General features: G+C 72.6%; 48 protein-coding genes and 1 tRNA gene (2 of these 49 running past the window's edge). 25 read left to right on the forward strand and 24 right to left on the reverse strand.

Annotated features, from left to right (window positions below; translation table 11 throughout):
- Positions 1 to 683: the 5' portion of a LysM peptidoglycan-binding domain-containing protein gene (locus tag AC0QU1_RS06455; RefSeq protein ID WP_483575274.1), read on the reverse strand. 76 nt of this gene lie to the left of the window's left edge; the window shows 683 of its 759 coding nt (coding positions 1–683); it begins with the start codon at positions 681 to 683; the stop codon falls past the left edge of the window.
- A gap of 300 nt (positions 684 to 983) precedes the next feature.
- On the opposite strand from AC0QU1_RS06455, the gene AC0QU1_RS06460 reads away from it, so the two are divergent.
- Positions 984 to 1538, forward strand: a complete 555-nt coding sequence (locus AC0QU1_RS06460) for a hypothetical protein (RefSeq protein WP_483575275.1) — start codon at positions 984 to 986, stop codon at positions 1536 to 1538.
- Positions 1539 to 1623: 85 nt separating this feature from the next.
- Here AC0QU1_RS06460 and AC0QU1_RS06465 read toward each other — a convergent pair whose 3' ends face one another.
- Positions 1624 to 1842 (reverse strand): helix-turn-helix transcriptional regulator, encoded by a 219-nt coding sequence (locus AC0QU1_RS06465; RefSeq protein WP_189669588.1) that lies wholly within the window; start codon positions 1840 to 1842, stop codon positions 1624 to 1626.
- 195 nt (positions 1843 to 2037) lie between these two features.
- Here AC0QU1_RS06465 and AC0QU1_RS06470 point away from each other — a divergent pair, with 195 nt between their 5' ends.
- The 3 genes from AC0QU1_RS06470 to hisN all read left to right on the forward strand — a co-directional run bounded on the left by AC0QU1_RS06470 (position 2038) and on the right by hisN (position 4909).
- The gene (locus AC0QU1_RS06470; protein ID WP_483575277.1) at positions 2038 to 2727 is read left to right on the forward strand and encodes a CpaB family protein; all 690 of its coding nucleotides are present in this window, start codon (positions 2038 to 2040) and stop codon (positions 2725 to 2727) included.
- A complete protein-coding gene (locus AC0QU1_RS06475) occupies positions 2724 to 4013 on the forward strand; it encodes a CpaE/TadZ family protein (protein ID WP_483575278.1) in 1290 nt (429 codons plus the stop codon). Before AC0QU1_RS06470 ends, AC0QU1_RS06475 begins: the two co-directional genes overlap by 4 nt.
- Before the next feature lie 95 nt (positions 4014 to 4108).
- Positions 4109 to 4909, forward strand: coding sequence for a histidinol-phosphatase (gene hisN / locus AC0QU1_RS06480; protein WP_483575280.1), 801 nt, complete (start codon positions 4109 to 4111; stop codon positions 4907 to 4909).
- Positions 4910 to 4952: 43 nt separating this feature from the next.
- Here hisN and AC0QU1_RS06485 read toward each other — a convergent pair whose 3' ends face one another.
- The gene (locus tag AC0QU1_RS06485; protein WP_483575281.1) at positions 4953 to 5516 is read right to left on the reverse strand and encodes a DUF6912 family protein; all 564 of its coding nucleotides are present in this window, start codon (positions 5514 to 5516) and stop codon (positions 4953 to 4955) included.
- A 125-nt stretch (positions 5517 to 5641) separates the two neighbouring features.
- Between AC0QU1_RS06485 and AC0QU1_RS06490 the strand changes: the two genes are divergently transcribed.
- Complete coding sequence (locus AC0QU1_RS06490) at positions 5642 to 6271, forward strand: DUF6928 family protein (RefSeq protein WP_483575283.1); 630 nt, start codon at positions 5642 to 5644, stop codon at positions 6269 to 6271.
- Between the two features lie 67 nt (positions 6272 to 6338).
- Complete coding sequence (locus AC0QU1_RS06495) at positions 6339 to 6785, forward strand: VOC family protein (RefSeq protein ID WP_483575285.1); 447 nt, start codon at positions 6339 to 6341, stop codon at positions 6783 to 6785.
- A 77-nt stretch (positions 6786 to 6862) separates the two neighbouring features.
- On the opposite strand, the gene AC0QU1_RS06500 is transcribed toward AC0QU1_RS06495, so the two are convergent.
- From AC0QU1_RS06500 to AC0QU1_RS06515, 4 genes are all read right to left on the reverse strand, one after another.
- Complete coding sequence (locus AC0QU1_RS06500; RefSeq protein ID WP_483575286.1) at positions 6863 to 7480, reverse strand: endonuclease V; 618 nt, start codon at positions 7478 to 7480, stop codon at positions 6863 to 6865.
- Positions 7481 to 8001: 521 nt separating this feature from the next.
- Positions 8002 to 9510 carry a ribosome small subunit-dependent GTPase A gene (gene rsgA / locus AC0QU1_RS06505; RefSeq protein WP_483575288.1) on the reverse strand — a complete coding sequence of 503 codons (1509 nt, stop codon included), beginning with the start codon at positions 9508 to 9510 and terminating at the stop codon, positions 8002 to 8004.
- A 33-nt stretch (positions 9511 to 9543) separates the two neighbouring features.
- Positions 9544 to 10857 carry a 3-phosphoshikimate 1-carboxyvinyltransferase gene (gene aroA, locus AC0QU1_RS06510; RefSeq protein ID WP_483575289.1) on the reverse strand — a complete coding sequence of 438 codons (1314 nt, stop codon included), beginning with the start codon at positions 10855 to 10857 and terminating at the stop codon, positions 9544 to 9546.
- Between the two features lie 20 nt (positions 10858 to 10877).
- On the reverse strand, positions 10878 to 11351 hold the full coding sequence (locus AC0QU1_RS06515; RefSeq protein ID WP_483575291.1) for a DoxX family membrane protein: 474 nt from the start codon (positions 11349 to 11351) through the stop codon (positions 10878 to 10880).
- Positions 11352 to 11492: 141 nt separating this feature from the next.
- Between AC0QU1_RS06515 and AC0QU1_RS06520 the strand changes: the two genes are divergently transcribed.
- Positions 11493 to 12440 (forward strand): sigma-70 family RNA polymerase sigma factor, encoded by a 948-nt coding sequence (locus AC0QU1_RS06520; RefSeq protein ID WP_483575292.1) that lies wholly within the window; start codon positions 11493 to 11495, stop codon positions 12438 to 12440.
- Positions 12437 to 12712, forward strand: a complete 276-nt coding sequence (gene rsrA / locus AC0QU1_RS06525; protein ID WP_483575294.1) for a mycothiol system anti-sigma-R factor — start codon at positions 12437 to 12439, stop codon at positions 12710 to 12712. The genes AC0QU1_RS06520 and rsrA overlap by 4 nt, the downstream gene beginning before the upstream one ends.
- A 101-nt stretch (positions 12713 to 12813) precedes the next feature.
- On the opposite strand, the gene AC0QU1_RS06530 is transcribed toward rsrA, so the two are convergent.
- On the reverse strand, positions 12814 to 12888 hold the full coding sequence (locus tag AC0QU1_RS06530; RefSeq protein WP_156968370.1) for a 50S ribosomal protein bL37: 75 nt from the start codon (positions 12886 to 12888) through the stop codon (positions 12814 to 12816).
- Positions 12889 to 13072: 184 nt separating this feature from the next.
- On the opposite strand from AC0QU1_RS06530, the gene AC0QU1_RS06535 reads away from it, so the two are divergent.
- From AC0QU1_RS06535 to AC0QU1_RS06545, 3 genes are read left to right on the forward strand one after another with little or no spacing between them, the layout of a single operon-like run.
- The gene (locus tag AC0QU1_RS06535; protein WP_483575295.1) at positions 13073 to 13927 is read left to right on the forward strand and encodes a DUF4097 family beta strand repeat-containing protein; all 855 of its coding nucleotides are present in this window, start codon (positions 13073 to 13075) and stop codon (positions 13925 to 13927) included.
- Positions 13928 to 14620 (forward strand): PadR family transcriptional regulator, encoded by a 693-nt coding sequence (locus tag AC0QU1_RS06540; protein WP_483575297.1) that lies wholly within the window; start codon positions 13928 to 13930, stop codon positions 14618 to 14620.
- A 53-nt stretch (positions 14621 to 14673) separates the two neighbouring features.
- Positions 14674 to 15480, forward strand: a complete 807-nt coding sequence (locus AC0QU1_RS06545) for a DUF4097 family beta strand repeat-containing protein (protein WP_483575298.1) — start codon at positions 14674 to 14676, stop codon at positions 15478 to 15480.
- Positions 15481 to 15580: 100 nt separating this feature from the next.
- Here AC0QU1_RS06545 and AC0QU1_RS06550 read toward each other — a convergent pair whose 3' ends face one another.
- Both AC0QU1_RS06550 and AC0QU1_RS06555 read right to left on the reverse strand, forming a co-directional pair.
- On the reverse strand, positions 15581 to 16189 hold the full coding sequence (locus AC0QU1_RS06550; protein WP_483575300.1) for a GDSL-type esterase/lipase family protein: 609 nt from the start codon (positions 16187 to 16189) through the stop codon (positions 15581 to 15583).
- Positions 16190 to 16309: 120 nt separating this feature from the next.
- On the reverse strand, positions 16310 to 17269 hold the full coding sequence (locus AC0QU1_RS06555; protein ID WP_483575301.1) for an aldose 1-epimerase family protein: 960 nt from the start codon (positions 17267 to 17269) through the stop codon (positions 16310 to 16312).
- Positions 17270 to 17424: 155 nt separating this feature from the next.
- On the opposite strand from AC0QU1_RS06555, the gene AC0QU1_RS06560 reads away from it, so the two are divergent.
- Positions 17425 to 18420, forward strand: coding sequence for an aldo/keto reductase (locus AC0QU1_RS06560; protein ID WP_483575303.1), 996 nt, complete (start codon positions 17425 to 17427; stop codon positions 18418 to 18420).
- 76 nt (positions 18421 to 18496) lie between these two features.
- Here AC0QU1_RS06560 and AC0QU1_RS06565 read toward each other — a convergent pair whose 3' ends face one another.
- The 3 genes from AC0QU1_RS06565 to AC0QU1_RS06575 form a co-directional block, all read right to left on the reverse strand.
- A complete protein-coding gene (locus AC0QU1_RS06565) occupies positions 18497 to 22303 on the reverse strand; it encodes a multifunctional oxoglutarate decarboxylase/oxoglutarate dehydrogenase thiamine pyrophosphate-binding subunit/dihydrolipoyllysine-residue succinyltransferase subunit (RefSeq protein WP_483575305.1) in 3807 nt (1268 codons plus the stop codon).
- A 426-nt stretch (positions 22304 to 22729) separates the two neighbouring features.
- Positions 22730 to 23893, reverse strand: coding sequence for a sensor histidine kinase (locus AC0QU1_RS06570; protein ID WP_483575307.1), 1164 nt, complete (start codon positions 23891 to 23893; stop codon positions 22730 to 22732).
- A gap of 12 nt (positions 23894 to 23905) precedes the next feature.
- Positions 23906 to 24679: a response regulator transcription factor gene (locus tag AC0QU1_RS06575; RefSeq protein ID WP_483575309.1), complete on the reverse strand. Its 774-nt coding sequence runs from the start codon at positions 24677 to 24679 to the stop codon at positions 23906 to 23908.
- A 220-nt stretch (positions 24680 to 24899) separates the two neighbouring features.
- Between AC0QU1_RS06575 and AC0QU1_RS06580 the strand changes: the two genes are divergently transcribed.
- The 3 genes from AC0QU1_RS06580 (at position 24900) to AC0QU1_RS06590 (ending at position 28375) form a co-directional block, all read left to right on the forward strand.
- Positions 24900 to 26333, forward strand: coding sequence for a hemolysin family protein (locus tag AC0QU1_RS06580; RefSeq protein WP_483575310.1), 1434 nt, complete (start codon positions 24900 to 24902; stop codon positions 26331 to 26333).
- Complete coding sequence (locus tag AC0QU1_RS06585) at positions 26330 to 27391, forward strand: hemolysin family protein (RefSeq protein ID WP_483575311.1); 1062 nt, start codon at positions 26330 to 26332, stop codon at positions 27389 to 27391. Before AC0QU1_RS06580 ends, AC0QU1_RS06585 begins: the two co-directional genes overlap by 4 nt.
- A gap of 117 nt (positions 27392 to 27508) precedes the next feature.
- On the forward strand, positions 27509 to 28375 hold the full coding sequence (locus AC0QU1_RS06590; RefSeq protein WP_483575313.1) for a M15 family metallopeptidase: 867 nt from the start codon (positions 27509 to 27511) through the stop codon (positions 28373 to 28375).
- Positions 28376 to 28397: 22 nt separating this feature from the next.
- Here AC0QU1_RS06590 and AC0QU1_RS06595 read toward each other — a convergent pair whose 3' ends face one another.
- The 4 genes from AC0QU1_RS06595 to AC0QU1_RS06610 all read right to left on the reverse strand — a co-directional run bounded on the left by AC0QU1_RS06595 (position 28398) and on the right by AC0QU1_RS06610 (position 31220).
- Positions 28398 to 29063 carry a CYTH domain-containing protein gene (locus tag AC0QU1_RS06595; RefSeq protein WP_483575314.1) on the reverse strand — a complete coding sequence of 222 codons (666 nt, stop codon included), beginning with the start codon at positions 29061 to 29063 and terminating at the stop codon, positions 28398 to 28400.
- A gap of 40 nt (positions 29064 to 29103) precedes the next feature.
- Positions 29104 to 29790 carry an STM3941 family protein gene (locus AC0QU1_RS06600; RefSeq protein ID WP_483575315.1) on the reverse strand — a complete coding sequence of 229 codons (687 nt, stop codon included), beginning with the start codon at positions 29788 to 29790 and terminating at the stop codon, positions 29104 to 29106.
- 395 nt (positions 29791 to 30185) lie between these two features.
- Entirely contained in the window at positions 30186 to 30983 is a 798-nt protein-coding gene (locus AC0QU1_RS06605; RefSeq protein ID WP_483575317.1) for a TSUP family transporter, read from the reverse strand.
- 164 nt (positions 30984 to 31147) lie between these two features.
- Positions 31148 to 31220 (reverse strand) — tRNA-Arg (locus AC0QU1_RS06610).
- 267 nt (positions 31221 to 31487) lie between these two features.
- Here AC0QU1_RS06610 and AC0QU1_RS06615 point away from each other — a divergent pair.
- The 4 genes from AC0QU1_RS06615 to lysA all read left to right on the forward strand — a co-directional run bounded on the left by AC0QU1_RS06615 (position 31488) and on the right by lysA (position 36785).
- Entirely contained in the window at positions 31488 to 32075 is a 588-nt protein-coding gene (locus tag AC0QU1_RS06615; RefSeq protein ID WP_483616416.1) for a SigE family RNA polymerase sigma factor, read from the forward strand.
- Positions 32072 to 33634, forward strand: a complete 1563-nt coding sequence (locus AC0QU1_RS06620) for a hypothetical protein (RefSeq protein WP_483575319.1) — start codon at positions 32072 to 32074, stop codon at positions 33632 to 33634. The genes AC0QU1_RS06615 and AC0QU1_RS06620 overlap by 4 nt, the downstream gene beginning before the upstream one ends.
- A 119-nt stretch (positions 33635 to 33753) precedes the next feature.
- The gene (gene argS, locus AC0QU1_RS06625; protein WP_483575321.1) at positions 33754 to 35415 is read left to right on the forward strand and encodes an arginine--tRNA ligase; all 1662 of its coding nucleotides are present in this window, start codon (positions 33754 to 33756) and stop codon (positions 35413 to 35415) included.
- Entirely contained in the window at positions 35412 to 36785 is a 1374-nt protein-coding gene (gene lysA / locus AC0QU1_RS06630; protein ID WP_483575323.1) for a diaminopimelate decarboxylase, read from the forward strand. Before argS ends, lysA begins: the two co-directional genes overlap by 4 nt.
- A 46-nt stretch (positions 36786 to 36831) precedes the next feature.
- Here the strand turns inward: lysA and AC0QU1_RS06635 are convergent, their stop codons facing one another.
- The 3 genes from AC0QU1_RS06635 to AC0QU1_RS06645 form a co-directional block, all read right to left on the reverse strand.
- Entirely contained in the window at positions 36832 to 37548 is a 717-nt protein-coding gene (locus AC0QU1_RS06635) for a hypothetical protein (RefSeq protein WP_483575325.1), read from the reverse strand.
- Positions 37549 to 37692: 144 nt separating this feature from the next.
- The gene (locus AC0QU1_RS06640; RefSeq protein WP_483575327.1) at positions 37693 to 40401 is read right to left on the reverse strand and encodes a S8 family serine peptidase; all 2709 of its coding nucleotides are present in this window, start codon (positions 40399 to 40401) and stop codon (positions 37693 to 37695) included.
- Between the two features lie 193 nt (positions 40402 to 40594).
- Complete coding sequence (locus AC0QU1_RS06645; RefSeq protein WP_483575329.1) at positions 40595 to 42244, reverse strand: M15 family metallopeptidase; 1650 nt, start codon at positions 42242 to 42244, stop codon at positions 40595 to 40597.
- A 152-nt stretch (positions 42245 to 42396) separates the two neighbouring features.
- On the opposite strand from AC0QU1_RS06645, the gene AC0QU1_RS06650 reads away from it, so the two are divergent.
- The gene (locus tag AC0QU1_RS06650) at positions 42397 to 44064 is read left to right on the forward strand and encodes an HNH endonuclease (RefSeq protein WP_483616418.1); all 1668 of its coding nucleotides are present in this window, start codon (positions 42397 to 42399) and stop codon (positions 44062 to 44064) included.
- 196 nt (positions 44065 to 44260) lie between these two features.
- Here the strand turns inward: AC0QU1_RS06650 and aceB are convergent, their stop codons facing one another.
- Both aceB and aceA read right to left on the reverse strand, forming a co-directional pair.
- A complete protein-coding gene (gene aceB / locus AC0QU1_RS06655; RefSeq protein ID WP_483575331.1) occupies positions 44261 to 46156 on the reverse strand; it encodes a malate synthase A in 1896 nt (631 codons plus the stop codon).
- Entirely contained in the window at positions 46156 to 47517 is a 1362-nt protein-coding gene (gene aceA, locus AC0QU1_RS06660; RefSeq protein WP_483575333.1) for an isocitrate lyase, read from the reverse strand. The genes aceB and aceA overlap by 1 nt, the downstream gene beginning before the upstream one ends.
- 157 nt (positions 47518 to 47674) lie before the next feature.
- Here aceA and AC0QU1_RS06665 point away from each other — a divergent pair, with 157 nt between their 5' ends.
- Positions 47675 to 49219, forward strand: coding sequence for a helix-turn-helix domain-containing protein (locus tag AC0QU1_RS06665; RefSeq protein WP_483575335.1), 1545 nt, complete (start codon positions 47675 to 47677; stop codon positions 49217 to 49219).
- A 96-nt stretch (positions 49220 to 49315) separates the two neighbouring features.
- Here the strand turns inward: AC0QU1_RS06665 and AC0QU1_RS06670 are convergent, their stop codons facing one another.
- Together AC0QU1_RS06670 and AC0QU1_RS06675 are read right to left on the reverse strand one after the other, a co-directional pair.
- Positions 49316 to 50572 (reverse strand): hypothetical protein, encoded by a 1257-nt coding sequence (locus AC0QU1_RS06670; RefSeq protein ID WP_483575337.1) that lies wholly within the window; start codon positions 50570 to 50572, stop codon positions 49316 to 49318.
- A gap of 35 nt (positions 50573 to 50607) precedes the next feature.
- Complete coding sequence (locus AC0QU1_RS06675; RefSeq protein ID WP_483575338.1) at positions 50608 to 51906, reverse strand: hypothetical protein; 1299 nt, start codon at positions 51904 to 51906, stop codon at positions 50608 to 50610.
- 234 nt (positions 51907 to 52140) lie between these two features.
- Between AC0QU1_RS06675 and AC0QU1_RS06680 the strand changes: the two genes are divergently transcribed.
- The 4 genes from AC0QU1_RS06680 to AC0QU1_RS06695 all read left to right on the forward strand — a co-directional run.
- Positions 52141 to 52998 carry a CoA transferase subunit A gene (locus tag AC0QU1_RS06680; protein WP_483575340.1) on the forward strand — a complete coding sequence of 286 codons (858 nt, stop codon included), beginning with the start codon at positions 52141 to 52143 and terminating at the stop codon, positions 52996 to 52998.
- A 3-nt stretch (positions 52999 to 53001) separates the two neighbouring features.
- A complete protein-coding gene (locus AC0QU1_RS06685; RefSeq protein WP_483575341.1) occupies positions 53002 to 53652 on the forward strand; it encodes a CoA transferase subunit B in 651 nt (216 codons plus the stop codon).
- 62 nt (positions 53653 to 53714) lie between these two features.
- A complete protein-coding gene (locus AC0QU1_RS06690; protein ID WP_483575343.1) occupies positions 53715 to 55973 on the forward strand; it encodes a DUF6351 family protein in 2259 nt (752 codons plus the stop codon).
- Between the two features lie 68 nt (positions 55974 to 56041).
- Positions 56042 to 57096, forward strand: partial view of an acetyl-CoA C-acyltransferase gene (locus AC0QU1_RS06695; protein ID WP_483575344.1) — the 5' portion only. It continues 205 nt past the right edge of the window; the window shows 1055 of its 1260 coding nt (coding positions 1–1055); it begins with the start codon at positions 56042 to 56044; the stop codon falls past the right edge of the window.

Below are 57096 nucleotides of genomic sequence, written 5' to 3' on the forward strand. Positions count from 1 at the left end.
CACCGCTCGACGGCGTCGGCGATCTCCGTGTCGGACGGCGCGCGGCGGCCCGCGTCGGCGTCGCGGCCGCCCGGGGCATCGGTGAGCTGGTCAGCCGCGATCGCCCAGAGGGTGTCGCCCGGCTCGACCACGACGAGCGGCTCGCGGTCCTCCCCGGTACGCCGGTTGACCAGCGACGACCGCTCGGGGACCGGATCGTCCGCGGCCCCGCGGCTCGTCGGCCGCCAGCCGAGGTCGAGCACCACGGCGGGACCGTCGTCCGCACCCGCGGCGGCGGGGGCGTGGGGCAGGGTCATCGCGGCGGGACCGCCGTCCGCCACCGTGGCGACCTGGGCGGGCGGCACGTGCGGCAGGGCCATCGCGGTGGGGGCCGTGAGGGCGAGCCCGAGACCGGCGCCGGCGGCCGCGCGGGCGAGGCGGCGCACCACGGTCGGCGCGTGCCGTGCCACGGCCCGTTCGCCGGCCGACCAGCGCCGTCCGCGCCGGTCGGCGAGGACGCACACCAGGGCGACCAGCGTGTGCAGCCCCACCCAGCCCGCCACCGCCGTGCCGACGGCGACCGCCGCGAGCTCCACGATGCCCTCGACCGGGAAGAGGGCGGCGCCGAGGCCCGAGCCCACCTGCCAGGTGCGCGCGCCGAGCGCGCCGGCCGCCGCGGTGAGCGCGATCCAGAGGGCGAGCAACCCGAGGAGCCCACGCCAGGCGCTCTCCGGAGGCGTGCTCTCCGGAGGTGCCGCGCTCTGCGTGCTCGCCCGCGGGCGGGCACCGTCCGTCCGACGGCCGTCGAGGTGATCTGCTGGCGATGTGTGACTGACGGTGTTGGTCGGCATGCTTCCCCCTACGACGACGATGTTCCGGACGCTAGACGAGCCACGGGCGATTTTGATGGCTTTTGATGTCGTCCAGTGATCGATATTCAACATCGATGCCGTGAGGGTGTCTACCGGTGGCCGGGATGCCTGTGGATAGCGCAAGGTAGCCGCATGACAGCCGTGCAACCGACTGGTCCTACGCGCTGGGAGGCGCTCTTCGGCGACCTCGAGGCGCAGGCTCGCGCGCAGTCAGCCGCTGAGGCGGACGCGCTCGTGTCCGAGCTGACGCGCGCCGAGCACGCCACGATGACGCTCGCGGACCGGCTCCGCGCCGTCGTCGGTGCGGCGGTCACGCTCGAGCTGCTCGACGGCGCGCCGTTGCGCGGCGTCGTGCGGGAGGCGGCGGACGAGTGGGTGCTGCTGCAGGGAGTGCGGCCCGAACCGGTGAACCAGCACCTCGTGCCGCTGGTCGCGATAGCGGGTGCGCACGGCCTGGCCCGTCAGGCGGCGTCGGCGAGCTCGCGGCGGGACGCGCTCGGGCTGGGGCCGGTGCTGCGGACCCTGCAGCGCGACCGGGCGCGGGTCACGGTGCGCACGCTGAGTGGCGTGGTGGCCGGCCGGATCGGGCGGGTCGGCCGCGACCACCTGGACATCGATGTATTCGATGATCGCGGAACTCGGCTGGTTCCGTTCACGGCCTTGCTGGTCGTGAGCGAGGCGTCCTGAAGCCGTCGAGAAAGCGGTAAATCAAGGGCGGGACCGGTGCCACTCCGGAGGGGTGCGCCGGTCCCGTCAGTGCGTGACGAGGGCTTTAGCCGTCCGCGGCCGCGGAGCCCTTGAGGCGCTCACGGCTCTTTGCATACATGCGCTCGATGTATGCCTCGAGCTCCGCCGCTTCGACGCGCCAGACCTTCTTGGGACCCACCTGGATGGCGGGAAGGTCGCCGGTCCGAACGAGTGCGTAGCCCTGAGCCATCGAGATGTTCAGGGTCTCGACTACATCGGCCAGAGAGAGAAAGCGCTTTTCCATGGGAACAGTGTGGCACGAGACACCGACATGAGGGGGTTATCCACAAGAAGTGTTTATCTGATGCCGGATCAGCGACGTTCGATCACTATGGTTCCGGCGCTCTGCCCAGGCTGTGCGCCATTCTGTGTGGGTTCGCCCTTCAACTTGTACGCGAAGGTCTACCCAAAGTCCACCAAAGTACGCGGAAGGACCGAGATGACGTATGCCCCGACCGCTCCAGCGGTCCCCGTCGGGGGTCAGGGCCTTCCCGAACCTGCCGCGAGCCGCCTGCGCCGGCCGGGCTGGCGGGACCCGCGGCTGCTGACCGGCGTCGTCCTCGTCGCGCTGTCGGTCGCATTCGGCTCGTGGGTCGTCTCGGCGGCGAGCCGCACCGTCCCGGTCTTCGTGGCGGACGGCGCCCTGACCCCCGGCGAGCCGCTCACCGCCGACGTGCTCCGGGCCGTCGACGTCCGGCTCGGTGCCGGGACGGGCGGCTACCTCCCGGCCGACGAGCCGCTGCCGGCGGACCTGGTGGCGCTCCGTGTGGTGGACGACGGCGAGCTCGTCCCGCTGAGCGCCCTCGGCGCGGACGCCGACGTCCGCTCGGTGGCCGTGCCCGTCGTCTCCGGGCTCTCGGACCGGATCCGCGCGGGCGCCGTGGTGGACCTGTGGTTCGTGCCGGAGGCGCCCGTCACGCCCGAGCAGGCCGCCGACCGGCCCGAGCCGAGGACGCTCGCGCAGGACGTCGTGGTCGAGCAGGTGGACGCCGAGGACGGCGCCATCGTCGTCGACGGCACCGTCACGCTGCACGTGCTCGTCCCGGCCGACGCGCTGCCGACCGTCCTGGCCGCGCTCGCCGACGCCGGAACGGTCGCCGTCGTCCCCGTCGCGGGCGGCGTCGGATGAGCGAGGAGCGGGCGGTCACCGTCCTGGTCGCCGTGCACACGCCCGAGGAGGAGGCGGCGGCCGTCACGGTGCTCGGCGCGCAGCCGCAGGTCACGGTGGCCCGGCGGTGCGCGGAGCTCGCCGAGCTGCTCGCGGCGGCCGAGGCAGGGGCCGGTACGGCCGCCGTCGTCTCGGGCGACCTGCCCGGCCTGGACCGCGACGCGGTGGCGCGGCTGCGTGGTGCGGGCCTGCGGGTGGTCGCGATCGAGGACCCTGCCACGCCGGCGGACCGGCTCGCCGGCCTGGGCTGCGACGCCGTCGTGGCGGGCGGCGACGCGGAGAACCTGGTCGCGGCGGTCCGCGGCGACGCGCCAGAGATCGCCGGGCCGGTGGTTCCCGCCGCGGAGGTGGGCCCCGGGACCCGGCCCGGGGCGGTCGTCGCCGTCTGGGGTCCCGCTGGTTCGCCCGGCCGGACCACCACGGCCATCGAGCTCGCCGCCGCCCTCGCGGGGGTGGGCGCCGCCGCGCCGCGGCGCTCCGGCCTGCTGCGGAGGTCGCGCCCCGCGGTGCCGTCCCACGGGCTGGGCACGGTGGTCCTGGCCGACGCCGACACGTACGCCTCGTCCGTGACGTCCCGGCTCGGGCTGCTCGACGACGCGCCCGGCCTGGCCGCCGCCGCTCGCTCCGCCGCGCAGGGCGTGCTCGACGTCGTGACGCTCGCCGGGCACAGCCCCGTCGTGCTGCCGGGCGTGCGCGTGCTGACGGGCATCACCCGCGCGTCGCGCTGGCCGGAGCTGCCGGCCAGCTCGCTCGACGTGGTGTTCCAGCGGTGCCGCGAGCTCGCGTCGTGGACCGTCGTCGACTGCGGCCCGGTCCTGGAGGCCGACGAGCTGCTGATGTACGACACGCGTGCGCCGCAGCGCAACGGCGCGACCCTGAGCGCGCTGCAGGCCGCTGACGTCGTCGTGGTGGTCGGCGGGGCCGACCCCGTGGGCCTGCAGCGGCTCGTGCGGGGCCTGGAGGACCTGCGGGACGCGGCGGTCCCCGTACCCGCCGCGCGCCTCGTCGTGGTGAACCGGGTGCGCGACTCCGCCGTCGGACGGCGGGCCGACGCCCAGGTGCGCGACGCGCTCGCGCGGTACGCGGGAGTCGACGACGTGCACCTCGTGCCCGACGATCCCGCCGGGCTCGACGCCGCCCTGCTGGCCGGGCGGGTGCTCGCTGAGTGCGCGCCCGGGTCCCCGGCGCGGACCGCGTTCGCCGGGCTCGCCGACCGGGTCCGCGAACTGGTCCCCGCGGCGGTCTGAACCCGTCCGGGCGGGGCTGATCAGCGACCTCCTGCGTAACAATCCGCCCGACCGGCGCGGCTTGGCGGCACGAATGTGACCTCCGGCGCTAGGTTGTGCCCGTGGCCGCCGTGACGAAGGACAACTACGCCGACGACCTGCGTCTGGCGCACGTGATCGCCGACCAGGTCGATTCCATCACCATGTCCCGCTACCGGGCGCGGGACCTCAAGGTCGAGACCAAGCCGGACCAGACGCCCGTGTCCGACGCCGACCGCGCGGCCGAGGACTTCATCCGCGGCCAGCTCGCCCGCGCCCGCACGCGCGACGCGATCGTCGGGGAGGAGTACGGCTCCGCCGGCAACGGCGCCCGGCGCTGGATCATCGACCCGATCGACGGCACCAAGAACTTCGTGCGCGGGGTCCCCGTGTGGGCAACGCTGATCGCCCTGGCCGACGGCGAGGAGGTGGTCATGGGCCTGGTCAGCGCGCCCGCGCTCGGGCGGCGCTGGTGGGCGGCCAAGGGCGCCGGCGCGTGGACGGGCAAGTCGCTGGCGGCGGCGACCCGGATGTCCGTGTCTGGCGTGTCCCGCATCGCCGACGCATCGTTCAGCTACGCGTCCATCGGCGGCTGGGAGGAGCGCGGCTCCCTCGACGGGTTCCTCGACCTGACCCGCGCGTGCGCGCGCACCCGCGGGTACGGCGACTTCTGGTCGTACATGCTGGTAGCCGACGGCGGCGTCGACATCGCCGCCGAGCCCGAGCTCGAGGTGTACGACATGGCGGCGCTCGTGCCGATCGTCACAGAGGCCGGCGGCAGGTTCACCGCGCTCGACGGCACCGCCGGCCCGTGGGGTGGCAACGCGATAGCGACGAACGGGAAGCTGCACGAGGAGGCGCTCGGCTTCCTGGCCTGACGGCGCTGGCCCTGGTGCCCGGTCGGGGCGCCGCGCTGGGGCCTCAGGCGCGCGGCACGTCCCTGAGCTCGCTCCAGTCGTACCAGAGCAGGTCCCGGTCGGTGACCCGCTGCAGCGCCTCGTCGAGCGCGGTCTCCGACTCCTCGCCGACCTCCGTCGTCGCCTCGGCGTCGCTCTCCTCGTCCGCGGCGGCCAGCACGTCGGCGATGTCAGCGGCCGCCTCCACCTCGTCGACGTGCACGCAGACGATCGCGACGTCCTCGACGGTGCCCGTCACCTGGACCTCTGAGGCGACGGGCTCGTCGTCGGCGCCGGCCGACCCCACGTTCTCCGAGACCGGGCTGACGGCGCCGTCCGGGACCTCCACCGTGATGACCACGCGCTGGTGCGGGGCGTCCGGCCGGCCGGCGATGAGAGCGAGGGAGTCGTCGGCGGCGTTGAGCGCCGCGATGTACTCCAGGCCCTCGGCGTCCTCGTCGGGCAGGGTGGCCTGAAGCTCCGTGGTGACGGCGTGCGCGCGCCGCGGGGCGACGGTCCAGCGGGCGGCGTCGGTGGTGTGGCTGACGGCGTCGAGCTCGTCGAGCGTGGCGGGCACGTAGATGCGCATGTGCTCAGTCTGCCGTCTGTCCAGCCCCCGTGAGTGGAGTGGCGGTGTCAGCGGTTGCCCGTACTCTCGTGTGCGGCGTCGGGGCGGGACGCCGTGGGCAGGGGCAGCCGAGGGCGGGAGACGAGATGGGCGCGAAGACCGCGATGCTGGTGTACGCCGACGGGGACGTGGCGGCAGGGCTGGAGGGAGCCGCGGCGTTCGCCGACGAGGCGAGTGCGGCCGAGCTGCTGGGCCTGCTCTGGCCACCGGCGCGGATCCGCCCGGACGGCGAGGAGCCGTGGGACCTCGGCGACGCGGTGTTCCCGCCGGAGGGCCGGGCGTGCGCGCTGTCGACGCCGGAGGTGGACGTCCTGTGCGACCAGGCGCTCATGCTCGACCTCCCCTCGCAGCTCCCCGCGCACCTGGTCGACGCGAGCATGGGCCGCACCCTCTACCTGCACGCCATGCACAGCGTGGTCGACTGGTTCGCCTTCGCGGTCTGGCGGGACGGCGCGCTGGTGCGCTCGCTGAGCCTGTCGCCGGACGACGGCGTCCTGGAGGACACGGGCGAGCGGCTCGCCTTCGAGAAGCCGTTCTGGGCCGGGGAGCACACGGCCCTCGGCGACTACCCGCTCCCGTTCCATCCGCTGGAGCTGGGGGAGCACGCCCTGCGCGAGTTCTTCGGCTTCACCATCGAGGGGGCCGATGGCGGCGGCCCGTCCGCCGGCCGGCTCGACCCCTGGGCGGTGGAGCTGTTCGGTTTCCAGGTCGTGTAGCCGTCCCGCTCCGCTCGACAGATCCACGAAAGGCTCGTACATTTGTTCGAGAGTGAGGAGGTCTGTCATGCCCGAACCAACTGTTCTGTCCGAGCCCACCGTCGTCGCCGAGCCGTCGGTGATCCCCATGCTGTCCTACCAGGACGGCGTCGCGGCCATGGACTGGCTCATCAAGGCGTTCGGCTTCACCGAAGCGGAACGCTGGCTGGACGACGACGGTCACCTCTCCCACGGTGAGCTCAACGCCGGGGGCGGGCGCGTGATGCTCTCGGAGCTCGCGTCCTACGAGGGACCCACCGCGCACCGCAGGCACTGCGCCGCGGCGGACGCCTGGCTGTCGACGCCCTGGGTGATCGACGGCGTCCTGGTCCACGTGGCTGACATCGACGCCCACTACGCCCGCGCCAAGGCGGCGGGCGCCGGGCTGCTCTCCGAGATCGAGAAGGCCCCGTACGGCCGGCTGTACCGGGCGGAGGACGTGGAGGGCCACCGCTGGATGTTCCTCCAGCCGTGATCAGGACAACGGCGAGCGGTGACGGTCGTCCGTGATGGCAGTCGGTCTGTCCCGCCGGAGCCCGTCGAGCGACACGGTCAGTCCGGCGCGCTGCTGTCCGACGCGGCCAGCCAGTGCGGCGCGGTCGGCGCCGGCATGGCCCCGCGTGCCAGCCGATCCACGCGTCGCAGGGCGTCGGGCAGCCGCGCGGTGCCTGACATTGTGCGCACGAGTTCGGCGGCGGCGTCGACCGCCATACCTGACGCCGTGACGTACAACGGCCGGACGGACTGGCCGCGCAGCACCTCGGCGGCGTGCGTCGCCGTCCGGAAGCGGGTCTTGGCGACGCCGAGCACGACAGGCGCGAGGCCGGAGCCGGCAACGTGGGCACCGAGCCCGGGCCGGCCGGTGGGGTCGAGGTCCACGTAACCGTCGATGATCAGTAGGTCCAGGGGCGCTACTCCGGACATGACCTGTTTCAGCGCGGGCAGCTCACGCTCGTAGAACCGCCCGGGCCGGTACTCCGCGACCCGCTCGACGAGCACGATGTGCTCCTCGATGAGCGTGGCGAACGCCTGGTCCTCGGCGACGACCAGCGCGGCTCGCGCTCCGCCGTCGTCCAGGTACTGCACGTCCGCAGCGCCGTAGCGGAAGGTGCGCGCTCGTACTCGCGCCTGGGGCCACCTGGCCGGGGCCGCGTCGTTTCGGTCGGTCACGGTGCACAGTCTGACTCGGGTGGTCTGTTGGCGGATATGGGCGGACTGCCGGCTGACCTAAGCGGTCCGTCCGGCTGGCCTGGATGGTCTGTTTGACGGACCTGGGTGTCGGGCCTGGATGTCGGGCCTGGACGGCCTTGGCCGTTGGCCGCGCGGGCAACGATCCCGCCGAACGGCACGTTCATCGTGACGCGGATCGCCGAACCGAAAGCTGGTCGTCCATCGGGACGTCGAACCGAAGGTTGCATGTAGATGAGGGCTCTGATTGACGTGTTCGCTGCGGCTCGGCGCGGGGGTTCACCATCATGTTGCGGTTCGGCGTTGGCGGTCGGCGGAGTGAGACTCGCAAGTTGCGGTTCGGCGTTGGCGGTCGGCGGGGTGGGGCTGGCGGGTTGCGGTTCGACGTCGGTGGTGGGTCGGTCGAACTGGCAAGTTTCGGTTCGGCGCGGCTGACTGGCGGAGCGGTTGGGAGTCGCACGTTGCGAACGGCCACCCGAAACACTGACCGGTTCGGGGTTCGGTCAGGTGTCGGTGCCCGTTCGGGAGGAGAGCAGGCGGCGGAACGAGGCGAGGCGAGCTGCGCGGGCCGGTCGTTCCTCCTCGGAGGAGGTTTCGATCCAGTCGTCGAGGGCGCAGTCCGGGGCGTCCGCGAGGTGGGTGCAGCCGCGCGGGCACTCCTGGGCCACCTCGTCGAGGTCCTCGAAGGCGTGCAGCAGGTGCGCCACCTCGACGTGCGCTAGGCCGAACGAGCGCACGCCCGGCGTGTCGATCACCCAGCCGTCGAAGGCGCCGGGTGCGCCGGCTGCCCCACCCATTGCGCCGGCTGCCCCACCCGTTGCGCCGGCTGCCCCACCCGTTGCACCGGCTGTCTCACCTGTTGCGCCGGCTGTCTCACCTGTTGCGCCGGCTGCCTCACCCGGTGCGCCGGCTCCGGCCGGCCCACCCAGCCTGCTCGGCCGGCTCGGCCCGCCCGAGCCAGTGACGGGCAGCCGCAGCGCCACCGCCGACGTCGAGGTGTGCCGGCCCCGCCCCGTCACGTCGTTGACGACGCCGGTGGCGCGCCCGGCGTCGGGCACCAGGGCGTTGATCAGCGTGGACTTGCCGACGCCCGAGTGCCCCACCAGCACCGACACCAGCCCGCGCAGCCGGTCGCGCACCTCCTCGACGGAGTCGGGCGCCAGGGTCAGCTCGCCCGCAGCCTCGCCGTCGGCCCCACCGCTGCCGTCGGCCCCACCGCCGCCGTCGGCGCTACCGCTGCTGTCGGCACCGCCGCCGTCGGCCCCACCGCCGGTGCCAGCCACACCACCGCTGCCGCCAGCCTCACTACCACCGCCGTCAGCCCCATCGCCAACCACCGCCCGCCGCGTCACCACCACCTGGACCCCGAGCGGCTCGTACAGCTCGCGGAGCGCGTCGGGGGAGGCGAGGTCGGCCTTGGTCAGGCAGAGGAGCACCGACATCCCGGCGTCGTAGGCGGCCACGACACAGCGGTCGATCATGCCCGTGCGGGGCTCGGGCTGGGCCAGCGCCGTGACGATGACGAGCTGGTCCGCGTTGGCGACCACGATCCGCTCGTACGGGTCGGTGTCGTCGGCGGTGCGGCGCAGCGTCGAGGTGCGCTCCTGGATGCGCACGATGCGCGCGAGCGTCCCCTCCTCGCCGGAGACGTCGCCCACGACATCGACCCGGTCGCCCACCACGACGCGCGTGCGGGTGAGCTCGCGCGCCTTCATCGCGGTCACGACGGTCCCGTCGGCCGCGCCACCGGTCGGCGCGCCGGGCGCTCCGCCCGACAGGCCAGGCGCCCCGCCCGACGCGCTCGGCACCCCTCCAGCCGAAGGAGTCACCCCCTCGGCCGCACGGCCCTCCGCCCCACCGACCAGCAACGTGTATCGCCCCCGGTCCACCCCCGTGACCAGCCCGGTCACGGCATCCGAGTGCTCAGGGCGCTGCTTGGTCCGCGGACGTGAGCCGCGCTTCGACGGGCGGGACCGGAAGTCCGACTCGTCGCGGATGTCGCGCCGCCCCATCAGCCACGTCCCATCAGGCAGGCCCCGCGCCCATCAGGCGGCCGAGCCGAGCATGTGCAGCCACATCCCGGTGAAGTCGGGCAGCGTCTTGGCCGTGGTGCCCACGTTCTCCACCAGCACGCCCGGCACGCGGAGCCCCAGCAGCGCCGCCGACGTCGCCATCCGGTGGTCGGCGTACGTGCGCACGACGTCGCCGCGCAGCGGCCGCGGCGTGATGACCAGCCCGTCGCGGGTCTCCTCGGCCTGCCCGCCGAGCCGGGTGATCTCGCGGGCCAGCGCCGCCAGGCGGTCCGTCTCGTGGCCGCGCAGGTGCGCGATCCCGCGCAGCCGGGACGGCGAGTCCGCGAGCGCGGCCAGCGCCGCGAAGGTGGGCGCGAGCTCGCCACCCGCGTGCAGGTCGACGTCGATGCCGTGCACCTCACCCGTCCCCGTCACGGTCAGCACGCCGTCGGCGAGCGTGGACGTCCCGCCCATGCGCTCCAGCAGCTCAGGGACCATCGCGCCGGGCTGGGTGGTCAGCGTCGGCCAGCCGGGCACGCGCACCGTGCCGCCCGCCACGAGGGCGGCGGCGAGGAACGGCGCGGCGTTGGACAGGTCGGGCTCGACCCGGACGTCCCGGCCGGCGATGGGCCCGGGGGAGACGTCCCACATGCCGTCGCGTGAGTCGTCGACGACCACGCCGACGTCGCGCAGCGTGGCGACCGTCATCTCGATGTGCGGCAGGCTCGGGAGGGTGGCGCCGATGTGCCGCAGCGTGAGGCCGCGTTCGAACCGCGCCGCCGCGAGCAGCAGCCCGGACACGAACTGGGAGGACTCCGAGGCGTCGACGTCGACGGCGCCGCCCTGCACGCTACCCCGGCCCTCGACGGTGAAGGGGAGGTGCGTCGGCAGGCTTGCCGGGTCGTCGTCGTGCACGGTGATGCCGAGCGCGCGGAGCGCGGCGAGCACCGGGAGCATCGGGCGGACGCGGGCCTCTGCGTCGCCGTCGAACTGCACGGGGCCGTCGGCGAGCGCCGCGACGGGCGGCAGGAACCGCATGACCGTGCCGGCCAGCCCGGTGTCGATCTCGGTGTGGCCGGTGACCGGCCCTGGCGTCACCCGCAGGGTGCTCGGGTGGTCGCCCTCCTCGACGTCCGCGCCGAGCGCGCGCAGGGCGCGGATCATCAGGTCGGCGTCGCGGCTGCGCAGGGCGCCGCGCAGCGTGCCGGGGGCGTCCGCGAGGGCCGCCAGCACCAGGAGCCGGTTGGTGAGCGACTTGCTGCCCGGCACCTCGACCGTCGCGTCCAGCGGGGCGCCGGCGAGCGGCGCTTCCCAGGTGGGGGCGGGCGCGGTCGTGGAGGAAGTCATGTGCCGAGATTATCGCGGAGCTAGCTCTCGGCGGCGGCTGCCTTCGCCTCCGCGCGTGCGGCGCGTGCCTGCTGGACGCGCCAGGACAGGCCGGGCCTGCCCTCGAGGTCCACGCCCGCGATCAGGGCGGCGCCGACGGCGCCGAGGTTGCGCACGAACCGGTCGGTGCGCTGGGCGCGCTCCTCCTTCGGCGCGGTGAAGGGCTGGTTCACCACGGCGAGCGGCAGCGTGAGCAGCGCCAGCGCGACGGCGGACACCCGCGGCGCCTTGCCGAGCGCGAGCAGCGCGCCCGCGGTGGCCGTCGCGATCCCGTGCGCGCGCACGAGCGTGGTCACCTGCGCCTCGCTGAGCGGCTCGGCCCCGAGCGCCCGCGTGGCGAGGGCGGACCCGGACTTGGCGGCGGCCACGTGCTCGCTCGGCTTCCGGGCGGCCCGCACTCCGTCGTAGATGAACGTCGAGGCCAGCAGCGGTCGCGCGATGTGTCGAAGCAGCATGCCTCCACCTTGGCAGATCCGCGCGGCAGACGCAGCAGGATGACGCCGCGAGGCTTCGTCCCTTGGCCCCGACACGCCGGGAATTCGGCGCCGCGGGCGAAGGTTGAACCCAACGTGGAGCAATGCCTCGAGAGGGATGCGGTGAGGAACACGGTGATCGGCACGGTGGCGAGCGCGGCGACGAACGCGGCGGGCGGGGTGCCCGGCGTGCTGGCTGGGGCGGCGACGAGCCCGGACGCGGTCCCGGCGTCGGACGCGCCTCTGATGCTCGGCGCGGTCCCCGCGCACCTGCTGGACACCCGCTCCGACGCGGCGAAGGGCACGGCCGACGCCATCGAGGGCGCCCTGGCGAACACCGGCTGGCCGACGAGGCTAGGCTCAAGTGCGATGACAGACACTTCCCGCGAGCAGAACCAGGGCATCGGCGGCGACACCGTCGGTGCCGACGCCGGGGTGCGCCCCGACGAGGACGTGAGCGAGGGAACCGAGCGCTCCCCACAGGAGGAGGACGCGACGGCTCGGGCCGCGCGGTTCGAGCGGGACGCCCTGCAGTACCTCGACCAGCTCTACTCCGCGGCGCTGCGCATGACGCGCAACCCCGCCGACGCCGAGGACCTGGTGCAGGAGACCTTCGCCAAGGCCTTCGCCGCGTTCCACCAGTACCGGCCGGGCACCAACCTGAAGGCCTGGCTGTACCGCATCCTCACGAACACGTTCATCAACAGCTACCGCAAGAAGCAGCGCGAGCCGCAGCAGTCGCAGACCGAGGAGGTCGAGGACTGGCAGATCGCGCGCGCGGAGTCGCACACCTCGCGCGGCCTGCGCTCGGCCGAGGCCGAGGCGCTGGACCGGCTCCCGGACAGCGACATCAAGCGGGCGCTCGCCGAGCTCCCGGAGGACCGTCGGATGGTCGTGTACTACGCCGACGTCGAAGGCTTCCCCTACAAGGAGATCGCGGAGATCATGGGGACTCCGATCGGGACCGTCATGTCCCGTCTCCATCGCGGACGCCGGCAGCTGCGTGAGCTCCTCGCCGACTACGCGGCTCAGCGAGGACTCGTCAGCCAGGCGCCCGGAGGTGCGCAGTGAACAACGTCGAACCCATCCCGCACGACACGGCGGGGGAGTCCGAGTGCGACCACGCACTCAAGCACCTGTACGAGTACCTCGACTCCGAGATGACGCCGGAGGACGAGGAGCGCATGCGCGCCCACGTCGCCCACTGCTCGCCGTGCCTGGCCGAGCTGAGCGTCGAGGATCTCGTGAAGCAGCTCGTGAAGCGGTCGTGCAGCGAGCGCGCGCCGGACACGCTGCGGCTGCGCATCCACCAGCAGCTCACCGTGATGGCGGTGGTGGAGTGACCGTGGCGGGCTGAGCCGCCCGACACGACGCCCGGACATGACGAAGGGCCGGAACCATGGCGGTTCCGGCCCTTTCGTGTGCCCTGCGGGCGGCCTACGGCTCAGGCGTTGGGACGCTTGCCGTGGTTGGCGGCCGAGCCCTTGCGGCTACGGCGCTTGCGACCGCGCTTGCTCATGGGTGTCTCCTGACAGGTGACGGACTGAATGGTGCCCATGATCCCACAGATCAGGGCGCCGCCGGGCATCGAGGGGTTGCCAGGCCCATGGACGCGATATATCGTGTCTTGCGTGACGCGATATATCGCGTCCGACCGAGAGTCTGGAGCAAGACCTCAGGACGTGGAGCACGCAGGAGGAACCATGAGCACCGACAACTGGACCGTCACCGGTCCACAGACCATCGAGCTCGACGGCGTCACCTCCGTCGACGCCCACGTCGTCGACGGACGGCTCGACATCGTGGCCCACGACGAGCCCGGCGTCCGCGTGGAGGTGCACTCCGTCGAGGGCCGGTCCCTCGAGGTGCACTTCGCCGACGGCCACCTGGAGATCGGCCACGAGAGCGGCCTGTCGGGCTGGGGCTCGTTCATGAAGCGCTGGGCCGACTTCGGCGGCAAGGCGCGCGCCGACATCCATGTGGCGGTTCCCGCCGGCACCGCCGTCCGGCTCGGCACCGTCCGCGGCGAGGGCCTCCTCGCGGGGACGACGGCGGGCGCGTCCGCCTCCACCGTCTCCGGGGCGCTCCTGGTCTCGCGCACCGCCGGGGACCTCAAGCTGAACACCGTCTCCGGCGACGTGACCGTCCGCGACCACGTGGGGGACGTCACGAGCAACACCGTGTCCGCCGACGTCGTGGTGAGCGGGTCGGCCGACTCGGTCGTCTCGTCGTCGGTCTCGGGCGACGTGACGTTCGACCTGGTGACGCAGCCCCGGTCGGTCAAGGTCAACACGGTCTCCGGCAACCTGCTGCTGCGCCTGCCGGACGACGGCGCGGTCGACGTGTCGGCACAGAGCGTCAGCGGCCGGGTCACGATCCGCGGTATGCAGTTCACCGGCCGCGGGGAGCGCCTCGTGCGGTCCACGACGCCGGGCGGCACGCGGCTGCGGATGACCGGCGTGTCCGGTGACGTCACGATCATCGGCGGGCCGCAGGACGCCGTCGCCGACGCCCCGGCAGCGGCAGCTCCCGCGGACGGCTCACCCGTGGAGCTGTAGATGCCACCTGTCTTCGCCCACGGTGAGCTGCGCCTGTACCTGCTGGTCCTCCTCCTGGACGGGCCGCGGCACGGGTACGAGCTCATCACCGAGCTGACCCAGCGCTTCGGCGGCACCTACCGCCCCAGCGCCGGGACCATCTACCCGCGCCTGGCCCGGCTCGAGGAGGAGGGGCTCGTCCGTCGGACCGTCCCGGACGCCCCGGAGTCGTCGGGCGCGTCCGGCACGGGCCGCAAGGGCAGCTACGAGCTGACCCCGGCGGGCCGGGCCGAGATCGACGCTCGCCTCGACGACGTCCGGCGCCTCGAGCGCAGCGTCGCCGAGACGGTGCGCAGCCTCGCGGACGAGGTACGGGCCGACATCCGCGACACGATGCGCGGCCTGCGGGCCGAGCTCGCCGCCGCGGCGCAGGAGGCCCGCACCCGCCCGCGGCCGGGACCGGGCACGACGCCGGACCCGCGCCGTGCCCAGTCCAACTCGCTGCGGCACGACGCCGAGGCGATGCTGCAGAGGTTCCGCAACGACGTCCTGGCCGATCTGCGAGAGGCCGACGTCGCCGGTACGGTGTCGGCGCTGACCGTGGAGACGCTTCGCACCGTCCTCGACTCGGCGCGCGCCGCGATCCGTGGGACGCTGCCGACCAGCACGACCTCGTCGCCGCACCGCACCCATCGCACCAACCCCCACCAGTGATTCCCGCCCCTTGAACCGGCCCCTTGAACCCATCCCATGAACGGAGCAGAGCGATGACCACCGAGTCCTGGAGCGTGGCCGAGCCGCAGACCATCGAGGTCGACGGCGCCACGACCCTGACCGTCCGACTGACGAACGGCCGCGCGGAGATCGTGGCCGACCCGAACCGTACCTCCGGCGCCGTCGTGGAGGTCGTCGAGGTGTCGAGCCGGCCGCTGCAGATCCTCGCCGAGCACGGCAACCTCCGCGTGGCCTACGACTTCCCCGGCCTGGAGGGCTTCGTGGACCGCTTCCGCGGCCTCAAGGACCAGGACAGCGCCGTCGTGCGGGTGACCGTCCCGGCCGCCTCCGTCGTCGACGTCGCGACCGTCGGTGCCGAGGTCGTCGTGACCGGCGCGCAGGCGGGTGTCAACGTCAAGACCGCCGGCGGCGCCATCACGGTCACCGGCACCACCGGATCCGTCTCCACGAAGTCCGGCACGGGGACTGTCGCCGTCGCCGAGCACGCCGGAGACGTGTCCGCCACCACCGTGTCGGGCGCCGTGTCGCTCCAGGGTGCGCTGGGCCGGGTCTCCGTCCAGACCGTCTCCGGTGCGGTCGACGTCACCGCCGTCGGCACGACGCCGCTGGTCAACGCCAAGACGGTCTCCGGATCGGCGGCGGTGCAGCTCGACGCCGGGTCGCCGATCAACCTCCGTGCGCGCAGCGTCACGGGCAAGGTGCTGATCGACGGCACGCAGGCGCTGTCCAGCGCGCAGCGTACCGTCGTCGTCGACCACGCGGAGCCGGGTGCCGCGGCCTACGTCTCGACGAACACGGTCTCGGGCACGGCCACGATCACCCGAGGCCAGCTGACCTGAGACTCACGAGGTCGGTAGTTGGCATCGAGATCGGTCCATCCCTGGACCGATCTCGATGCCAACTACCGACCTCGCTGTATCCACTCGCCTCAGCCGACCGTCACGCCACCTCGTCCTGGGGGAGGCCCAGCCAGGCGTGCCAGCCCGTGTGCAGCACGAGCCACGCCATGAGGCCGTACCCGGCCTGGCCGGGGTAGGTGCCGCCGCCCTGCGCGAGGTCGGCGAGCCACTGCTCGTGCTGCGCGAGCGGCGTGTACGTGTCGACGTACGGCACCCGGCGCCGGCTCGCGACGTCGGCGAACGCGTCGGACAGCTCGGCGATCCGGTTCCCGTCCGCCGGCGCGCCGGGCGGCGGCCCGACGACGAACGCCGCCGTCCGGTTCGCGTCCGCGACGTCCAGGATGTTCGCCAGGTTCAGGCGCGAGCGCGCGACGGTGAGCCCCGAGGAGACGTCGTGCCGCCCCAGGGCCACGACCAGGCGGTTCTCCACCTCGGAGTCCGGGCCGAACCGCATGGCGGTCTCCGCCTCCCACCGCGCGCCGAGCTGCGTGCTGGTCTCGCCGGGGACGGCAAGGGTGAAGAGCATGGCGGGCCGGGCGAAGTGGGTGCGCGCGACGACGCGGCCGGTCCAGCCGAGCGCCCTGGCGTCCCCGACACCAGTGGCCAGCTCGTCACCGACGACGCAGATGCGCACCTCGCGATCCTGCAACGGACTCTCCTTGCCTGTTACCGGCCTGTTCCTGGCAGCTTGGCGGACGGCCGGTTTCCCATTGTGGTGCACGGACCGTGGCCGATCCCGACAACGCGCCGACACCGCGGCGCTGTCAGATCAGAGCAGGGTCATCCCCCAGCGGACGCCGTGGTGCTCACCGGGCGCGAGGTGCACGAGCCGTTCGCCCGTGCGGAACGCGTCGGCGACGCAGGTCATGGGCTCGGCGGCCAGGCCCATGCGGCGGTGCTCCCGCGGGATGTGGTCGCCCGTGCAGACCTGCCACACGTCCTGCGACCCGTCCATCCAGACCGCCGCCGTGCGGCCGTCGGGGCCGGTCAGGTGGGCCCAGGACAGGCCGTCGCCGTCCCGCACGACGTCGACGTACGCGTCGTCGAGGTCCAGGCCGGCCGCGCTGCGCGGCTCGCGCAGGTCGTAGCTGCCCGACGCCGGCTCGGTGCCGGTCGGCAGGAGCCGCTCGTCGGTCGTGACGCGGGTCGCGGCGTCGAGCCGGACCGTGCACTCGTCCAGGTCGGCGCCGCCGGTGGACAGCCACGGGTGGAACCCGCAGCCGTAGGGCGCGGTGCTCGACCCGACGTTGGTGACGTCGAGGGTGACCTCCAGGCCGGCGTCGGACAGGGCGTAGCGCGCCTGCGCGACGAGCTGGAACGGGTAGCCCGGGCGGGCCACGAGCTCGAGCTCGAGTGTCACGGCGGAACCCGTGTGCTCCACCACCGACCAGCGCTCCCACGCCGCGAGGCCGTGCAGCGCGGTGCCGCGCGCCGGCTCGCTCACGGGGAGCTGGTGGGGCACGCCGTCGTACTCGTACGCGCCGTCGGCCAGGCGGTTGGGCCAGGGAATCAGGACAGCGCCGTTGAACGCGGGGCTGATCTCGTCGGCGCCGAACGGCACCACGACGTCGCGCCCGTCCACCGAGTACTCTCGCAGCGCCGCACCCACCTGGGTGACGGTCGCACGGTGCCGTACCTTGCCGGGGCCTTCGTGGCTGATGCGGAACTGGTCCCCGGAAGGATGGGGCCTCGCGGCAGCAACGGGAGGAATTTCTGTCGTCACACTCACACCGTAACCGTAGGGCAAATTACGCCTGCGCCACGTAGCGTGAGACGGCAGACTAGGAGGTTGGGTTGCCCGCACCTTGGAGCGACCCCGCTACGAACTGGACCCGAGGACGGGTCCGCGCGGGCACGTCTGCCCGCCCAGCAGCAGGAGGAACGATGGAACAGCAGGTACTCGGACGGACCGGTCGGCTCGTATCGGCCGTGGGACTGGGCACCTGGCAGCTCGGCGCTGACTGGGGAGAGGTGAGCGAGGGCGACGCCCGCGCTGTCCTGGAGGCTTCGCTTGAGGCCGGCGTAACTTTTTTCGACACGGCGGACGTCTACGGTGACGGCCGCAGTGAGCAGGCGATCGGTGCCTTCCTCAAGGAGCACCCCGACGCGGGGATCACAGTCGCCACCAAGATGGGGCGCCGCCTGGAGCAGGTGCCCGAGAACTACGTGCTGACGCACTTCCGCGAGTGGACCGACCGGTCACGGCAGAACCTCGGCGTGGACCGGCTGGACCTGGTGCAGCTCCACTGCCCGCCCACCGCCGTCTACTCCAGCGACGCCGTGTACGACGCGCTGGACGAGCTCGTGTCCGACGGCGTGATCGCCGCCTACGGCGTGAGCGTCGAGAAGACCGCCGAGGCGCTCGAGGCGATCGCCCGCCCGAACGTCGCGACCGTGCAGATCATCCTCAACGCGTTCCGGCTCAAGCCGCTCGAGGAGGTGCTGCCCGCCGCCTCGGCCGCCGGCGTCGGCATCATCGCGCGCGTGCCGCTCGCGTCGGGCCTGCTCTCCGGGCGGTACACCAAGGAGACGGTGTTCGCGGAGAACGACCACCGCACCTTCAACCGCGACGGCGCGGCCTTCGACGTCGGCGAGACGTTCTCGGGCGTGCCCTACGAGGTGGGGCTGGAGGCAGCGGCGCGGTTCACGGAGCTGGCCAAGGAGGTCGTGGGCGACACCCTGACCCCGGCCCAGGCGGCGATCGCCTGGGCGTGGCAGCGGCCGGGCGTGTCGTCCGTGATCCCCGGGGCGCGCAACGTGGAGCAGGCCCGGGCCAACGCGGCCGCCGGCTCGGCCGCGACGCTGGGCCCGCTGTTCATGTCGGGCGTGCGGGAGATCTACGAGGACATGGTCAAGGAGCACGTCCACGACAAGTGGTGAGGCTCGCTCACCAGTGACACGCGAGAGGGCGGGTTGTCCGGATCCGGACAACCCGCCCTCTCGCGTGCGCGGAGCGTCAGCCCCGGGTGAAGGCCTGCTCGATCAGCGTCTTCTGCTGGGCCTGGTGCAGCTTGGCCGTACCGGCCGCCGTCGAGGCCGACGCCGGGCGGGAGACCACCTTGACGTACGGCACGTCCAACGGCAGCGCCAGGTGGATGAAGCCCCATGCGCCCTGGTTCTGCGGCTCGTCCTGCACCCAGACGATCTCGGCGTCGCCGTACTTGGCGATCTCCGCGCGGAGCTGCTCCTCCGGGAACGGGTAGAGCTGCTCGAGCCGGACGATCGCAACGCCGTCGTCGCCGCGCTTGGTGCGCTCGGCGAGCAGGTCGTAGTACACGCGGCCGGTGCACAGGAGCACGCGGTTGACCTTGGCCGGGTCCGCCGTCGTGTCCGGCAGCACCTCGCGGAACGTGCCGGAGGTGAAGTCCTCCACCGAGGACGCCGCCGCCTTGAGGCGCAGGAGCTGCTTCGGCGTCAGCACCACCATCGGACGGCGCGGGCGGGCGTAGGCCTGCCGGCGCAGCAGGTGGAAGTACGACGCCGGGGTGGACGGCTGCGCGACCGTGATGTTGTCCTCGGCGCAGAGCTGGAGGAACCGCTCGATCCGCGCGGACGAGTGGTCCGGCCCCTGGCCCTCGTAGCCGTGCGGCAGCAGCATGACCACCGACGACGACTGGCCCCACTTCTGCTCGGCGGACGAGATGAACTCGTCGATCACCGTCTGGGCGCCGTTGACGAAGTCGCCGAACTGCGCCTCCCACAGCACGAGGGCGTCCGGGCGCTCCACGGAGTAGCCGTACTCGAAGCCGAGCGCCGCGTACTCCGACAGCGAGGAGTCGTAGACCCAGAACTTGGCCTGGTCGCCCGCGAGGTACAGCAGCGGGGTCCACTCGGCGCCGGTCTCCCGGTCGTGGAGCACGGCGTGCCGCTGGACGAACGTGCCGCGGCGGGAGTCCTGGCCGGCCAGGCGCACCGGGGTGCCCTCCATGAGCAGCGAGCCGAACGCCGCGAGCTCGCCGAAGCCCCAGTCGATGCCGCCGTCCTTGGCCATGAGCTGGCGCTTCTCCAGGAGCTGCGCGAGCTTGGGGTGGACGGTGAAGCCCTCCGGCGGCGTGGTGTGCACGTCGCCGACGCGCTGCAGTGTGTCGTGCGAGATCGCCGTCTGCCAGCCGACCATCGTGCCGGCGTCCTGCCGCTGGGACTCCGGACGCTCCAGGCCGGCGAGGTGCTCCGTCTGCGGGGCGGGCGTGAAGCCGGACTTGGTCTCGGTGAACACCCGCTCGAGCTGGGACTGGTAGTCCTGCAGCGCGTGCTCGGCCTCCTCGACGGTGATGTCACCGCGCGCGACCAGGTTCTCGGTGTAAAGCTTGCGCACCGAGCGCTTGGTCTCGATGAGGTTGTACATGAGCGGCTGCGTCATCGACGGGTCGTCGCCCTCGTTGTGCCCGCGGCGCCGGTAGCAGATGAGGTCGATGATGACGTCCTGGCCGAACTGCTCGCGGAACGCGAAGGCGAGCTCGGCGGTCCGCACGACGGCCTCGGGGTCGTCGCCGTTCACGTGCATCACGGGGACCTGGTAGCCCTTGGCGACGTCGGTCGCGTACGTGGTCGAGCGGGACGCCATCGGGCCGGTGGTGAAGCCGACCTGGTTGTTCACGACGACGTGGATGGTGCCGCCGGTGCGGTACCCGCGCAGCTGCGACAGGTTCAGCACCTCAGGCACCACGCCCTGGCCCGCGAACGCCGCATCGCCGTGCACCAGGATCGGCAGCACGGAGAAGCCGTCGCCGCCGAGGTCGATGCGGTCCTGCTTGGCCCGGACGATGCCTTCGAGGACCGGGTCGACGGCCTCCAGGTGCGACGGGTTGGCCGCGAGGTAGACCCGCGTGGTGGCGCCGGACTCGGAGGTGAACGTGCCCTCGGTGCCGAGGTGGTACTTCACGTCGCCGGAGCCCTGGACGCTCTTCGGGTCGAGCTGGCCCTCGAACTCCTTGAAGATCTGGCCGTAGCTCTTGCCCGCGATGTTCGCCAGCACGTTGAGCCGGCCGCGGTGGGCCATGCCGATGCCGACCTCGTCGAGCCCGCCCTCCGCTGCCTTCGACAGGATCGCGTCGAGCAGCGGGATCAGGGACTCGCCGCCCTCCAGCGAGAAGCGCTTCTGGCCCACGAACTTGGTCTGCAGGAAGGTCTCGAACGCCTCGGCCGAGTTGAGGCGGCGCAGGATGCGGAGCTGGTCCTCGCGCGGCGTCTTGGCGTAGCCGGCCTCCAGGCGCTCCTGGAGCCACTTGCGCTGGGCCGGGTCGGCGATGTGCATGTACTCGATGCCGATGGTGCGGCAGTACGAGTCGCGCAGCAGGCCGAGGATGTCGCGCAGCGTCGCCTTGGGCTTGGGACCGAAGCCGCCCGTCGGGAAGGTGCGGTCCAGGTCCCACAGCGTGAGGCCGTGGTTCTGGATGTCCAGGTCGGGGTGCTTGCGCTGGCGGTAGGCGAGCGGGTCGGTGTCCGCCATGAGGTGGCCGCGCGAGCGGTACGACTGGATGACCTCGGCGATCTTGGCCGGCTTCGCGGCCTCGACCTCCGCGTCCACCGTGTTGTCGCGCACCCAGCGGACGGGCTCGTACGGCACGCGCAGCGCCGCGAAGACGCGGTCGTAGAAGCCGTCCAGGCCGAGCAGCTTCTCGGCGATGACCTTGAGGAACTCGCCGGACTGTGCGCCCTGGATGATGCGGTGGTCGTAGGTCGACGTCAGCGTCATGACCTTCGAGATGCCCATCCGGGCGAGCTGCTCCTCGGACGCGCCGGCGAACTCCGCCGGGTAGTCCATGGCGCCGACGCCGACGATCGTGCCCTGGCCCTGCATGAGGCGCGGCACCGAGTGCACGGTGCCGATGCCGCCCGGGTTGGTCAGCGAGATCGTGGTGCCCTGGAAGTCGGGCACGCCGAGCTTGCCGCCGCGTGCCTTGCGGACCAGCTCTTCATAGGCCGCCCAGAACTCGGCGAAGTCGAGCTCCTCGGCCTTCTTGATGCTCGGCACCAGGAGCTGGCGCGAGCCGTCCGGCTTGGCCAGGTCGATCGCGAGCCCGAAGCCGACGTGGGCCGGCTGGTTCACGCCCGGCTTGCTGTCCACCGGCTCGTAGTGCGCGTTCATGACCGGCATGTCGGTCAGCGCCTCGACCAGCGCGAAGCCGATGAGGTGCGTGAACGATATCTTGCCGCCGCGGCCGCGCTTGAGGTGGTTGTTGATGACGATGCGGTTGTCGACCATCAGCTTGGCGGGCACGGCGCGCACCGACGTGGCGGTGGGGACCTCGAGCGAGGACTCCATGTTCGTGACCACGCGTGCGGCGGGGCCGCGCAGCTTCTGGATGTCGTCGACGGCGTCCGGGTGGGCGACGGGGCGCTCGAACGTGTCCGCGTAGTCCGCCGTGGGCGGCATGGCGATGGGGTTGGCCGGGTTGACCTTCGGGTCGGCCGGCAGCGCCTTCTCGCGCACGGGCTGCTCGGCCTCCGAGGCAGCCGTGCCGCCGGTCACGGGAGTCGCGGCCTGCTGGGTGGGGGCCGCCGCCGGGGTAGTGGCCGCGGGGGCGGCCGGGGCGGGCGCAGCGGGCGCCGACGCGGCCGGAGCGGGGGCGGGCGCGGGAGCGCCGTCCTTGGCGGAGCCGTTCTCGCCAGGGGTGTAGTCGGCGAAGAAGTCCCACCACGCGGGGTCCACCGCGTTCTTGTCCTTCAGGTACTGCTGGTAGAGCTCGTCCACAAGCCATTCGTTGGCTCCGAATGACGAGCTCGCCACGCTGATCGACTCTGAACCAGCCTTAGGGGACACGCGCGGATCGCCCACCTTCACCACAGTTGCGTTCGTTGCGCGCCACCTTGCCGCAGCGCGCGCAGCCCGAATGTTTTTCGGACACTCCAAGGGTAGGCCCTTCGGGCTCGTCGGTGGGCTTGTCCACACGGGCGTTGCGGCGCGTTCCTGCGGCAAAGGAGATGGTTCGTCATGTTTCCCGCACCCAGAGCAAAACCCCGGCAACGTTCGGCCTGGAAGTCCCCAACCCCGCGTTACGGGGGTTGTCCCGGCGCGGACAACCTTTGGCGTCTGTGACGGAAATCACGCGACTCCGTCTCACGCTTCGGCCGCCCGCGGCCCTAGGCTTCTCTGTTCCCGTTCCGGCTCGTCCCGTTTCCGGCTCGGACCCGCCGGCTCAGCCGGCTCGGATCCTCCGGCCCGGACCCTCCGGCTCCGACGTTCCACTCAGACCGTGTGCGTCGTCGTGACCCCCGGCGCCGGGTGCGCCCGCGCGGGAAGGGTGACCCGGATCGTCGCGCCCCGCTCGGAGTCGACCACCTGCACGTGCCCGCCGTGCAGCTCGACCGCCCAGCGGACGATCGCGAGGCCGATCCCGGTCCCGCCGCTCGACCCGACGGTGCTCCCGGCCGTGCCGCCCGAGGCGCCGTTGGCCGGCTCGCCGGCGCCGTTCCGGCTGTTGTCGCGGGTGCCGCCCGCCGACGCCGACCCCGTGCCGCGGACGAACCGCTGGAAGATCCGCTCCCGGTCCGCCTCCGCGATACCGGGTCCCTCGTCGCTGACCTCCAGCACGATGTCGGCACCCTCCGTACCGTCCACCGGATAGGCGTCCAGCCGGACGATGCCCCCGGGCGGCGAGTGCCGGATCGCGTTCTGCAGCAGGTTGGTGACCACCTGGTGGAGCCGTTCGGCGTCCCCCTCGATGACGAGGTCCTCCGGCGTGACGTCGACGACGTAGCGCAGGTCCTTCGCGGCGTCGACCATCGACAGGTCCTCCGCGCAGTCCTCGAGGAAGTCGCCTACGGCGATCTCGCCCACGTTCAACGCCGAGGCGCCCGCCTCGATCCGCGAGAGGTCCAGCAGGTAGGTGACCAGCCGCGTGAGCCGCTCGGTCTGCGCGTGCGCCTGCTCCAGCGCGGCCGGAGTGGGTTGCACCACGCCGTCGACCATGTTCTCGAGCTGCGCCTGCAGCGCCGCCACGGGCGTGCGCAGCTCGTGCGAGACGTTCGCGATGAGGTCGCGGCGCGTCTGCTCCACCGAGGCCAGGTCCTCGGCCATGCGGTTGAAGGCGTGCGCGAGCTGTCCCACCTCGTCGCTGCTGGTCGCGCGCACCCGGCGCGTGTAGTCGCCGTCGGCCATGGCCTGGACGGCCTCGGTGATCTCCCGCAGGGGCGACGTCATGCCGCGCGCCAGGATCTGGGTGACCAGCAGCGACAGGATGATCGCCAGGGGGAAGGTGCGGCTGGGTCCCAGGGAGGCCTGGAGGCCGAGCCAGGTGATGAGTACTGCGGCCGTCACGGTGGCCGCCACCAGCACGCCGAGCTTGATCTTGAGGGAGCGCAGGGGGTCGAGCGGCCGCACGTCGGGGACGCGGGGCACGTGCGGTCTCATCGGATCACCCGGTTACGGGTTCGCGGGCGGCTCGAATGCGTACCCGACGCCGTGCACGGTGCGGATCAGGTCCGGGCCGAGCTTGCGGCGCAGCGCCTTGATGTGCGAGTCGACGGTGCGGGTGCCGCTGGCGTCCGCCCAGTCCCAGACCTCGGCGAGCAGGCGCTCGCGGGTCAGTACCGTCTTCGGGGAGCCGGCCAGCATGACGAGCAGCTCGAACTCCGTAGGGGTCAGGTGAACCTCCTCGCCGCCCCGGTAGACCCGGCGCTGGGCGCGGTCCACCGTCACGTCGCCCATGGTCATGGGTGGGTCGGCGGGGGTGGTGGCGGCCGCCTGCGCCGCGCGGTCGACCCGGCGTAGCAGGGCCTTGATGCGCGCCACCAGCTCGCGCATCGAGAACGGCTTGGTCATGTAGTCGTCCGCGCCGACGCCCAGCCCGACGAGCATGTCCGTCTCGTCGTCCCGTGCGGTGAGCATCAGGATCGGGACGGGATGGTCCGCCTGGATGCGCCGGGTGACCTCGAGGCCGTCGATGCCGGGCAGCATGACGTCGAGCACCACGAGGTCGGGGCGCAGCCGGGAGGCGGCGTCGACGCCGGACAGGCCGTCGCGCGCCACCTCCACGCGCCAGCCCTCTGCGGACAGCCGCTGGGCGATCGCGGTGGCGATCGTCGGCTCGTCCTCCACCACGAGAACGGTCGCGCTCTGCTGACCGGTCGAGGCCGCGGCCGAGGCCGTGCCGGGCTGCTGCGGGGCCCCAGACGGCTGGGGAATACCAGATGACATAGGTCAATCATGCCCGCACCTGCCTGATAAGACACTGGAGCCAGCCTGAGAGTCGGACTCAGGCGCGCTCGGCGCCCCTCTCGAACGGGCTCGATCCGGGGCAGGTGGGCAGCGGTCCGGGGCGTCTTCCGGCTACGATCTATCGCACGATGATCGAGCGATATCGCGACCGAAAACCCTGGAAGATACCGGACCCCACCACCGCTCTCCGGAGCACGAGATGACCGGCGACTGGATCATGGTCGCCGTGGGCGTCCTCCTCACAGCAGGTACTGCTGTCTTCGTGGCCGGGGAGTTCTCCCTCGTCACCCTCGACCCCGCCGTGATCGGCGACTCCGACGACTCGGAGGGCGACAGACCCGGCCGGTCCAGGTCTGCTCCACCGTCTCGTGCCCCGGCCCAGCCGGCCCTCGGCCAGGGCCTGCGCGACCGCAGCGTGCGCACCGCCCTGCGGCACCTCTCCACGGAGCTGAGCTCCGCCCAGGTCGGCATCACGCTGACCACCATCCTGCTCGGCTACACCGCACAGCCCGCGCTGAACTCCCTGCTGTCGGCCGCCTTCGGCGCGGCGTCGGTGCCGACCGCCGTCTCCGCCGGGCTCGCCGGCGCGCTGGCCGTCATCCTGGTGAACGTCTTCTCCATGCTGTGCGGCGAGCTGATCCCCAAGAACTTCGCGCTCTCGGCGCCCCTGGCCACCGCGCGGCTGGTGGTGCCTGCCCAGCGCGTGTTCACGATGGTGTTCAAGCCGGTCGTCGTCGTGCTCAACGGTTCGGCGAACGCGCTGCTGCGCCGCCTGGGCGTCGAGCCGCGCGAGGAGCTGTCGGGCGCGCGGTCCGCGTCAGAGCTCGCCTCGCTCGTGCGCCGCTCGGCCGAGGAGGGCACCCTCCAGGAGTCCGTCGCGACGCTGCTGACCAACTCGATCGAGCTGGACACGCTCAGCGCGCGCGACGTCATGACCGACCGCCTGCGCATGTCCGTGGTGGACCGCTCCGCCACGGCGGACGACGTCGTGGCGCTCGCCCGGCGCACCGGCCACTCCCGGTTCCCGGTGATCGGGGAGGACCGGGACGACGTCGTCGGCCTGGTGCACCTGCGGCGCGCCGTGGGCGTACCGCACGAACGGCGTGCCGAGGTGCCCGCCGCCGCGCTGATGGTGGACGCGCCCCGCGTGCCGGAGACGGTGCGGCTCGGCGCCCTGCTCGTCGAGCTGCGCGGGTTCGGGCTGCAGATGGCCGTCGTCGTCGACGAGTACGGCGGTACCTCCGGCGTCGTGACGCTGGAGGACGTCGTCGAGGAGCTGGTGGGCGACGTCGCGGACGAGCACGACCCCCGGCGGGCGGGCGCGGCCCGTGCGGCCGACGGGTCGTGGATCGTGCCGGGCGTGCTCCGGCCGGACGAGCTCGACGAGTACACCGGGATCGAGGTCCCGGAGGGCGCCGCGTACGAGACCCTCGGCGGCCTCGTGATGGCGGAGCTGGGCCGCATGCCCGCCGTCGGCGACGAGGTCACCGTCGGGCACGTCGGCGCGCGCGTGATGCTGCGCGTCGAGGCCATGGACGGACGTCGCGTCGAGCGCGTCCGCGTCCGCCCGCTGCCCGACGGCGGTGGTGCCGGTGCCGACCGGACCCGCACCGAGAAGAGGGCGAGCCGATGAGCACGACCACCGCACTCGTCATCGGCCTCGTGCTGCTCGCGGGGAACGCGTTCTTCGTGGGCGCGGAGTTCGCCGTCATCTCGGCGCGGCGCAGCGCCATCGAGCCGCGCGCCGCCGCGGGCGACCGGCGCGCCGTGACCGTCCTGTGGGCGATGGAGCACGTGTCGCTGATGCTCGCCTGCGCGCAGCTCGGCGTGACCGTCTGCTCCACGGGCCTCGGCATCGTGGCGGAGCCCGCCATCGCGCACCTGCTCGAGGGGCCGCTGCACAACATCGGCGTGAGCGAGGACCTCACGCACCCGATCGCCCTGGTCATCGCGCTGTCGCTGGTGGTGTACCTGCATGTGGTGCTCGGCGAGATGGTGCCGAAGAACCTCGCCGTGGCCGGCCCGGACCGGGCGGTCATGTGGTTCGGGCCGCCGCTGGTGTTCCTCGGGCGCGCGCTGAGCCCGGTCATCGTGGGCCTGAACTGGATAGCGAACCATGCGGTGCGGCTCGCGGGCGTCGAGCCGAAGGACGAGGTCGCCTCGGCGTTCACCGCGGAGGAGGTCCAGTCCATCGTCGAGCACTCCCAGGCCGAGGGCGTGCTGCGCGACGAGCAGGGCCTCCTGACGGGGGCCATCGAGTTCTCCAACCGCACGGCGGGCGACGTCATGGTGCCGGTGGGCGAGCTGGTCGCCGTCGACGAGACGAGCACGCCCGACGACGTCGAGCGGCTCGTCTCCAAGCACGGCTTCAGCCGGTTCCCCGTGGTCTCCCGGCGGTCGGGGGACAACGAGCTGATCGGGTACCTGCACCTCAAGGACGTCCTGTACGCCACGGGTCCCGCGCGTTTCGAGCCGGTGGCGGTCTGGCGCGTGCGCGCCCTTGCCGCCGTCGCGCCCGACGACGAGGTGGAGGACGCCCTGCGCGTCATGCAGCGCTCGGGCGCGCACCTGGCGCGGGTCGAGCGCACCGCTGCCGACGGCTCGGCGGGCGAGGTGCTCGGCGTCGTCTTCCTCGAGGACATCCTGGAGGAGCTCGTCGGCGAGGTGCGTGACGCCATGCAGCGCCGCTGAGCGGCGCCGTCGTCCACAGGCCGGGGTTGGCACGCCCGCTAACCCCGGTTATGGTCAGGCGACATACGACGCGAGGGGCCGCGGACACATCGAGATCGAGCTGACGACGGAGGACCTGTGGAGTCCACGGCTGTGACGACCACGCAGCCCGCTCTCATGACGCGCCGCGCCCGGCGCGAGGCGGAGCAGCACGCCCAGGCGATGCGCAGGACGACGTCGTTCGACCGGCTGGTCACCGGGGCCGTGCCGAGGGCCACCAAGCCGACGTCGACCGTGCCGGCGGGGCAGCGCTTCATCTCGCGGGCCACCGTGATCGGCACGCTGGCCGCCGCGACCATCGCGGCGCCGCTCACGCAGGCCGCCGACAAGCCGGGTGACACCCCGTTCGACGTCGAGGCGCCGGACATGGGGCCGTCGATGCTCGACCTCGTGACGCAGCCGGTGGAGCGGCCGGAGACGTCGGGGGCGGTGCTGCGGGCCGAGGCCATCACGCGGCCCGAGTCGGCGGCCAGCCGCTCGCTCGACCGCAGCCCCCTGCCGGACTGCGACGTCGACGCCCCGGTCGAGGGGAGCAACGGCGCGCTCGCCGACCACTCGCTGTGCGAGCTGTGGCAGCCGGGGGAGTACCTGCGGCCCGACGCCGCGATGTCGCTCAGCGCGCTCAACGAGGCGTTCCGCGCGTCGTTCGGCCGGGAGCTGTGCCTCGTGGCAAGCTACCGCTCCCTGGACGACCAGTACGCGGTCCAGGCGTCGCGCGGCTGGTACGCCGCCTCACCCGGTACGTCGATGCACGGCTGGGGCCTGGCGATCGACCTGTGCGGCAAGGAAACCGGCGACAGCGAGATCCTGTCCTGGCTCTGGGCCAACGCGCCCGCCTACGGCTGGCAGAACCCGGCGTGGGCCCAGATCGGCGGCAGCAAGTACGAGCCGTGGCACTGGGAGTTCGTCTCCGGCGTCATCGAGAAGGGCGAGTGGCACGGGTAGTGCCCGCCCTGGTCAGAGGCGGTCAGAGGCGCAGGTGGGTGTTCGGCCCGAAGTCCTGGCGGAAGACCGGACCGTGCTCGTCGAGCTCCGCGGCGAACGAGGGCGCCCACGCGCTGTAGGGCTCGTTGGCGAGCGACTCGTTGGAGAACCGGCGGTCGTCGGTGATCTCGGTGACGCAGAAGTCCGGGATCTGCAGCTCGGTGACCGGTCCGGAGCGCTCGCACTCGGCCACGACGAGCGGGTGGTTGGCGCCGCCGAACACGTCGATCGACCAGCCGTCCGCGCCGAGCCACGCGGCGTACCGGGTCTTGACGATCGGCGCACCGCCGCGGCGGACCAGCTCGACGCCGACGTTCGGGTCCAGCTCGCGCTCCGCCTCGTAGCGCGTGCCGCCGATGGCGGGGCCCTTCACCGTGACGGCCGCGAAGTCGATGTCGGCGGCATGTTCGAGGAGCACCGCGGCGGGGTCGGTGTCGGCGTCCACGTGGGCGTCGACGTCACCGGCCTGGACGCGGACGCGGAGGGCGTACCCGTCGTCGGCCAGGAAGTAGGACTGGACGATGAGGGCAGGCGCGTCCCGGAGCGCGGCCGGGAGGTCGCGCGCGAAGAACCGGCGCTCGAACTCGAAGTCGGCGTAGCCGCGATCGAGGTCGGCCGCGGCGGGTCCGTCGAAGCGATCGTCGCTCATGGGAGGTCCCTTGCCCTGCTCGGCAGATGATCCTAGAAGTCTACTCAACCTGCTTCGTGGCGACTGATTCCGTGGGCTTTGGCGGCGCGGGCTGCTGTGCGGGCGCGGGCCGCTGTGCCCGTGCGGGCTGTGCGGGTGAGGGGTGTGTGGGCGAGGGGTGTGCCGGCGCGGGCGCAGACTGTGCGCTGGGGGCGTGGCCGGCCACGAACTCGGTGAGCGCCGCCGTCAGCTCCTCCGGGCGGGTGTCGATGCTCCCGGGCTTGAGGACCACCGGGGTGCCCACCAGCAGCGCGTTGACCGACGCGGCGATGCGCCGCACGAACGTGCGCTGCCGGACGACGACCGCCTTCGGGTCGGCGACGTCCACGGCGAGCACCCGCCGGAAGGCCAGCCGGGTCTCGCGCACACCCGTGACCTCGGACCAGAGCACCTGCTCGACGCCGAGGTTCGGCAGCCAGTCGGTCAGGCCGTCGTCGTCGAGCGTGAGCACGGGCCAGGCGGGGAGCAGGAGGCGGCGCACCACGATCAGCCCGAGGCCGGTGAAGACCAGGACGCCGATCGCGCTCGCGGACACGGTGAACAGTGCGACCGGTGAGCCGCTGGTCTGTGCGGCGTCGAAGCCGAGGCGCGCGACGACCGCGCAGAGCACAACCAGCACGAGGGTCGCGAGGGTGAGCATCAGGACGTGCGCACGGGACGGGTAGAAGTCCACGGACTCGTCGGGCATACCGGGACACTAGCGGCACTTGGGATGGGATCGGTAGCCCGGCGCCGGTCAGGATCGGACGGATACCCGGGTAGTCGGTGGGTGCCCGGTGGCTCGTCTCCGGTGGCTCGTGTCGGCTGGGATGAGCCCTGCTACGGGGGCCGAACCGCAAGTTGCGCGTGTTGTGGTCGCCGAGCCGAGGGTTACGGGTCCGTGGAGGGTCCCATGGACTCATTGCTTTCGGTTCGAGGCTGTCGTGGACACGTAGCTTGCGGTTCGGCACGGGGGCGAGCCAGGAGAGACCCGAAACTTGCTGTTCGGCGGGGTGTGGGTTGGCTGTGCCGCGGTTGGTGCGGTATCAGTGGCGGCGAGCTTGCCAGGGGTGGCGTCCCGGATGATCTCCCCGGAGGCCACAGTCAGCCCAGCAGGAGCCGCGCGCCTGCTGCCGCCGTCGCGACCAGGACGACGGTGCTGAACACCGGTCCCGAGATCCGGTGCGCCACGAACCGGCCGAGCAGCAGCCCGGCGGCCAGGCCGGGCAGGAGCGCGAGGGAGATGCGCAGCGAGTCGGCGGAGACGAGCCCGAGCGTGGCGCTGAACGGCAGCTTGGCGACGTTCACCGTGAGGAAGAAGAGCGCGACGGTGCCGAGCAGGCCGGCCCGGGAGACGCCGGCCCGCAGGAGGTACAGGCTCATGGGCGGGCCGCCGGCGTTCGCGATCATGGTCGAGACGCCGGCGGTGGCGCCCAGGGTTGCGCGGGTGATGCGGTCGCGGGGGCGGTTGTGCTCTGCCTCGCCGTCGTCCGTGGGGCTGGGTACGCGGCCCGACGGCGGGCGGCGTCCTGCCAACTGGCGTACCAGCTCGCCCAGGCCGGCGAGGAGGAGCAGCGCTCCGACGATCCGGGCGCTGACGGCGGGCGGCGCCCAGAGCAGGGCGGCGAAGCCGACCGCGATCCCGGCGGCCACGCTGGGGATCAGGCCGCGCAGGATGTGCCAGCGGACGTCGCGGCCGTAGCTGCTGACGGCGACGAGGTCGCCGACGATGAGCAGCGGCAGCGCGACGCCCGCCGCCGGCACGGGCGGGAGCACCGAGGCGATGACGGCGGCGGCGAAGGCACCGAGAGGCGGCAGGCCGGTCTTGGACAGGCCCATGAGGAGCGCGGCGAAGGTGCCGCCGACGATGACGGGGGCCGTGAGGTCCAGTGCGGTGTCCATGGCGAGGGGACTCTACGGTGCGGCGGTCACCGCGTGACCGCCGATGCGCGCGGGCCGGGCCCGTCCGCCGTCGGTGTTCGAGGGCGCCGGGGGCCTGAGCCGCTGGAGACGCCAAAGGGCCTCTGATCAGTGTTTGCGCTGATCAGAGGCCCTTTGGTGATGGGTGCGCCTGAAGGGATTCGAACCCCCGACCTTCTGCTCCGGAGGCAGACGCTCTATCCACTGAGCTACAGGCGCGGGACCGCTCGCGGGGAGGTGATGCTCCCCTCACGGCCGCAACGAGACTACCAGGTGACGGGCCCGGGGCGTGCATCGATATCTGTGACGAGCGTCGTACCCGACCGCAGGCACGAGCCGCGAGACCGAATTCGGTGACATCCCGACGTCCGCCAGGCAACCTTCCTCGTGTCGCGTGCGTCTGTGCGCCGTGACCATGACACAGAGCCCGGCCGTGCCGGCCCACGGGCGCGCAGGCAGGCGACGACGAGCGAGGTGGTGGACGTGGTGAGTGACGACGCGGCCGTCCTGGGTGACCCTGGCGCCGTCGTGGTGACCACGGGCACGCGGGCCGAACGGTTCACGCGGTTCGCCAGGGAGCGGTCGCCCGAGCTGTCCCGCATCGCGTACCTGCTGTGCGGCGACGTGCATCGTGCGTCCGACCTGGTGCAGCTCGCCCTGGAACGGACCTACCGGGCCTGGAACAGGGTGGGCGACGGCGATCCGTTCGCCTACGCGCGGAAGGTCATCGCCACCGCCCGGATCGATTCCTGGCGGCGGACCAAGCGGGACGTCCTGGTGGCCCCTGCCGACCTTCGTCCGGATTCCACGTCGGACGGTACGCAGCACGTCGTCGACCGCGACGAGCTGGTCAGGGCCCTGCGACAGCTACCGGTCGGGCAACGGCGCGTCGTCGTCCTGCGGTATCTGCTGGACCGCACCGAGAAGCAGACGGCCGAGGACCTGGAGATCACCGTCGGCGCCGTGAAGTCGGCCGCCTCGCGCGGCCTCGACCGGTTGCGGGAGATTCTCGGCGAGGAACGACCTGTCACGGCCACGAAGGACGCGAGCTCGCGGAAGGGGGCCCAGCGATGAAGGAGCAGGACGACACCCTGGTGAGGCTGATCCACGACGCAGCGGGCCAGGTCGGACCCGTGGCCGGGATCGACGGCGAGGCGATGGCCGAGCGGGCGATCCGTCGCGAGCGGGTGCGACGCAGCGTGATCGGCGGCGTCGCGGCGCTCGCCGTCGCGGCCCTCGTGACCGTGGGCGGCCTGGCGGCGGCAGGACGGCAGGTCCTGCCGGGCGGATGGCCTCCTGTCGAGGTCCCGGACGGCTGGACCGGAGTGTCCGCGACGGGGCTGACGTTCGCGGTCCCGCCGGACTTCGAGCCGTTCGAGGCGATGGGCGTCCCGGCCTGGGGCATCGACCCGAACTTGGACGGGGAGTGGAGCACGGCGGCTTCCATGGTGCTGGTCCAGCCCTTGCCGCTCGGCAGTGATCACTCGCTGTCCGAGATGTACGACGAGGTAGTCGGCACGCAGGTGCCGGGCGCGGCGTCGGCCGAGTACGCGTGGGGGACGGCGGGCGGCATGGGTGACTTCGACGGTGCACTGGACGTCGAGCTGGAGTCCGGCAGGAGGGTGCGGCTCATGCTCGTGCTGACCGACGTGCCGGAGCCCGAGCAGACGTTCGAGCGGCTGGTGGGCACCGTCCAGGTCGACCGCACCTTCGACGAGAGCGTGCTGGCCATGCCCGAGGACGACGAGCGCACGCTCGACGTCATCAGGGAGCTTCCCTCCGGATGGCAGGTCCGGGAACACCTGGGTCTGAAGTTCGCCGCGCCGGGGGACTGGGTGGACGGCGACGGCCCCGCGGCTCCGAGTGCCGGCGGGGCGGCCATGTCGATGAACGACGGCTCCGGGACGCTGCGGCTGCAGGTCACCGCGTTGCCGACCACCCAGGATCCGGACGGCGAGTTCGGCTACACGTACCCCTTCGACCCGCCGCCAGGCGCCGACCGGGCGGGTGCGGAGCTGGATCGGCAGGACGAGACGCTCCACGCCTGGATCGAGGTCCGGCGGGCCGGAGGCCGCACCTACTCCATCGACGTGCGCGTCCCGGCAGGGGAGGACGGCGAACGCATCGTGCGCACGATCGCCGGGAACTTGGAGTTCACGGCCGAGGCCGACGACCTGCCCACCTACGAGGACCTGACGGACGCCCGGCCGCTCGTCGACGGCGCGCCGGAGGTCCCGGAGGACTGGGCGGTGGCGGAGGCCACCGGCTTCCGCCTGCGGGTGCCGCCGGACTGGGCCGACCCGGGTGGCGGCTTCGACAGCGGCGAGATCGTCCTCAACTCCCCGTCGGACGGCGAGCCGGGCGAGCACCTGCAGGCCTGGCGGGTCGAGCCGGGCGTCTCCGGGCTCGGCGAGATCCCGGTCGGGGGATACCGCCTCGACCTCCCGGGTGTGGGCCGAGCGGTCGTCAGGCTGAACGAGGATCCGGCCTACCCGGGCACGCTCGGCGGGTTCGCGGAGATCCGCCTGGCCGACGGCGGCTACGTGTCGGTGAGCTACGACGGCCCGGCGGGTCCCGAGTCCGAGGAACGCTTCTGGCAGATCCTCGGCACGCTCGAGCTGGTCACCACCTGAGATTGGTCCGACGGCGGTGGCGTGTCCTCGGGCGCGGGCGCGCCACCGCCGTCGTGCGCGGGTTCCCGGCCTGTGGAAAGCCGAGGCTGCGTACCCGGCCCGGCCGATAGAATCGATCCGTGACCCCCACCGAGCTCTCCGGAGCGCTCAGCGCTGCCCTTGCCGCGGCCGTCGCCGACGGCACTCTCGCCCTGCCCGCCGACGCCGTCCCGGCGTCGGTGCACGTGGAGCGACCCCGGCAGCGAGAGCACGGGGACTGGGCCACGAACGTCGCGCTCCAGCTCGCCAAGAAGGCGGGGACGACGCCGCGTGCGCTGGCGGAGGACCTCGCCGCGCGCCTCGGCGCGACGCCGGGTATCAAGTCGGTGAGCGTCGCCGGCCCGGGCTTCCTCAACATCACGCTCGACGCCGCGGCGGCGGGCGAGCTGGCCCGCACCATCGTGGAGGCCGGCTCCGCCTACGGCCGCGGCGAGGCGCTCGCCGGCCAGGTGATCAACCTGGAGTACATCAGCGCGAACCCGACCGGCCCGCTGCACATCGGGCACACCCGGTGGGCGGCGCTGGGCGACTCGCTGGCCCGCATCCTGCGCGCGGCCGGGGCCGACGTGACCGCCGAGTACTACATCAACGACGCCGGCGCGCAGATGGACCGCTTCGGCGCGTCCGTGCTGGCGCGCGCCACGGGTGGCGAGGTGCCCGAGGGCGGCTACCACGGCGAGTACGTCAAGGAGCTCGCGGCCAAGGTGCTCGCCGACCGTCCCGACCTGCCGGAGCTGCCGCACGACGAGGCCGTCGCCGTCGCGCGCGAGGCCGGCTACGCGCACCAGCTCGCCGAGATCCGCGAGGTGCTGGAGAACTTCGGCGTGCACTTCGACGTCTGGTTCTCCGAGCGCGACCTGCACAATTCCGGAGCCGTGGAGAAGGCGGTGGCCCGGCTGCGCGAGCAGGGGCACGTGTTCGACCAGGAGGGCGCGGTCTGGCTGCGCACCACGGACTTCACGGACGACAAGGACCGCGTGATGATCCGGGCCAACGGCGAGCCCACGTACTTCGCCGCCGACGCCGCGTACTACCTGTCCAAGAAGGACCGCGGGTTCCCCGGCAAGATCTACCTGCTGGGCGCCGACCACCACGGGTACATCAACCGCCTCAAGGCCATCGCGGCCTGCGCGGGCGGCGACCCGGAGGCGAACATCGAGGTGCTGATCGGCCAGCTCGTCAACGTGGGCGGCGCCAAGCTGTCCAAGCGCGCCGGCAACATCATCGAGCTGCGCGACCTGGTCGACTGGATCGGGAAGGACGCCGTCCGCTACTCCCTGGCCCGCTACCCCGCGGACACGCCGCTGGAGCTGCAGGGCGAGGACATGCTCAAGCAGACCAACGACAACCCGGTCTTCTACGTGCAGTACGCGCACAGCCGCACCGTGCAGATCGGCACGAAGGCCGCCGAGCGCGGCGTGCGCCGGGCGGACGGGTTCGACCCCGCGCAGCTCTCGCACGCGTCCGAGACGGCCCTGATCGGCCGGCTCACCGAGTTCCCGCGGATCGTGGCGCAGGCCGCCGAGCTGCGCGAGCCGCACCGCGTGGCCCGCTACCTGGAGGCCCTCGCCGGCGACTTCCACTCCTGGTACAACGACGACGAGAAGCTGCGCGTCACCCCGTACCCGGACGAGGAGGTCACGGACGAGCACCGGGCTCGCCTGTGGCTGAACGACGCCGTCCGCACGGTCCTCGCCAACGGCCTGGACCTGCTGGGCGTGAGCGCACCGGAGCGGATGTGACCGGCGCACCCTGGTCCACCGGCGTCGGTCGCCGGGCGGACGGCGCGGTCGCCGTGGCGGGCGTCGACGTCCGCGACCTGGCCGCCGAGCACGGCACGCCCGCCTACGTGCTGGACGAGGCCGACTTCCGCCTGCGCGCCCGCGCCTACCGCACGGCCTTCGAGACGGCGTTCGGCGCGGTCGGCGCCGGCGTGGACGTCTACTACGCCGGCAAGGCGCTGCTCACCGTGGCCGTGGCGCGCTGGGCGCGCGAGGAGGGGCTGCGCGTCGACACGGCGTCGAGCGGCGAGCTCGCCGTCGCGCTACGCGCGGAGGTGCCGGGCGCGGAGATCGGCCTGCACGGCAACAACAAGTCCGACGCCGAGATCCTGCGCGCCCTGGACGCCGGGGTCGGCCGCATCATCGTGGACTCGCTGGTCGAGATCGAGCGCGTGGCGCGGCTCGCGGGGGAGCGCGGGGTCGTGGCGCCGGTGATGGTCCGGGTGACGACCGGCGTCCACGCGGGTGGGCACGAGTACATCGCGACAGCGCACGAGGACCAGAAGTTCGGGCTGTCGGTCAACGCGGTGGGCGGTTCCGGGCCCGGCGCCGAGAGCCCCGCGATGGCCGCGCTGCTGGAGGTGCTGAAGCACCCCGAGCTGCGGCTGCTCGGCATCCACTCCCACATCGGCTCGCAGATCCTCGACCCGGACGGGTTCGAGGCCGCCGCGCGCGTGGTGCTGCGGCTGCGGGCCGACCTGGCCGAGCGGTCGGGCGTGCTGGTCGGCGAGGTCGACCTCGGCGGCGGCTACGGCATCGCGTACCTGCCCGGCGACGTCGCGCTCGACCCGGAGCGGGTGGCGAAGGACATCGCGCAGTCCGTGGCCGGGGTCTGCCAGGAGCTGGGCACGAGCCTGCCGCGGTTCTCGATCGAGCCCGGCCGGGCGATCGTCGGCCCGGCGGGCCTCACCCTCTACACGGTCGGCACGGTCAAGCCAGTCACCGTCTCGGCCGACGGCGGCGCGGACTTCACGCGCACCTACGTGTCCGTCGACGGCGGCATGAGCGACAACATCCGCCCCGCCCTGTACGGGGCGGCGTACCACGCCGAGATCGTGGGCCGGGCGTCCGCGGCCGAGACCGTGCTGGCGCGCGTGGTGGGCAAGCACTGCGAGTCCGGCGACATCGTGGTGCACGAGGTGCAGCTCCCCGCCGACGTCCGGGCGGGCGACCTGCTCGCCGTCGCCGCGACGGGCGCCTACGGGCGGTCCATGGCCTCGAACTACAACATGCTGCCGCGCCCGCCGGTCGTCGCCGTCGCCGACGGCGCCTCGCGGGTGCTGGTGCGCCGCGAGACCGAGGACGACCTGCTGGGCCTCGACCAGGGCTGACGGGTGTCGGCTGACGGTGACGGGCGCCGGCTGACGAGCGTCGCGCTCAGACGTCCTGCGCGTCGTCGACGTGACAGCCCTCTGCGGCATCCCCGTAGTCGTCGATGTGCCCCTCGATCTGGGTGTTCAGCTCCTCGATCTGCACGGTGAGCTTGTCGATCTCGGCGGCGACCGACTCCGCCGCGGCGAGGTCGCCCGCGTTGACGGCGGCCATGAAGTCGTTGAGGCCCTCGAGGTAGACGACGGTCTTGTCGTCCAGCTTCGCGGAGACCTCGAGCATCGCGTCCGCGTCGTCGATGGCGTCGACGCAGGCCGTTGCCGTGGTCTCGGCGCGCGACTTGGCGGTCTCGAGGTCGTCGATGGTGGCCTCGGCCTCGGCGAGGGTCTCCTCGGCGGACGCCAGGTCGGACGAGAGCGCGTTCGCGCGCGATTCCCAGTCGTTGGCCGAGACCAGGCCGAGGGCACCCCAGACGATCGCGCCGACGAGGAGCACCGCCAGTACGAGCGCGACGGCGTTGGCCCTGAGGAACGTGGCGATCCTGCTCGGTGCCGGTGAGGGGGCCGGTGCCGGAGCGGCCGCGACGAGCGCCGGCTCTGCCGGTTCAGGCGCGGCCGCCGCGGCGGCCGGCTCGGTCTCCGCGGCGATCGGCTCGACCGGTCCCGGTGTGGGCGGGGCCGGGGTCTCGCTGGTGGGACGCGCCTCCGCGTCCTTCAGGGTCAGGTTGGGTGCGGCCGCGGGGCGCGTGGTCTCGTCGTCGGACATGCGGGCACCGTATCCGGCGAAAATCGCGAAAATCGCCGAAATGGGCCGCTCAGCGAAAGATCACCCGGCTGTCAGCTGTCGGGCCGCGACGGACGCGGCCCGGCCGACCGGGCGGGCGACGGAGATCGCCCGCCCGGCCGACCGCTACGGCCGGTCGATGGTGATCGTCGGCGAGGTCCAGGCCTCCCAGTGCTCGGGGTTCCAGGGCTCGCCGTCGGCCTTCAGCGCCTTGAGGGAGAGCACGTAGTCGCCGTCGGGCACGCTCTTCGTGTCCCCACGGAGGGTGGTGTACGAGCCGTCCCACGCGTACGCGGTGAACCCGCCGGCGGTCTCGTTCCGCTCCACGCCCGTCAGGTCGACGGCGTACGCGCCGCGGCGGTCCACCGGACGGCCCGTCGCGGCGTCGAGCACCGTGACCTGCAGCTCCTCCACCTGGTGCTGGAAGTGGACCAGCGTGTACGGGACGTCCGGCAGCCCGTCCACGGTGCCGAGCGAGTACGTGGCGCCGTCCGGCTCCAGCTCGTAGTCGGCCTGCGGGTCGATGCAGTCGAGGTTGATGAACTCGGCGCACGCCGTGATGCTCCCGACCGACGGCAGGTCGGCCACCACCTCGCCGCCGGACATGACGGGCGTGATCGGGTCGATCGCCTGGTAGTCGCCCGCGTACCCGGCGTACGGCACGGAGTAGGCCGTGCCGTCGCCGGCCGTGACCACGACGTACCCGCCGTAGACGAGCTGGTCGGCGTCGGCCGCCTCGGGCGCGGTGACCGTCACGCCGACCGTGGCGGAGCGGCCCGGCCGGAGCGTCACCGACTCGCGGCTGAACGAGACGTCCGCGTACGCGTCGGCGAACGACGGCGCGAAGGTGTTGCCGTACGTGGCGAGCGCCGGCGCGTGCGACACCGTGTACGTGGTCGTCTCCCGGGTCGTGTTGCGAATCGTCACCCACTTCGTGGCGGTCCCGGTCCGGGTGTCGCTCTCGCCGAGCGCGAGCTTGGCAGGCCGGACGGTGGCGCCCGCCTGCACGACGCCCGGGATGTCGAGCATGCCCGCGCCCTGCCGGTGGGCGTTGTCGAGGTAGCCGGCCGTCGGGGCGCCGGACCACGCGGCCGGGTCGGCGCTGTTCTGCAGGAGGTCCCGGACCTCCCACGCGCGCAGGCGCGGCTTCGCCTCGAGCAGCAGGGCGACGGCACCCGCGACGTGCGGCGACGCCATCGACGTGCCCGAGTTGACGCCGTGCCCGCCCTGCTCCAGCGGCAGCGTCGAGTTGATGTTGCCGCCAGGGGCGCCGAGGTCGGGCTTGAGGGCCAGGTCTGGAGACAGGCCGTACGAGCTGAACGAGCTGATCAGGCCGCCGGTCGGGCTGGGCGTGGACACCTCGTCGGCGGTCCACGTGAGGGTCACCTCCGTGCCGACCGCGAGCTCGGCCGCGAGCGCCCTGCCCTCCGCCTGCGGGATGCCGATACCCGGGATGCCGCGGTCCACCACGCCGCCGCCGGAGAACAGGCCGGGGCTCGAGTTGTAGATCACGACCGCGGTCGCACCTGCCGCGGCCACCGTCGCGTACTTCTCCTCGAACGTGCACGAGCCGCGTGCAATGAGCGCGGTCTTGCCCGCGACGTCGGCCTCCAGCGGTATGCCGACGCTGGGGCAGACGGTTCCGGCGTCGACCAGCGGGTCGGTGGTGCCCTCGGTGGGCGCGTCGGCGACGTTGCCCAGCCCCAGGTAGGGCACTGAGGTGCCCGAGGGGTTCGCGACGACGGAGCGTGCGGTGACGTGCGTGTTGTCGAACGAGGCGACGCCGATGACCTTCTCGCCGAGACCGGGTGCTCCGGCCGAGTACAGGCCGGTCGCGCCCGAGTTGCCGATCGAGGCGACGACGACCATGCCGCGGTCGACGAGCCGGTCACTCGCGGTCGCGGTCGGGTACGTGGGCCACGAGAAGGCCGAGCCGATGGACATGTTCAGCACGTCCATGTCGTCCGCGAGGGCGCGCTCCATGGCGGCGATCATGATGTCGGCGTCGGTCGAGCCCTCGCAGCCGAACACGCGGTACGCCCCGAAGGAGACGCCGGGCGCCACGCCCGTGATGCCGCCGTCCCTGCCCTCGCCGTTCGCACCGACGATGCCCGCCACATGGGTGCCGTGCCCCTGGCAGTCGTCCGGCACGGCATCGGGGTGGGGGACCCGCCTGTCGGGGTCGCTCGACGCGGCGTTGTAGTCGTCGCCGACCAGGTCGTAGCCCGCGATCACGCGGCTGTTCGGGAAGCCGGGGCCGCCCAGGTCCGGGTGGTCGACGTCGATGCCCGTGTCCATGACGGCGACCTTGACGCCCTCGCCCGTCAGGCCGAGCTCGTTCTGCGCGATGTCGGCGCCCGTCATGCCGAGTGCGGTCGCGAGTTCCGGCTCGTTGCCGGCCGGGAGGGTCTCCGGGATCTCGATCCGCGTCATCGGGTAGATCGCCTTGACGCCCTCGGTGCGCTGCAGCTTCCCGAGCTGGGCCGAGTCCATGTCGATGGAGTAGCCGTTGAACAGGGTGTGGAACGTGCGTCGGACCGAGTAGTCGACGCCCGCGTCCTCGGCCGCCGCGCGGAAGTCCTGGCGCTCGGCCCGTAGGGTCGTGGCGTCCGTGCCCGACGACGCCGGCTCGCTCTCCAGCTCGACGAACCACGAGCCCTTGGTCTCGTTGACCAGCGTGGTGTCGACGGAGGCCGGGATCTCGTGCACCGGTGCGATCGGGTCGATCGTGCTCGACCCGGTCGTCGCCCCCTGTGCCGCCAGCCCTTGGGCGGTGACACCCCCGGCAGCCAGTGCGAGCGCGGCGAACGCTCCGAGGTATCTCTTGTGGTTCATACGTGCTCCCCGTTCGGCAGGCCACCACGACCCGGATGGCCCTTATGTGAAGAAAGCGTGGCTCGGCAGACTGTAGAGGAGCAGGCCGCCGTGGGGAAGACGGGGAAGGGGAGCCGTGGGTGATTTTTCGGTCGCGCCGCGGGGTTCCCGCTCGCAGCGCGAGTTCGGGCGGAGCTCGCCGGCCGCCGCCGCTTCAGTCGTCGCCGAGCAGGCCGCCGACCAACCCGCCCACGACGCCGTCGACGGTTCCGTCCACGAGCTCGACGGTGTCGTCGACCACGGCTCCGACGACGCCGGTGTCGGCTGGAGCGTCCGGGTTCTCTTCGGGCGGGCCGGAGGGGTCCGGCTTCGACGGCGCGGGCTTGGCCGGGGCGTCCGGCGTCGGGTCGGACGGCTTCGCGGAGCCGTCCGAGGTGGGCGTTCCGCCACCGGCGTCGTCCGCCCCACTTTCCGTGGCCTGATCCTGGTCCGTGGGGCCGTTCGCGCCTTCCGACGGCCCGCCCGTCTCGCCCGGGGTGCGCGCGGAGGCAGGGACGGCCTCCGGGCGGTCCGCGCCGTCTGGCACCGCTTGTGCATGGGGCGCCCAGGTGCCGACGTCGGACGGGTCGATGGCGCGGTTCGGGATGGAGCCGGCCGCGAAGAACTCGAAGTGCCAGGGTTCGGGCTTGGCGCCGCCGAGCCGGGCCCACGAGGGGTTGTCCCAGCCGTAGTCGGGGGCGTGCAGGCGCAGCCAGACGTACTCGGGGGAGTCGCCGCCCGCGATCGGGTCGTCCAGGTCCACGGCCAGACCCCAGCCGTGGTTCGACGTACCCGGGATGGCCGCGAGGTGTGGCTTCGTATCCTTGACCGCCACCTGCATCGAGTAGGGGCGGTACGAGTCCGTCAGCGGGATCGGGTAGCCGAACTCCTTCTCGAACTCGGCGCTGAGCGCCGTCAGCCGCTCGGCCGCGTCGCAGCGCAGCATGTGCCCGGGCGCGAACGGCAGCGGGCACAGCACATCGGCGGGGATGCGGCCGTTGGCGTACCCCGCGGTGGAATCACCGTAGGCGGCCACGGTCTCCTGCAGGCTCTGGCGCAGCGAGGGCTCGGCGTCCGGCAGCGTCTCGATGAGCGCGGTGGGCGACGTCGGATCGAGCAGGTTCGCGAGCCGCATCGCGGCGACGGCCACCTCCTCGAAGGTGACACGGTCGGAGTCCTGCCGCTCGGCGCGGGGGCGCGACACGGCCGGGGCGTCCGGCGAGGGCTTCTCGGTCACGAACCGCAGCACTGGCGTGGCCGATATCGCGCCGTCGGGCGCCAGGGCGGTATCCGCCGGGCCGGGGGTCTCGGCGTTATCGGCCGGGTCGGACGCCGGGCCGGACTCGTCCTGAGGCTGCTCGTCGACGCCGTCGAGCGCGAGCTGCTGAGCCTGATATGTCGTGTAGAGCATGCCCAGCTCTGCCGCGGCCTGCGCGATGTGCGGGTCGAGGGACGAGCTCTCCCGTAGCCGGCGCTCGGCACGATGCAGCACCGCGAGCACCTGGCCCACCGTGACGGCGTCGGTCCCGGTCGGCGCGGCCTGCCCCTGGATACCCGTCCCGGCCAGTGGGCGGCCGGCTCCCGTCGCGGCGGTGGACGCCATCCTGGACGCCGAGGCGCCGGACGCCGCCGTGCCCGACGTCGGCACGCTCGCCGACGCGCTGACCAGCACCCCGCCGGTCACGGCTAGGGCGACCGCGCCGGTCCAGACGTGGCGAGCGTGCGGGCTCGTCACCGCGCGGCGCAGGTCCACGCCGCGATCGCGCAGGAATGCCGCGCCGGCCTGGAACTCGCTCGGCCCGGCACCGCTCGTCTTGTCCGTCACTGGTCCAACGCCCCCTTACGTCTGACATGTTCGCGGGGGCGCTCCTGCCGCCCGCCGCTCGGTCGGCCGGGGCGTCGATGCAGCCTGGGGCACCGATGCCGGCCATCGAAAGCGTCCAGGGTAGTCATACTGAACCGGACACAACAACCAAAATGGCTCGGTACCGACTGGCGCCACCGGGTGTCTCCTCGGAAGGCTTCAGGAGGTACATCGAACGTGTGTGCGATATGATGGTGCCATGTTCAGAGAGATCGCAGCCGAGCGGCAGCCAGTGGGGCGGCCTGCTGCCCGCTGGCGCGTGGGCTCAGGCGCCGGGTGACGCGGTTACCAGCCTGGCACCGGTCTCTGACATCGACGCCGGTGCGCCTTCCGGCGTCCTCGCCAGGGAGGTAACCGCAGACGGGATCGCCGCAGTGCACGCGTGGTTGCTGTCGAGCTCCGGTCCGGCCGACGCCGCCTCGCGCGTCGCGACTCTGCGCGCGCTGGAGGAGCTTGCCGCCGGCGTCGTGGCGGCGCAGTCCCAGGTGCTGGTCGACCTGCGCGACGAGGAGGTTCGGTCGGCAAAGGAGGCGGCTATCGCGTCCGGCGGTACCGCGCATGACAGGCGCGGCCGTCAGATCCCGGTCACCGCCAAGTCGGCCGCTCGTGATGCGGAGGCGGATGTCGCCCAGCGAGTGGGGCTCGCCCTGCGCGTCTCACCGCACCGGGCGCGATCGCTGCTCGGGGTCGCGAAGGTTTGGCACACCGAGATGCCGCACACGCTGCACGCACTGCGCACGGGACGGCTGTCCCAGGAACGGGCGACGCTCCTGGTCAAGGAGACCGCCTGCCTCGACCTGGCCGATCGGCAGATCATCGACGCGGAGCTCTGCGCTGACCCGGCCGTCCTGGAGGGAGTCGGCACGCGCCGACTGGTCGGCCTCATCAACGAGCACGCCAGCCGACTCGACCCGGCCGCCAAGGCCAAGCGTGCGGCGAAGGCGGTCTCGGACCGGTGCGTCACCATCCGGCTGGCGCCCGACACCATGACGTACCTGACCGCACTGCTGCCCGTCGCGGAGGGCGTCCAGACCTACGCGGCACTGAAGCTCGCCGCGGAGTCCGCCCGGCACATGGGCGGCGACGAACGATCGACCGGGCAGATCATGGCCGACACCCTGGTTGAGCGCGTCACCGGCCAGGAGCACGCAGCCGACGTCCCCGTCACGGTTCACCTCGTCGTGTCGGACGAGGCGCTGCTGGCCGGCGGGCACGAGCCCGCCGTCGTGCTGGACGGCACGGGTGCGGGTCACGGCGCCGTCCCGGCTGAGGTGGCACGGAACCTGGTCGCGAACGGTCTGGACCTCGACGCGGCGTGGCTGCGTGCCGTCTACGCCACGAGCACGGGCGACCTGGTCGGGACGAGCAGCAAGCAGCGCTTCTTCGCCGACGGGCTCGCGGACCTGCTGCGCGTGCGTGACCAGGGCATCTGCCGTACGCCATGGTGCGACGCACCGATACGCCATCTCGACCACATCACCGCGGCGGGCAGCGGTGGGAGCACGACTCTGGCGAACGGTCAGGGCCTCTGCGCTGCCTGCAACCAGGCTAAGGAAGCGGCCGGCTGGTCATCGAGATCGGGGACCGATCCCGCGACCGGCAGACATGCGGTCACCACCACGACACCGACCGGGCAGGAGCACCTGTCGGTCGCTCCCGAGCCCCCTCGACCCGCACGACGGAGGCCACCGTCTGGGCAGGCGTCGGCGCCGACCTCCTTGTCGTGCCGGCCGGGCAGAACGGTGCGTCACCACCTGCGGCCTGTGCCGAGCACAGCCTGAGACGCAGGGCCAAACAAGGCCCTGCGTCCACAGTCGGCTTGCCCAAGGCTACTCGTCGGGCGACCCACCGGTGCCCTATGAAGGCCCGACGCCGGGCCGGCCGTCCCCTGGGGTGGTGGGGCGGAGAGAGCGGCGGCCGGTCCGACGTCGGGCGGCTTGGAACGGGGCGCCACGGATCACCCGGGGCGCCCCGGGATCAGGGCCGGTCGGCGGGCGAGCCGACCAGGTACCCCTCGTAGGCGGGGTTCGTGAGGAACGCCGGGAAGTCGTCGCGCAGCGCGACGGCGCGGAACACGGCGGCCGCGTCGTCCACGCGGCTGCCCTCGCCGTGCGGTAGCGCGGCGACGACGTCGAGCAGGATCCCCTCGACGCGCTCGCGGGTCACGGGGAGCTGGTCGTCGTCGGTCACGGTGCCCGACGCGATCCACTGCCACACCTGTGACCGCGAGATCTCGGCGGTGGCGGCGTCCTCCATGAGGCTGTCCAGCGCGGCGGCCCCGGTACCGCGGAGCCACGCGTCGAGGTAGCGCACGGCCACCGAGACGTTCGACCGCAGGCCGGCCGACGTCACGGTCGCCCCGGACCGGCGGGCCGACGCGATGTCGAGCAGCTCGTGCTGGCCGACCACCACGTCGTCGCGCAGGCGCGAGACCTGGTGGGGCGCGTCGCCGAGCACGGCGTCGAACTCGGCCCGTGCCACCGGGATCAGGTCCGGATGGGCCACCCAGGTGCCGTCGAAGCCGTCGCCGGCCTCGCGCTTCTTGTCGGCGCTCACCTGGGCGAACGCGCGCTCCGTGACCTCAGGGCTGCGACGGTCCGGGATGAACGCGCTCATGCCGCCGATCGCGTGCGCCCCGCGCCTGTGGCACGTGGCCACCAGCAGCTCGGTGTACGCGCGCATGAACGGTGCGGTCATGGTCACCTGCGCGCGGTCCGGCAGCACGTAGGAGTCACCGCGGGTGCGGAAGCACTTGATCACCGAGAACAGGTAGTCCCAGCGCCCGGCGTTCAGCCCGGCGCAGTGGTCGCGCAGCTCGTAGAGGATCTCCTCCATCTCGAACGCGGCGGGCAGCGTCTCGATGAGCACCGTCGCGCGGACCGTGCCGCGCGGGATGCCGAGGGCGTCCTGCGCGACCTCGAACACCTCGTTCCACAGCCGCGCCTCCTTGTAGCCCTCCAGCTTGGGCAGGTAGAAGTACGGGCCGCGGCCGCGCGCGATGAGCTCGGCGGCGTTGTGGAAGAAGTAGAGGCCGAAGTCCACGAGGCTGCCCAGCGCGTTGCTCGTGATGCCGTTCGCGTCCGTGTAGCGCAGGTGGGCCTCGTCGAGGTGCCAGCCGCGCGGCCGGAACACGATGGTCGGCAGGTCCGCGATGTCCGACGACCGCAGCCGGTACTCCTTGCCCGCCTCGTTCGTGAAGCTGAGCGTGCCGCGGATCGCATCGTGCAGCGCGAGCTGCCCCTCGACCACATTGGGCCAGGTGGGGCTGGAGGCGTCCTCGGCGTCGGCCAGCCAGCACCTGGCACCTGAGTTGAGGGCGTTGATGGTCATCTTCAGGTCGGTCGGGCCGGTGATCTCGACGCGGCGGTCCTCCAGACCGGGCGCGTTCCGCGATCCGGCGACGCGCCAGTCCGGGTCGTCGCGCACCGGACGGGTCGAGGCCCGGAAGTCCGGGTCGGCGCCGTCCGCGATGTCCTGGCGGCGGAGCTGGCGCTGCGCGATCAGCTCGTCGCGCGCGGCGTCGAACCGGTCGTGGAGCAGGGCCAGGAAACCGAGCGCGTCGGGGGTGAGGATCTCGGCGTACCGCGGGCCGACCGGGCCGGTCACGGTGATCACGCCCCGCCGGGTGCCGGTCCCGGAGGCCCCGACGCCGCCGTTCGGCAGCGAGCCCGGTGCCGAGCTCCGCGGCGCGGGGGCGCCGTCGTCGGACCCGGGGGCGGACGGCGTGGTGCGGGGCCCCGCCGGGGTGGCGGCCGGAGCCGGAGCGGCGGGCGCGGACGCCGTGCGCGCCGGCGGTGTGCCGATCCCGGCCAGGCCGGCATCGGCGTCGTACGGGCTGGTGCCCTGGGCGCGGGTGTCGATCGTGGCGGTCATCAGAACTGCGCCGCCTCGGTCGAGCCGGCCAGGGCGGTGGTCGCCGAGTCCGGGTTGAGCGCCGTCGCGATGCGGTCGAAGTACCCGGTGCCGACCTCGCGCTGGTGCCGCGTGGCGGTGTAGCCGCGCTCCTCGGCGGCGAACTCCAGCTCCTGCAGCTTCACGTAGGCCGACATCTGCTCGCGGGCGTAGCCGTGGGCCAGGTCGAACATCGAGTAGTTCAGGGCGTGGAAGCCGGCCAGGGTGATGAACTGGAACTTGAACCCCATCGCGCCCAGCTCGCGCTGGAACTTCGCGATGGTGTCGTCGTCGAGGTGCTTCTTCCAGTTGAACGACGGCGAGCAGTTGTAGCTCAGCATCTGGTCCGGGAACTCCGCCTTGACGGCCTCGGCGAACTTGCGTGCGAGCTCCAGGTCCGGCGTGCCGGTCTCCATCCAGATCAGGTCGGCGTACGGCGCGTAGGCCTTGGCGCGGGCGATGCACGGCTCGATGCCGTTGGTCACCTTGTAGAAGCCCTCGGCGGTGCGCTCGCCGGTGATGAACGGGCGGTCGCGCTCGTCGACGTCGGACGTGATCAGGGTCGCCGCCTCGGCGTCGGTCCGGGCGATCACGATCGACGGCACGTCGGCGACGTCGGCCGCGAGGCGCGCCGCGTTCAGGGTGCGCACGTGCTGCTGGGTCGGGACCAGCACCTTGCCGCCCAGGTGGCCGCACTTCTTCTCCGAGGCGAGCTGGTCCTCCCAGTGCACGCCGGCGGCGCCGGACTGGATCATCGACTTCATCAGCTCGTACGCGTTGAGCGGGCCGCCGAAGCCGGCCTCGGCGTCGGCCACGATCGGGGCGAGCCAGTCGCGGGTGGGGGTGCCGTTCTCCTGGACGTCGATCTGGTCGGCGCGCAGCAGCGCGTTGTTGATGCGGCGGACCACCGCGGGCACCGAGTTGGCCGGGTAGAGCGACTGGTCGGGGTAGGTCTGCCCCGAGAGGTTCGCGTCGCCGGCGACCTGCCAGCCGGAGAGGTAGATGGCCTGCAGGCCGGCCTTGACCTGCTGCACCGCCTGGTTGCCGGTCAGCGCCCCGAGGGCGTTGATGTAGTCCTCCTCGTGGAGCTGCCGCCACAGCCGCTCGGCGCCGCGGCGGGCGAGGGTGTTCTCCTCGCCGACCGAGCCGCGCAGCGCGATGACGTCGTCGGCGGTGTAGGTGCGCTCGATGCCGGCCCAGCGCGGGTCGGACGCCCAGGACTGCCGCAGCTCGGCGGCGGTCTGCACCTGGTCGCCGGCGCGCACCGGGGTCGCCGCGGCGGCCGCCGCGGTCGTCTCGGCCTGGGGCGCCTGGGACGTGTGATCGATCGTGGGTGCGCTCATGGCGGGTCTCCTTCTCGGGCGGAACGTCTGTCACCTGGTCTGCTCGGTGACTTGAAACGACCTTCCGTCCTGCGCAACCCACTTCTCAAGCAGATCTGAGCAGAAGAAATTGAGTTCTTCTGTTGATCGGAAGCCTCTCCGTATGTCACCCTCGGGCATGGTAGAAACGACCGAGAATCGCAGAACCAGGCGAAACGCGCCTTCGTCACGTCCCGTACAGGGCGGACAGGCCGTGCGGTCGACGACGGCGGCCGCGCCGGCGGAGGCCGAGCCCGACGCCCTCACGATCGGGCGCCGCATCCGGCACCTGCGCACCAGCAAGGGCATGACGCTCGAAGACCTCGCCTCGGCGATCGACCGGGCGCCGTCGCAGGTCAGCACGCTGGAGAACGGCAAGCGGGAGCCTAAGTTCTCCCAGCTCCAGGCCATCGCCCGAGCGCTCGGCGCGAGCGTGGACGACCTCCTGTCGGCCGAGCCGCCGTCGGAGCGGGACGCGCTCGAGATCGAGCTCGAGCGCGTGCAGCGCGGCCCGCTGTTCGACTCCCTCGGGATCGAGGGCGTGCGCATCGGCAAGTCGCTGCCCCACGACGCGCTCGCGACCATCCTGGCGCTGCATCGCGAGCTGGAGCGCCTGCACACCGAGCGCGCGGCGACGCCGGAGGAGGCGCGGCGGGCCAACCGCGAGCTGCGCGACGACATGCGCGCCAAGGACAACTACCTGCCCGAGCTGGAGCAGGTCGCCAAGGGGCTGCTCGCCGACGTCGGGCACACCTCTGGGCCGCTGCCGCAGCGCATGGCCGCCGAGATCGCCGCGCATCTCGGCTTCACGCTGCACTACGTGAGCGACCTGCCGCACTCGACGCGCTCCGTGATCGATACCAGGAACCGGCGCCTGTACCTGCCGTCCAAGGGGTTCCGTGGCCGGTCGAACACCAGGTCAGCGCTGCTGCAGGCGCTCGCGTCGCACGTGCTCGATCACACCGAGCCGCGCCACTACGGCGACTTCCTGCGCCAGCGCGTCGAGGCCAACTACCTGGCGGCGGCCCTCATGGTGCCGGAGAAGCCGGGCGTGAAGTTCCTGCGCGACGCCAAGGACGAGCGCGCCATCGCCATCGAGGACCTGCGCGACGCCTTCGGGGTGTCGTTCGAGACCGCGGCGCACCGGTTCACCAACCTCGCCACCCGGCACCTCGGCATCCCGGTGCACTTCATGAAGGTCCACGAGTCGGGGATCCTGCACAAGGCCTACGAGAACGACGGCGTGCGGTTCCCCTCGGACGCGCTCGGCGCCGTCGAGGGCCAGCACGTGTGCAAGAAGTGGACGGCGCGCCGGGTGTTCGACGTCGAGGACCGGTTCAACCCGTACGCGCAGTACACGGACACGCCGTCGGGCACCTACTGGTGCACCTCGCGGGTGGAGAACACCTCCGACGGCGCGTTCTCCGTGTCGGTGGGGGTGCCGTTCGCGCACGTCAAGTGGTTCGAGGGGCGCGAGGCGACGGAACGAGCGTCGTCGTCGTGCCCGGACGAGTCGTGCTGCCGCCGTCCGCCGGAGGACCTGGACGCGAAGTGGCGCGACTACTCCTGGCCCTCGGCGCGGCCGCACGCGTCGATGCTGGCCGCGATGCCCTCGGGTGCGTACCCAGGGGTGGAGACCACGGAGGTCTACCGGTTCCTGGAGCGGCACGCGCCCGAGGACTGAGTGCGGCACGCGCCCGAGGACTGAGTGCGGCACGCGCCCGAGGACTGAGTGCGGCACGCGCCCGAGGACTGAGCACGCGCGCCTGAGGGCGACGGTTCAGTGCGTGAAGAACCGCATCGAGTAGTAGCCGTCCCTGTCACCCATCGGGTCGGCCCAGTACTCCTCGTACAGGAACTCCACCACCACCGGACCGAGGGTGTTCGCCTCGATCTGGAACGGGCCGCCCGTCGTGTAGGTGCCGAGGTCCACCTCGTTGAGCACGTCGTCCCACCGGCTGACCGTGACCAGCTCGGCGATGTCGGGGCAGGGCGCCTGGGGGTCGTCCGAGCGGCGGATGCCCACGCCGACGTAGGCCCGGCCGCCCGGCACCATGCCGACGCCGAGCTCGATCCCCCCGTCGCAGTCCGGGTCGCGCGGTGCGACGTGGGACCACAGCACTGCCTCGTCGTGCCACGACGACTCGATGTAGCGCGTCCGGATCTCGTACCTCTCGTCCACCCTGGCCGGCCAGACGACGCGCGTCCCGGTGGCGCCGGTGGCGAGCTGGGCCCGGACGCTCGTGCGGAACTGGTAGGCCAGCGGCGTGCTGGTGGTCGCCTGCCGGAAGAGCAGGTTGCCGGCGACGAGCGTCTCGCGCCCCTGGCCGTCGGTGGCGAGCGTGAGGTTCGGCGGCGCGGGGTCGTTGACGGTGCCGACGGTCTGCGGCGTGGACCACGAGGTGGACCCCGCCAGGACGGTCGAGCGCATGATCCGCGAGGTCGCGCCGGAGGGCGTCGCCCAGACCACCGTCGTCTTCCCGGCGTCGTTCAGGACGACGTCGCGGAGCGTCGCGTCAGCGGGCAGGTCCGTGACCTGCACGGTCTGCCAGGTGCCGCCCCGGGGGAGCCGGCTGAGGTACGTGGCACCGGTCGGCCCGGTCCACAGGACCGCGGCGTCGCCGTCGGCATTGCCGACGACGTCGGCGTCCAGCATGCCCTCCGCGATGGTCACGGGCTCGCCCCACGAGGTGCCGTCGAAGACGTACGACAGGTTGCCGACGACCGCGACGGCATAGTTCTCCGGCCCGGTGACGACTCCGCCGTCGGAGCGCGGCAAGACCCTGGTCTCCGACCAGTCGTCCTCGTACCCGTGCTCGAGGGCCGAGTAGTAGAGGTAACCGCCCTCGGGAAGGAGGACGTCGAACACCCGGCCCGACGCCGAGACGCTGACGTCGCGGTGGGCGAGACCGTGGCGCTCCGGCCACCCCTGCATGGGGTCGCCGGGTGCGGCGGCGGCCGGGCCGGCTCCGAGGCCGGTCAGCAGCGCGCACACCGCGGTGGCCGCTGCGGCTCGGGTGATGGACAAGGGACGCATCAGGGCTCCTGGGTTGAGCGACGGAGGAGGTTCGGTCAGCGGTTGAAGAACTTCAGCGAGTACAGGCCGTCGGGCTGGTCCTCGGACAGGGGGTCGGCGTGGTCGTCCCAGTGCTTGAACTCCACCGCGATCGGACCGGCGGCCCCCGCGGCCACCTGGAACTCGTCGCCCTCGGCGAAGTAGCCGAGGGGCTGCTCGTTCAGGACCCGGTCGGCGCGGTCGACGGCGAGGAACGAGGCGACGTCCGGGCACCTGCCGTCGGAGTCGATGCTGCGGGTGAGGCCGACGGCGACGTACGACCGGCCGCCAGGGACCATTCCCACGCCGAAGGCGAAGGGATAGAGCCCGAAGTTGCTGACGCACCGCGTCTCGGGGTACGACCAGAGGGTGGTCCGCGGCTGCTGGGTCTCGTCGTCGAACAGCACGGAGCGAATCTCGAAGGAGTCGTCCTCCGCCCTGGCGGGCCACACCACGCGGGTCGCCGAGTCACCGGTGGCGAGCTTGGCGTAGGTGCTCGTGCGCATCCGGTACTCCAGCGGCCGGCTGGTGCTCGGTTGCCGCCAGAGCCGGTTGCCGCCGACCACCGTCTCGCGCCCCTCGCCGTCGGAGGCGATCGAGAGGTTCGGCGCGGGGTCGTTCACGATCCCGACGGTCTGCGGCGAGGACCAGTCGGTACGTCCCGCGTGCACGACCGACCGCAGGATGGCCGCGTTCTCGCCGGACGGCGCCGCCCAGACCACCGTGGTCTTGCCCTGCTCGTTGAGCACGACGTCGGCGGGCACCTCCGTCGGGACGCCCGGGAGCTCCAGCAGCGTCCACTCGCCGCCGCGGGGCAGCCGGGCCAGCACGGTGCCTCCGCCCTCCAACGAGGACCGTCGCAGGAGCACCGACACGTCGCCCTCGGAGTTCGCGTCCATGTCGACGTCGCTGACCCTGCCCTCGTAGAAGCTCGCGGCATCGGTCCAGGCAGAACCGTCGTACAGGCGGTAGCTGTCGTACGAGATGGTCACGGCGTAGTTGCCGGGTCCGGTCGCGAGGTGGTCGCCGAAGGGCGAGCCGCGGTCGGGCGTGCGGACCCACTCCTCGAAGAGCCCGTGCTCCAGGTAGTCCACGACCTTGTAGCCGGGGTCCGAGCTGGCGTTCACGAAGACCCGACCGGTGTCGGACACGGCCACCTGGCGCTGGGCCTCCTCGGGCCGCGGCGCCCAGCCGGGCGCCGGATCGCCTGGCACGGCCCCGGCCGGGACGGCGGTGAGGCCGACGAGCAGCGCGCCGGCCGCGGCGGCGACGGCGCCTCTGACGGCGGTGGTTCGGCGGGTCGACGTGCTACGCATGATCACTCCTGGGCGTCACTGCACAACGTACGCAGCCGCGGCGCCGCGGCCGCGCCCTGGCCGGGCGGCCGGCATCAGTTCGATCGTGGCACGGCTGATTCGTATCAGCACCCAAACTGTGACGGTTGGGCCGAAGAACCAGGGTGAAACGCAGGACCGCACCGCCGGTACTGCCATGACGAACGATGCAGTGTGACACTGGGCGCACGTGACCTGAGTGGAACGGAGTCGAGGATGACTGAGCTGGGCCAGGCCGCACCGGGCGCCGGAGCGGTGAGCAGCGGGTTCGACAAGGTGGTCGCGAGCGCGGCCGAGGCCGTCGCCGACATCCCGGACGGCGCGTCGCTCGCCGTCGGCGGGTTCGGCCTGTGCGGCAACCCGATAGGGCTGATCGAGGCGCTGCTGGCGCAGGGAACGTCCGGCCTGTCGGTGGTGAGCAACAACTGCGGCGTCGACGACTGGGGCCTTGGTGTGCTGCTGAACGCGCACCGCATCGCCAAGATGACCAGCTCCTACGTGGGCGAGAACAAGGAGTTCGAGCGGCAGTTCCTCTCGGGCGAGCTCGAGCTGGAGCTCACGCCGCAGGGCACGCTCGCCGAGAAGCTCCGCGCCGGCGGCGCCGGCATCGCGGCGTTCTTCACCCGCACGGGCGTCGGCACCCAGGTGGCCGACGGCGGCCTCCCGCGCCGGTACGACGGCGCTGGCGGCGTGGCCGTCGCATCGCCCGCCAAGGAGGTGCGCACGTTCGGCAGCGGCGACGACGCCGGCGAGTACGTGCTCGAAGAGGCCATTTCGACCGACTTCGCGCTGGTGCACGCCCTGCGCGGCGACCGGCACGGGAACCTCGTGTTCAACAAGTCGGCCCGCAACTTCTCGCCGCTCGCCGCGATGGCGGGGCGCGTGTGCATCGCGCAAGTCGAGGAGCTCGTCGAGCCGGGCGAGATCGACCCGGACGCCGTGCATCTGCCCGGGGTCTACGTGCACCGCATCGTGCACGTCGGCACCGACATCGAGAAGCGGATCGAACGGCGCACGGTCGCCGCCCCGGCGCAGCCGGCGCCGTCGGGCACCGCGGACCCGAAGGGAGCCTGAACCATGGCACTGACGCGACAGGAGATGGCCGCGCGCGCCGCGCGCGAGCTGGCCGACGGCATGTACGTGAACCTGGGTATCGGGCTGCCGACGCTCGTGCCCAACTACGTGCCGCAGGGCAGGCACCTGGTGCTGCAGTCCGAGAACGGGATCCTCGGCGTGGGGCCGTACCCGACGGAGGACCAGGTGGACCCCGACCTGATCAACGCGGGCAAGGAGACGGTGACGCTGCTGCCCGGCTCGTCGATCTTCGACTCGGCGACCTCGTTCGGCATGATCCGCGGCGGCAAGATCGACGCGGCGATCCTCGGCGGCATGCAGGTGTCGGCCGCGGGCGACCTGGCCAACTGGATGATCCCCGGCAAGATGGTCAAGGGCATGGGCGGCGCCATGGACCTGGTGCACGGTGCGGGCCGGGTGATCGTCCTCATGGAGCACGTGGCGCGTGACGGGTCGCCGAAGATCCTGCACGAGTGCTCCCTGCCCCTGACCGGCAAGGGCGTGGTGAACCGGATCATCACCGACCTGGCCGTGCTCGACGTGACCCCGTCCGGGCTGGTCCTGCGGGAGCTCGCGCCAGGCGTGACGGCCGAGGAGGTCGCCGAGCGGACGGAGCCGGAGCTCACGGTGGAGCTCGCCGCGACGCCGGGCTGAGCCGCTCCGGGCCGGGTATACGCTTCGGCTCTCGTGCTGCCAGCTCAATGAGGAGTTGCTCCATGCCCGTGCCCGCGCGCCTTGCGTCCCTGCGCCCTGTGCCCGTTCGTCCGCGTCGCCGCCGTCGGCTGCTGACCGGCCTGGTCGCCGTCGCGCTGTTCGTCCCACCCGTGGCGACGTCCGCCGCCGCGGACGTCGCCACGACGGGCGACCGGCTGCGGATCACCACCGTGTCCAGCAGGCCGGACGCCGTGAGCGGCGCCGAGACCCTGGTCCGCGTCGGCGTCCCCGACGGGGTCGCGGCGGGCGAGGTGACGGTGACCCGCGACGGCGTGGACGTCACCGACCTGTTCCGGTCCGACGGCGGCGGCCTGCTCGGCCTCGTCGACGGGCTCGAACCCGGCCCGCACAACCTGGTCGCCCAGGCGCCCGGCGTGGCGACGTCGGCCCTGCGGGTCCGGGTGCACCCGGCGACGGGACCGGTGTTCTCCGGGCCGCAGGAGGAGCCGTTCTACTGCGAGACGACCGAGTACCGGAGCCCGGCGGGTGTCCGGGGCGGGCCGCCGATCGACGAGTACTGCTCGCTCGCGACGCGGGTCGAGTACCTGTACCGCACCACGGGCGGCGCGTTCCGGCGGCTGCCGGACCCGGCCCGACACCCCGCCGACCTCGCCACGACCACGACGCTCGACGGCGTGGAGGTCCCGTACATCGTGCGGGTCGAGATCGGCACGGCGAACCGCGGCATCTACGAGATCGCGAGCCTGCACGACCCGGCGGGCGAGCCTGCGCCGACGGCGCATCAGCGCAGCAGGGGCTGGAACGGCCGGCTGGTCTACACGTTCGGCGGCGGCTGCCGCGGCGGCTGGTACCAGCAGGGCGCCGCGACGGGCGGCGTCATGGTCCACACGATGCTGTCGCGCGGCTTCGCCGTCGCCTCGAACACGCTCAACGCGTTCGGCAACAACTGCTCGGACCTGCTGACCACCGAGTCGCTCGCGATGACGCGGGAGCGGTTCATCGAGGCGTACGGCGAACCCCGCTACACGATGGGCTGGGGCTGCTCGGGCGGCGCCTACCAGGCGCACCAGGCCGCCGACTCCTACCCGGGCCTGCTGGACGGGATCATCGTGGGCTGCAGCTTTCCCGACGTCGGCTTCGGCACGTCGCAGAAGCTCGCCGACGCGCGCCTGCTGCACACCTGGTTCACCGGCGACGAACCCGGCGCCGACACCTTCACCGCCGAGCAGCAGCTCGCGGTAGCGGGCTTCGGGGTCCACGCGGCGATCGCCACGCAGAGCGACGGCGCGAAGCGCCTCGACCCCGACGCCGAGTTCGACGCGTCGGTGCCGCTGGAGGTGCGCTACGACGCCGTGACCAACCCGACCGGCGCCCGCGCGACCGTCTGGGACCACACCCGCAACGTGTACGGGATCAACCAGGGCACCGGGTTCGCGCGGCGGCCCCTGGACAACGTGGGCGTGGAGTACGGCCTGGCCGCGCTGCGGGACGGCACGATCACCGTGGACCAGTTCCTCGACCTGAACGCGGGTATCGGCGGCTTCGACATCGACGCGGAGCCGACGGCCGAGCGGATCGAGGCCGACCCGGCGGCCCGCCGGGCGGCGTACCACACCGGCCGGATGCTCGACGGCGGGCGCGGGCTGTCCCGGACGCCGATCATCGACTTCCGCGCCTACACCGACGGCCTGCCGGGCGGCGACATCCACATGCGCTACCACTCGTTCTCCACGCAGGAGCGGCTGATCGAGGCCAACGGCGACGCCGACAACCAGGTGATGCTGGTCCAGGACAACACCTACGGCGGCCTCGACGCCGACAACCCGGTGCTGGTCCAGGCCCTCGAGCAGATGGACCGCTGGATCCTGGCCGTGGAGGCCGCCACCGTGGACGCGCCGTGGCGCGACCCGCACGACGTCGTGGTGGACAGCAAGCCGGCCGACCTGGTCGACGCGTGCTGGACGCCGGGACCCATCGGCTCGCCGGAGGAGCTGGTGAGCAAGAAGATCGTCGAGGACATCCGCCTCGGCGCCGGGCGGTGCGACGAGCTGTACCCGACGTTCGGGTCGCCGCGGATCGTCGCGGGCGGCCCGCTGGCCAGCGACGTGATCACGTGCCGTCTCACCTCGCCCGACCGCTTCGGCTACCCGGCCATGACCACCCGGCAGTGGCACCGGCTGCGGCACGTCTTTCCCGACGGCGTGTGCGACTACACGCGGCCGGGCGTCGACGAGTCCCCGATGGGCGGCACCTGGGCGTTCTTCTCGGCGCCCGGACGCTGGGACTTCGCGGAGTGGTGACGGCTCCGGGCTGCCGCTGCCCGGAACCGGCGGAGATACGCTGAGTACGGACGACCAAAGGAGGTCCCATGACTGACCCGAACACCACCCGGGCGAGCGCCACGAGCGCTGCGCGGGGTGCCGAGAACAGCGCTGACAAGAACGGCGCCGACGATGTGGTGATCGTCTCGGCGGCGCGGACGCCGCAGGGGCGGCTGAAAGGGTCGCTGGCGGCGCTCAGCGCCGTCGAGCTGGGCGCGGTAGCGGCGCGGCGCGCCCTGGAGAGTGCAGGTCCGCTGGCCGCCGACGTCGACAAGGTGATCTTCGGCCAGGTGATCCAGGCAGGCGCCGGGCAGAACCCGGCCCGGCAGACCGCGGTCGCCGCGGGCGTCCCCTGGGACGTGCAGGCGGTCACGGTCAACAAGGTCTGCCTCTCCGGGCTGACGGCGATCATCGACGGGGCGCGGCTGCTGCGCACGGGCGAGGCGGCGGTGGTGCTCGCGGGCGGGCAGGAGTCGATGACGAACGCGCCGCACCTGCTGCCGGGCTCGCGCTTCGGGTTCGGCTACGGCACGGCGGAGCTGCTGGATGCGACGGCGCACGACGCCCTGACCGACGCGTTCGACGGCGTCTCCATGGGCATCTCGACCGAGGACCACAACTCCGGGCCGGTGTTCGTGTCGCGGCAGGAGCAGGACGAGATCGCCGCGGCGTCGCACCAGCGGGCCGCCGCGGCGGCCAAGGACGGGATGTTCGAGGCGGAGCTCGCGCCGGTGTCGGTGCCGCAGCGCCGCGGCGAACCCGTCGAGGTGCGCACCGACGAGGGCGTGCGCCCCGACACCACGCCCGAGTCGCTGGCGAAGCTGCGCCCGGCGTTCAAGGGCGAGGGCACGCTGACGGCGGGCAACTCGTCGCAGATCTCCGACGGCGCCTCGGCGCTCGTGCTCACCACCCGCGGCCGGGCCGAGGCGGCGGGCGTGCCCGTGCTCGCGACGGTCCGCGCGCACGGTCAGGTGGCCGGCCCCGACAACTCGCTGCACTCCCAGCCCGCGCGGGCGATCGCCCAGGCCCTGGAGCGCCAGGGGTGGACGGCGTCCGACCTCGACCTCGTGGAGATCAACGAGGCGTTCGCCGTGGTGGTCGG

Source organism: Promicromonospora noduliphila, from assembly GCF_056951025.1.

Coding starts and splice junctions, on each gene's coding strand:
- AC0QU1_RS06460 (WP_483575275.1), top strand. CDS start 984: ATGACAGCCGTGCAACCGACTGGTCCTACGCGCTGGGAGGCGCTCTTC.
- AC0QU1_RS06465 (WP_189669588.1), bottom strand. CDS start 1,842: ATGGAAAAGCGCTTTCTCTCTCTGGCCGATGTAGTCGAGACCCTGAAC.
- AC0QU1_RS06470 (WP_483575277.1), top strand. CDS start 2,038: ATGACGTATGCCCCGACCGCTCCAGCGGTCCCCGTCGGGGGTCAGGGC.
- AC0QU1_RS06475 (WP_483575278.1), top strand. CDS start 2,724: ATGAGCGAGGAGCGGGCGGTCACCGTCCTGGTCGCCGTGCACACGCCC.
- AC0QU1_RS06485 (WP_483575281.1), bottom strand. CDS start 5,516: ATGCGCATCTACGTGCCCGCCACGCTCGACGAGCTCGACGCCGTCAGC.
- AC0QU1_RS06490 (WP_483575283.1), top strand. CDS start 5,642: ATGGGCGCGAAGACCGCGATGCTGGTGTACGCCGACGGGGACGTGGCG.
- AC0QU1_RS06495 (WP_483575285.1), top strand. CDS start 6,339: ATGCCCGAACCAACTGTTCTGTCCGAGCCCACCGTCGTCGCCGAGCCG.
- rsgA (WP_483575288.1), bottom strand. CDS start 9,510: ATGGGGCGGCGCGACATCCGCGACGAGTCGGACTTCCGGTCCCGCCCG.
- aroA (WP_483575289.1), bottom strand. CDS start 10,857: ATGACTTCCTCCACGACCGCGCCCGCCCCCACCTGGGAAGCGCCGCTC.
- AC0QU1_RS06515 (WP_483575291.1), bottom strand. CDS start 11,351: ATGCTGCTTCGACACATCGCGCGACCGCTGCTGGCCTCGACGTTCATC.
- AC0QU1_RS06535 (WP_483575295.1), top strand. CDS start 13,073: ATGAGCACCGACAACTGGACCGTCACCGGTCCACAGACCATCGAGCTC.
- AC0QU1_RS06540 (WP_483575297.1), top strand. CDS start 13,928: ATGCCACCTGTCTTCGCCCACGGTGAGCTGCGCCTGTACCTGCTGGTC.
- AC0QU1_RS06545 (WP_483575298.1), top strand. CDS start 14,674: ATGACCACCGAGTCCTGGAGCGTGGCCGAGCCGCAGACCATCGAGGTC.
- AC0QU1_RS06560 (WP_483575303.1), top strand. CDS start 17,425: ATGGAACAGCAGGTACTCGGACGGACCGGTCGGCTCGTATCGGCCGTG.
- AC0QU1_RS06570 (WP_483575307.1), bottom strand. CDS start 23,893: ATGAGACCGCACGTGCCCCGCGTCCCCGACGTGCGGCCGCTCGACCCC.
- AC0QU1_RS06575 (WP_483575309.1), bottom strand. CDS start 24,679: ATGTCATCTGGTATTCCCCAGCCGTCTGGGGCCCCGCAGCAGCCCGGC.
- AC0QU1_RS06580 (WP_483575310.1), top strand. CDS start 24,900: ATGACCGGCGACTGGATCATGGTCGCCGTGGGCGTCCTCCTCACAGCA.
- AC0QU1_RS06585 (WP_483575311.1), top strand. CDS start 26,330: ATGAGCACGACCACCGCACTCGTCATCGGCCTCGTGCTGCTCGCGGGG.
- AC0QU1_RS06595 (WP_483575314.1), bottom strand. CDS start 29,063: ATGAGCGACGATCGCTTCGACGGACCCGCCGCGGCCGACCTCGATCGC.
- AC0QU1_RS06600 (WP_483575315.1), bottom strand. CDS start 29,790: ATGCCCGACGAGTCCGTGGACTTCTACCCGTCCCGTGCGCACGTCCTG.
- AC0QU1_RS06605 (WP_483575317.1), bottom strand. CDS start 30,983: ATGGACACCGCACTGGACCTCACGGCCCCCGTCATCGTCGGCGGCACC.
- AC0QU1_RS06620 (WP_483575319.1), top strand. CDS start 32,072: ATGAAGGAGCAGGACGACACCCTGGTGAGGCTGATCCACGACGCAGCG.
- AC0QU1_RS06635 (WP_483575325.1), bottom strand. CDS start 37,548: ATGTCCGACGACGAGACCACGCGCCCCGCGGCCGCACCCAACCTGACC.
- AC0QU1_RS06640 (WP_483575327.1), bottom strand. CDS start 40,401: ATGAACCACAAGAGATACCTCGGAGCGTTCGCCGCGCTCGCACTGGCT.
- AC0QU1_RS06650 (WP_483616418.1), top strand. CDS start 42,397: ATGGCTCGGTACCGACTGGCGCCACCGGGTGTCTCCTCGGAAGGCTTC.
- aceB (WP_483575331.1), bottom strand. CDS start 46,156: ATGACCGCCACGATCGACACCCGCGCCCAGGGCACCAGCCCGTACGAC.
- aceA (WP_483575333.1), bottom strand. CDS start 47,517: ATGAGCGCACCCACGATCGATCACACGTCCCAGGCGCCCCAGGCCGAG.
- AC0QU1_RS06665 (WP_483575335.1), top strand. CDS start 47,675: ATGGTAGAAACGACCGAGAATCGCAGAACCAGGCGAAACGCGCCTTCG.
- AC0QU1_RS06670 (WP_483575337.1), bottom strand. CDS start 50,572: ATGCGTCCCTTGTCCATCACCCGAGCCGCAGCGGCCACCGCGGTGTGC.
- AC0QU1_RS06675 (WP_483575338.1), bottom strand. CDS start 51,906: ATGCGTAGCACGTCGACCCGCCGAACCACCGCCGTCAGAGGCGCCGTC.
- AC0QU1_RS06680 (WP_483575340.1), top strand. CDS start 52,141: ATGACTGAGCTGGGCCAGGCCGCACCGGGCGCCGGAGCGGTGAGCAGC.
- AC0QU1_RS06685 (WP_483575341.1), top strand. CDS start 53,002: ATGGCACTGACGCGACAGGAGATGGCCGCGCGCGCCGCGCGCGAGCTG.
- AC0QU1_RS06690 (WP_483575343.1), top strand. CDS start 53,715: ATGCCCGTGCCCGCGCGCCTTGCGTCCCTGCGCCCTGTGCCCGTTCGT.